This is a genomic window from Mesorhizobium australicum (genome assembly GCF_900177325.1).
Classification (GTDB): domain Bacteria; phylum Pseudomonadota; class Alphaproteobacteria; order Rhizobiales; family Rhizobiaceae; genus Mesorhizobium_A; species Mesorhizobium_A australicum_A.
Window position 1 is genome coordinate 223,938 of record NZ_FXBL01000004.1, and the last position, 55,379, is coordinate 279,316.

General features: G+C 65.3%; 56 protein-coding genes (1 of these 56 only partly in view). 29 read left to right on the top strand and 27 right to left on the bottom strand.

Annotated elements, in window-relative coordinates:
• Both B9Z03_RS03410 and B9Z03_RS03415 read left to right on the top strand, forming a co-directional pair.
• Nucleotides 1–6, top strand: the 3' portion of a protein-coding gene (locus tag B9Z03_RS03410; protein ID WP_085462888.1) for an N-acetylglucosamine kinase. The gene continues 957 nt to the left of window position 1, outside the view; only the last 6 of its 963 coding nucleotides appear in the window; its start codon lies beyond the left edge, outside the window; the stop codon is at nt 4–6.
• Nucleotides 7–40: 34 nt separating this feature from the next.
• Nucleotides 41–1,039 (top strand): SIS domain-containing protein, encoded by a 999-nt coding sequence (locus B9Z03_RS03415; RefSeq protein WP_085462889.1) that lies wholly within the window; start codon nt 41–43, stop codon nt 1,037–1,039.
• Nucleotides 1,040–1,052: 13 nt separating this feature from the next.
• Here the strand turns inward: B9Z03_RS03415 and B9Z03_RS03420 are convergent, their stop codons facing one another.
• Genes B9Z03_RS03420 through B9Z03_RS03455 form a run of 8 tightly spaced genes read right to left on the bottom strand, consistent with a single transcriptional unit; the run spans nt 1,053 to nt 9,116 of the window.
• On the bottom strand, nt 1,053–1,544 hold the full coding sequence (locus B9Z03_RS03420; protein WP_085462890.1) for a RidA family protein: 492 nt from the start codon (nt 1,542–1,544) through the stop codon (nt 1,053–1,055).
• A 47-nt stretch (nt 1,545–1,591) separates the two neighbouring features.
• Nucleotides 1,592–2,557: an ABC transporter ATP-binding protein gene (locus B9Z03_RS03425; RefSeq protein WP_085462891.1), complete on the bottom strand. Its 966-nt coding sequence runs from the start codon at nt 2,555–2,557 to the stop codon at nt 1,592–1,594.
• Nucleotides 2,554–3,540, bottom strand: coding sequence for an ABC transporter ATP-binding protein (locus B9Z03_RS03430; protein WP_085462892.1), 987 nt, complete (start codon nt 3,538–3,540; stop codon nt 2,554–2,556). Before B9Z03_RS03430 ends, B9Z03_RS03425 begins: the two co-directional genes overlap by 4 nt.
• Nucleotides 3,537–4,661, bottom strand: a complete 1,125-nt coding sequence (locus B9Z03_RS03435) for an amidohydrolase family protein (protein WP_085462893.1) — start codon at nt 4,659–4,661, stop codon at nt 3,537–3,539. Before B9Z03_RS03435 ends, B9Z03_RS03430 begins: the two co-directional genes overlap by 4 nt.
• 9 nt (nt 4,662–4,670) lie before the next feature.
• Nucleotides 4,671–5,516 carry an ABC transporter permease gene (locus B9Z03_RS03440; protein ID WP_085462894.1) on the bottom strand — a complete coding sequence of 282 codons (846 nt, stop codon included), beginning with the start codon at nt 5,514–5,516 and terminating at the stop codon, nt 4,671–4,673.
• Complete coding sequence (locus tag B9Z03_RS03445; RefSeq protein ID WP_085462895.1) at nt 5,509–6,429, bottom strand: ABC transporter permease; 921 nt, start codon at nt 6,427–6,429, stop codon at nt 5,509–5,511. The genes B9Z03_RS03440 and B9Z03_RS03445 overlap by 8 nt, the downstream gene beginning before the upstream one ends.
• Before the next feature lie 13 nt (nt 6,430–6,442).
• Entirely contained in the window at nt 6,443–8,047 is a 1,605-nt protein-coding gene (locus tag B9Z03_RS03450; RefSeq protein ID WP_176247415.1) for an ABC transporter substrate-binding protein, read from the bottom strand.
• 52 nt (nt 8,048–8,099) lie between these two features.
• The gene (locus B9Z03_RS03455) at nt 8,100–9,116 is read right to left on the bottom strand and encodes a pyridoxal-phosphate dependent enzyme (protein WP_085462897.1); all 1,017 of its coding nucleotides are present in this window, start codon (nt 9,114–9,116) and stop codon (nt 8,100–8,102) included.
• A gap of 164 nt (nt 9,117–9,280) precedes the next feature.
• Between B9Z03_RS03455 and B9Z03_RS03460 the strand changes: the two genes are divergently transcribed.
• Nucleotides 9,281–10,057, top strand: a complete 777-nt coding sequence (locus B9Z03_RS03460) for an IclR family transcriptional regulator (protein ID WP_085462898.1) — start codon at nt 9,281–9,283, stop codon at nt 10,055–10,057.
• A gap of 27 nt (nt 10,058–10,084) precedes the next feature.
• On the opposite strand, the gene B9Z03_RS03465 is transcribed toward B9Z03_RS03460, so the two are convergent.
• From B9Z03_RS03465 to B9Z03_RS03475, 3 genes are all read right to left on the bottom strand, one after another.
• Nucleotides 10,085–10,993, bottom strand: coding sequence for a LysR family transcriptional regulator (locus B9Z03_RS03465; protein ID WP_085462899.1), 909 nt, complete (start codon nt 10,991–10,993; stop codon nt 10,085–10,087).
• A gap of 138 nt (nt 10,994–11,131) precedes the next feature.
• A complete protein-coding gene (locus B9Z03_RS03470; RefSeq protein ID WP_085462900.1) occupies nt 11,132–12,112 on the bottom strand; it encodes an ABC transporter substrate-binding protein in 981 nt (326 codons plus the stop codon).
• 29 nt (nt 12,113–12,141) lie between these two features.
• Complete coding sequence (locus tag B9Z03_RS03475) at nt 12,142–13,965, bottom strand: adenine deaminase C-terminal domain-containing protein (RefSeq protein ID WP_176247416.1); 1,824 nt, start codon at nt 13,963–13,965, stop codon at nt 12,142–12,144.
• Nucleotides 13,966–14,192: 227 nt separating this feature from the next.
• On the opposite strand from B9Z03_RS03475, the gene B9Z03_RS03480 reads away from it, so the two are divergent.
• The 12 genes from B9Z03_RS03480 to B9Z03_RS03535 all read left to right on the top strand — a co-directional run bounded on the left by B9Z03_RS03480 (nt 14,193) and on the right by B9Z03_RS03535 (nt 26,730).
• Entirely contained in the window at nt 14,193–15,005 is an 813-nt protein-coding gene (locus B9Z03_RS03480) for an ABC transporter ATP-binding protein (protein WP_244561651.1), read from the top strand.
• Nucleotides 15,002–15,769, top strand: coding sequence for an ABC transporter permease (locus B9Z03_RS03485; protein ID WP_085462903.1), 768 nt, complete (start codon nt 15,002–15,004; stop codon nt 15,767–15,769). Before B9Z03_RS03480 ends, B9Z03_RS03485 begins: the two co-directional genes overlap by 4 nt.
• 229 nt (nt 15,770–15,998) lie before the next feature.
• Nucleotides 15,999–17,324: an ABC transporter substrate-binding protein gene (locus B9Z03_RS03490; protein WP_244561652.1), complete on the top strand. Its 1,326-nt coding sequence runs from the start codon at nt 15,999–16,001 to the stop codon at nt 17,322–17,324.
• 26 nt (nt 17,325–17,350) lie between these two features.
• Entirely contained in the window at nt 17,351–18,277 is a 927-nt protein-coding gene (locus B9Z03_RS03495; RefSeq protein ID WP_244561653.1) for a carbohydrate ABC transporter permease, read from the top strand.
• Nucleotides 18,274–19,134, top strand: a complete 861-nt coding sequence (locus B9Z03_RS03500; RefSeq protein WP_085462905.1) for a carbohydrate ABC transporter permease — start codon at nt 18,274–18,276, stop codon at nt 19,132–19,134. The genes B9Z03_RS03495 and B9Z03_RS03500 overlap by 4 nt, the downstream gene beginning before the upstream one ends.
• A gap of 40 nt (nt 19,135–19,174) precedes the next feature.
• The gene (locus B9Z03_RS03505) at nt 19,175–19,855 is read left to right on the top strand and encodes a GntR family transcriptional regulator (RefSeq protein WP_085462906.1); all 681 of its coding nucleotides are present in this window, start codon (nt 19,175–19,177) and stop codon (nt 19,853–19,855) included.
• A 35-nt stretch (nt 19,856–19,890) separates the two neighbouring features.
• Nucleotides 19,891–20,898 (top strand): DUF2804 domain-containing protein, encoded by a 1,008-nt coding sequence (locus B9Z03_RS03510; RefSeq protein WP_176247417.1) that lies wholly within the window; start codon nt 19,891–19,893, stop codon nt 20,896–20,898.
• A 55-nt stretch (nt 20,899–20,953) separates the two neighbouring features.
• Complete coding sequence (locus B9Z03_RS03515; protein WP_085462908.1) at nt 20,954–22,012, top strand: ABC transporter ATP-binding protein; 1,059 nt, start codon at nt 20,954–20,956, stop codon at nt 22,010–22,012.
• Between the two features lie 14 nt (nt 22,013–22,026).
• Complete coding sequence (locus B9Z03_RS03520) at nt 22,027–23,262, top strand: aminotransferase-like domain-containing protein (protein ID WP_085462909.1); 1,236 nt, start codon at nt 22,027–22,029, stop codon at nt 23,260–23,262.
• Complete coding sequence (locus B9Z03_RS03525) at nt 23,262–23,897, top strand: glutathione S-transferase family protein (RefSeq protein ID WP_085462910.1); 636 nt, start codon at nt 23,262–23,264, stop codon at nt 23,895–23,897. Before B9Z03_RS03520 ends, B9Z03_RS03525 begins: the two co-directional genes overlap by 1 nt.
• A complete protein-coding gene (locus tag B9Z03_RS03530) occupies nt 23,894–25,117 on the top strand; it encodes an alpha-hydroxy acid oxidase (protein ID WP_085462911.1) in 1,224 nt (407 codons plus the stop codon). The genes B9Z03_RS03525 and B9Z03_RS03530 overlap by 4 nt, the downstream gene beginning before the upstream one ends.
• Nucleotides 25,114–26,730 (top strand): GMC family oxidoreductase, encoded by a 1,617-nt coding sequence (locus tag B9Z03_RS03535; RefSeq protein WP_085462912.1) that lies wholly within the window; start codon nt 25,114–25,116, stop codon nt 26,728–26,730. Before B9Z03_RS03530 ends, B9Z03_RS03535 begins: the two co-directional genes overlap by 4 nt.
• A 31-nt stretch (nt 26,731–26,761) precedes the next feature.
• Here the strand turns inward: B9Z03_RS03535 and B9Z03_RS03540 are convergent, their stop codons facing one another.
• Nucleotides 26,762–27,100 carry an ArsR/SmtB family transcription factor gene (locus B9Z03_RS03540; RefSeq protein ID WP_244561655.1) on the bottom strand — a complete coding sequence of 113 codons (339 nt, stop codon included), beginning with the start codon at nt 27,098–27,100 and terminating at the stop codon, nt 26,762–26,764.
• A 197-nt stretch (nt 27,101–27,297) separates the two neighbouring features.
• On the opposite strand from B9Z03_RS03540, the gene B9Z03_RS03545 reads away from it, so the two are divergent.
• From B9Z03_RS03545 to B9Z03_RS03555, 3 genes are read left to right on the top strand one after another with little or no spacing between them, the layout of a single operon-like run.
• Complete coding sequence (locus B9Z03_RS03545; protein WP_085462913.1) at nt 27,298–27,498, top strand: YgaP family membrane protein; 201 nt, start codon at nt 27,298–27,300, stop codon at nt 27,496–27,498.
• A gap of 12 nt (nt 27,499–27,510) precedes the next feature.
• On the top strand, nt 27,511–28,473 hold the full coding sequence (locus B9Z03_RS03550; protein WP_085462914.1) for an efflux RND transporter periplasmic adaptor subunit: 963 nt from the start codon (nt 27,511–27,513) through the stop codon (nt 28,471–28,473).
• Nucleotides 28,470–31,784, top strand: a complete 3,315-nt coding sequence (locus B9Z03_RS03555) for an efflux RND transporter permease subunit (protein ID WP_085462915.1) — start codon at nt 28,470–28,472, stop codon at nt 31,782–31,784. The genes B9Z03_RS03550 and B9Z03_RS03555 overlap by 4 nt, the downstream gene beginning before the upstream one ends.
• A gap of 25 nt (nt 31,785–31,809) precedes the next feature.
• Here B9Z03_RS03555 and B9Z03_RS03560 read toward each other — a convergent pair whose 3' ends face one another.
• Nucleotides 31,810–32,319, bottom strand: a complete 510-nt coding sequence (locus tag B9Z03_RS03560) for an Lrp/AsnC family transcriptional regulator (RefSeq protein ID WP_139832151.1) — start codon at nt 32,317–32,319, stop codon at nt 31,810–31,812.
• A 111-nt stretch (nt 32,320–32,430) separates the two neighbouring features.
• Between B9Z03_RS03560 and B9Z03_RS03565 the strand changes: the two genes are divergently transcribed.
• Entirely contained in the window at nt 32,431–33,882 is a 1,452-nt protein-coding gene (locus B9Z03_RS03565; protein ID WP_085462916.1) for an aminotransferase class V-fold PLP-dependent enzyme, read from the top strand.
• 62 nt (nt 33,883–33,944) lie between these two features.
• A complete protein-coding gene (gene holA / locus B9Z03_RS03570; protein WP_085462917.1) occupies nt 33,945–34,994 on the top strand; it encodes a DNA polymerase III subunit delta in 1,050 nt (349 codons plus the stop codon).
• Nucleotides 34,995–35,022: 28 nt separating this feature from the next.
• On the opposite strand, the gene B9Z03_RS03575 is transcribed toward holA, so the two are convergent.
• The 8 genes from B9Z03_RS03575 to hemE all read right to left on the bottom strand — a co-directional run bounded on the left by B9Z03_RS03575 (nt 35,023) and on the right by hemE (nt 43,751).
• Nucleotides 35,023–35,901: a ParB/RepB/Spo0J family partition protein gene (locus B9Z03_RS03575; RefSeq protein WP_085462918.1), complete on the bottom strand. Its 879-nt coding sequence runs from the start codon at nt 35,899–35,901 to the stop codon at nt 35,023–35,025.
• Nucleotides 35,902–35,940: 39 nt separating this feature from the next.
• Complete coding sequence (locus tag B9Z03_RS03580; RefSeq protein WP_085462919.1) at nt 35,941–36,726, bottom strand: ParA family protein; 786 nt, start codon at nt 36,724–36,726, stop codon at nt 35,941–35,943.
• A 37-nt stretch (nt 36,727–36,763) separates the two neighbouring features.
• Nucleotides 36,764–37,399 carry a 16S rRNA (guanine(527)-N(7))-methyltransferase RsmG gene (rsmG, locus tag B9Z03_RS03585; RefSeq protein ID WP_085462920.1) on the bottom strand — a complete coding sequence of 212 codons (636 nt, stop codon included), beginning with the start codon at nt 37,397–37,399 and terminating at the stop codon, nt 36,764–36,766.
• Nucleotides 37,396–39,261 carry a tRNA uridine-5-carboxymethylaminomethyl(34) synthesis enzyme MnmG gene (gene mnmG / locus B9Z03_RS03590; RefSeq protein WP_085462921.1) on the bottom strand — a complete coding sequence of 622 codons (1,866 nt, stop codon included), beginning with the start codon at nt 39,259–39,261 and terminating at the stop codon, nt 37,396–37,398. Before mnmG ends, rsmG begins: the two co-directional genes overlap by 4 nt.
• Before the next feature lie 116 nt (nt 39,262–39,377).
• Nucleotides 39,378–40,679, bottom strand: a complete 1,302-nt coding sequence (gene mnmE, locus B9Z03_RS03595) for a tRNA uridine-5-carboxymethylaminomethyl(34) synthesis GTPase MnmE (RefSeq protein WP_085462922.1) — start codon at nt 40,677–40,679, stop codon at nt 39,378–39,380.
• A 49-nt stretch (nt 40,680–40,728) separates the two neighbouring features.
• Complete coding sequence (gene rho, locus B9Z03_RS03600; protein WP_139832152.1) at nt 40,729–41,994, bottom strand: transcription termination factor Rho; 1,266 nt, start codon at nt 41,992–41,994, stop codon at nt 40,729–40,731.
• Between the two features lie 183 nt (nt 41,995–42,177).
• Nucleotides 42,178–42,711 (bottom strand): protoporphyrinogen oxidase HemJ, encoded by a 534-nt coding sequence (gene hemJ, locus B9Z03_RS03605; protein WP_085462923.1) that lies wholly within the window; start codon nt 42,709–42,711, stop codon nt 42,178–42,180.
• Nucleotides 42,711–43,751: a uroporphyrinogen decarboxylase gene (gene hemE / locus B9Z03_RS03610; RefSeq protein ID WP_085462924.1), complete on the bottom strand. Its 1,041-nt coding sequence runs from the start codon at nt 43,749–43,751 to the stop codon at nt 42,711–42,713. The genes hemJ and hemE overlap by 1 nt, the downstream gene beginning before the upstream one ends.
• Before the next feature lie 386 nt (nt 43,752–44,137).
• On the opposite strand from hemE, the gene B9Z03_RS03615 reads away from it, so the two are divergent.
• The 5 genes from B9Z03_RS03615 to dnaQ all read left to right on the top strand — a co-directional run bounded on the left by B9Z03_RS03615 (nt 44,138) and on the right by dnaQ (nt 47,771).
• Nucleotides 44,138–44,959, top strand: coding sequence for a pyruvate, water dikinase regulatory protein (locus B9Z03_RS03615; protein ID WP_085462925.1), 822 nt, complete (start codon nt 44,138–44,140; stop codon nt 44,957–44,959).
• Nucleotides 44,960–44,970: 11 nt separating this feature from the next.
• Nucleotides 44,971–45,570, top strand: coding sequence for a Maf-like protein (locus B9Z03_RS03620; protein ID WP_085462926.1), 600 nt, complete (start codon nt 44,971–44,973; stop codon nt 45,568–45,570).
• The gene (locus B9Z03_RS03625) at nt 45,563–46,396 is read left to right on the top strand and encodes a shikimate dehydrogenase (RefSeq protein WP_085462927.1); all 834 of its coding nucleotides are present in this window, start codon (nt 45,563–45,565) and stop codon (nt 46,394–46,396) included. The genes B9Z03_RS03620 and B9Z03_RS03625 overlap by 8 nt, the downstream gene beginning before the upstream one ends.
• Nucleotides 46,396–46,977 carry a dephospho-CoA kinase gene (gene coaE, locus B9Z03_RS03630; protein ID WP_085462928.1) on the top strand — a complete coding sequence of 194 codons (582 nt, stop codon included), beginning with the start codon at nt 46,396–46,398 and terminating at the stop codon, nt 46,975–46,977. Before B9Z03_RS03625 ends, coaE begins: the two co-directional genes overlap by 1 nt.
• A 71-nt stretch (nt 46,978–47,048) precedes the next feature.
• Nucleotides 47,049–47,771 carry a DNA polymerase III subunit epsilon gene (dnaQ, locus tag B9Z03_RS03635; protein WP_085462929.1) on the top strand — a complete coding sequence of 241 codons (723 nt, stop codon included), beginning with the start codon at nt 47,049–47,051 and terminating at the stop codon, nt 47,769–47,771.
• Here dnaQ and secB read toward each other — a convergent pair whose 3' ends face one another.
• Nucleotides 47,772–48,263, bottom strand: a complete 492-nt coding sequence (gene secB, locus B9Z03_RS03640) for a protein-export chaperone SecB (RefSeq protein ID WP_085462930.1) — start codon at nt 48,261–48,263, stop codon at nt 47,772–47,774.
• Between the two features lie 107 nt (nt 48,264–48,370).
• Nucleotides 48,371–48,859 (bottom strand): FxsA family protein, encoded by a 489-nt coding sequence (locus B9Z03_RS03645; RefSeq protein WP_085462931.1) that lies wholly within the window; start codon nt 48,857–48,859, stop codon nt 48,371–48,373.
• Nucleotides 48,860–49,040: 181 nt separating this feature from the next.
• Between B9Z03_RS03645 and B9Z03_RS03650 the strand changes: the two genes are divergently transcribed.
• Genes B9Z03_RS03650 through B9Z03_RS03665 form a run of 4 tightly spaced genes read left to right on the top strand, consistent with a single transcriptional unit; the run spans nt 49,041 to nt 51,780 of the window.
• On the top strand, nt 49,041–49,745 hold the full coding sequence (locus B9Z03_RS03650) for a Tim44/TimA family putative adaptor protein (protein ID WP_085462932.1): 705 nt from the start codon (nt 49,041–49,043) through the stop codon (nt 49,743–49,745).
• A gap of 21 nt (nt 49,746–49,766) precedes the next feature.
• Nucleotides 49,767–50,876, top strand: coding sequence for a murein transglycosylase A (mltA, locus tag B9Z03_RS03655; protein ID WP_085462933.1), 1,110 nt, complete (start codon nt 49,767–49,769; stop codon nt 50,874–50,876).
• Nucleotides 50,873–51,415, top strand: a complete 543-nt coding sequence (locus B9Z03_RS03660; protein ID WP_085462934.1) for a Smr/MutS family protein — start codon at nt 50,873–50,875, stop codon at nt 51,413–51,415. Before mltA ends, B9Z03_RS03660 begins: the two co-directional genes overlap by 4 nt.
• Nucleotides 51,412–51,780, top strand: a complete 369-nt coding sequence (locus B9Z03_RS03665; protein WP_085462935.1) for a helix-turn-helix domain-containing protein — start codon at nt 51,412–51,414, stop codon at nt 51,778–51,780. The genes B9Z03_RS03660 and B9Z03_RS03665 overlap by 4 nt, the downstream gene beginning before the upstream one ends.
• Here B9Z03_RS03665 and B9Z03_RS03670 read toward each other — a convergent pair whose 3' ends face one another.
• The 4 genes from B9Z03_RS03670 to hslV all read right to left on the bottom strand — a co-directional run bounded on the left by B9Z03_RS03670 (nt 51,781) and on the right by hslV (nt 55,238).
• Nucleotides 51,781–52,737, bottom strand: a complete 957-nt coding sequence (locus B9Z03_RS03670; RefSeq protein WP_085462936.1) for a DUF1402 family protein — start codon at nt 52,735–52,737, stop codon at nt 51,781–51,783. It abuts the gene before it with no gap.
• Between the two features lie 143 nt (nt 52,738–52,880).
• Nucleotides 52,881–54,194 carry an ATP-dependent protease ATPase subunit HslU gene (gene hslU / locus B9Z03_RS03675; RefSeq protein ID WP_085462937.1) on the bottom strand — a complete coding sequence of 438 codons (1,314 nt, stop codon included), beginning with the start codon at nt 54,192–54,194 and terminating at the stop codon, nt 52,881–52,883.
• Between the two features lie 2 nt (nt 54,195–54,196).
• Nucleotides 54,197–54,700, bottom strand: coding sequence for a GNAT family N-acetyltransferase (locus B9Z03_RS03680; protein WP_085462938.1), 504 nt, complete (start codon nt 54,698–54,700; stop codon nt 54,197–54,199).
• Entirely contained in the window at nt 54,690–55,238 is a 549-nt protein-coding gene (gene hslV, locus B9Z03_RS03685) for an ATP-dependent protease subunit HslV (protein WP_085462939.1), read from the bottom strand. Before hslV ends, B9Z03_RS03680 begins: the two co-directional genes overlap by 11 nt.
• Nucleotides 55,239–55,379 lie beyond the last annotated feature (141 nt).

Here is a 55,379-nt window from a genome sequence, read left to right on the forward strand (position 1 = left end):
CGCTGACATCGCCTCGAGCTGCTCACAGGAAGGAAATGTCATGAGCTACCGTTCAACCATTGCGCGTCAACCCGAGGCATTGGCCGACACATATTCGGCCGCGCGCGATCAGCTCGCGGGAATGGACCTCAAGCCGCTCGACCGGCCGGTGATCGGCATCACCGGCATCGGCGCGAGCTTCGCGGCGGCCGTCGTCGGCGCAGGCGAACTGCAGGCGAAGGGCCGCCGCGCCTTCGCCATCCGTGCCTGCGACATGGCCGAGGGATACGATCTCGTCGACACGCTCGTCGGCCTGTCGCATCGCGGCCGCAGTGTCGAGACCGTGCTGGCGCACGAGAAGCTGCCTTCGGCAAAGCGTCTCGCGATTACCAATGATCCGACGAGCCCGCTCGCCCAGGCGTCGGACTTCCACGTGACGCTCAACAACGGCTCCGACGCCACGCCCTCCAGCACGGGCTACACGGCCACGCTTCTGGCGATGGGCATGGCGTTCCAGAAGATGCTCGGCGAGACGGACGATGTCTTTGCCGCCATCCCCGACCTGTCGCGGCACGTGCTCTCTGCCGCGGCCCTCAAGATGAAGCGGCTCGGCGAACTGTTCCCGCAGCGACGCGCCATCGACTGCGTTGGCGCGGGATCGTCCCTCGGCACCGCCGACGGCGCGTCGCTGCTGATCCGGGAGGCGTCGCGCATTCCGGCCTCCGCCTACGACACCCGCCACTATCTGCACGGACCGCTGGAATCGATGGATGCCACCACCGGCGTCGTCATCTTCGGCGACGGACGCGAGGTCGAGCTGGCGCATCAGGTCGAGAAGATCGGGTGTCCCGTCCTGCTGATCACCACCCAGGCCGGCATCTCGGACGGCGAGCTCCTGACGGTCCTGACAGTTCCGAAGCAGGCGAACCAGATTGCCCAGGGCATCCTGAACATCTTTGCCGCGCAATTGTTCGCGGCCGAGCTGTCCGACGCCGCCGGCCTCACCGACACCAAGTTCCGCTACCGTATGTCGGACACCAAGGTGCCGGTGGCCGCCTGACCCATAGGCAACATCAGTCGAGAATCGAGATGACCGCCTCGATCTCGACCGTGATGTTGCCCGGGAGCGAGGCCATGCCAACCGCCGAACGGGCGTGGTGGCCTCGCTCCCCGAAAACCTCGATGAAGAGGTCGGAACAGCCGTTGATGACGCTCGGGTGATCGGCGAAGTCGGCGATGCCGTTGACCATCCCCAACAGCTTGATGACGCGCTTGACCCGCCGAAGGTCGCCGAGCGCGGCCTGCATCACGGCGATGAGGTTGATCCCGGTCAGGCGTGCATGCGCATAGGCCTCGGCGACCGACACGTCCGCACCGACCTTGCCGCTGTGCAGGTGGCCGTCGGTTTCCCGCGGCCCCTGTCCCGAGAGGAACAAGAGGTTGCCTTCCCTCACATGTGTGAGGAAGTTGGCGATCGGTGGCGGCGGCGGCGGAATCACGATGCCGAGCCGGGCAAGGCGATCTTGTGGCGACCCGGCCGCGACATCGTGATTGGCGATATTCATGCACTGCTCCATTCAGAAATCGGTCTTCGCGCGCCGGCGGATCGACCCTAGTCGGCGTGATGGCACGCGGCCTCGGCGCCCGACGCGACGCGGCGCAGGCGCGGCCGCTCCGCGCGGCATACCTCCGTCGCGATCGGGCAGCGCGGATGGAAGGTGCAGCCCGAGGGCGGGTCGAGCGGGCTCGGCACCTCGCCGCGCGGCACCTTGATCCGGCTGTGCCGACGCGTGGGATCCGGCCGCGGCACGGCCTCCATCAGCGTGCGCGTGTAGGGATGGCTCGGCCGCTGGTAGACGGCGGCGGTGTCGCCGATCTCGACGATACGGCCGAGATACATCACCGCGACGCGGTCGCTGATGTGCTGCACCACGCCGAGGTCGTGCGCCACGAACAGGTAGGCGAGCCCGAATTCCTTCTGGATGTCGGACATCAGGTTGACGACCTGCGCCTGGATCGACACGTCCAGCGCGGACACCGGCTCGTCTGCGACGATCAGCGACGGATTGAGCGCGAGCGCACGCGCAATCGCCAGCCTCTGGCGCTGCCCGCCCGAGAACTTCGAGGGCACATTGCCCATCTGGTCCGGCCGCAGGCCGACCCGGGCGAACAGGTCGGCGACCTTGGCCTTGCGCTCCGCGGCATTGCCGAGCCCGTGCACGACCAGCGGCTCCTCGACAATGTCGGCGGCGCGCTGGCGCGGGTCGAGCGAGCCGTTCGGATCCTGGAAGATCATCTGCACGCGCCGCCGCAACGGCCGCATCGCACGGTGCGAAGCGTGGGTGATGTCCGTGCCCTCCAGCAGGATCTCTCCCTCGTTCGGCTCCAGCAGCCGCACGATCATCTTGCCGACGGTCGACTTGCCGCAACCGGACTCGCCGACGAGACCGAGCGTCTCGCCGGGAGCGATCGAAAAGGACACGTCGTCCACCGCATGCACGGTGCCGGGCGAACCGCCCATGCCGCGCGAGACGGTGAAGCGCTTGGAGATATTCTTCACGTCGAGCAGCATCGTCATTGCGCCGCCTCCAGGGGATACCAGCAGGCCGCCCGGTGACCCGGCGCGAGCTCCGTCAGCGGCGGTCGCTCAATCGTGCAACGCTCGCCCGCACGCGGGCAGCGCGGTGCGAACGCGCATCCCGGCGGCAACGCCCACAGCGCCGGCACTGTGCCGGGGATCTCGGGAAGACGGCCGCCTGCCTCGCCGTCTTCCGTCACATGCGGGATCGAGCCCAGCAGCCCGTGGGTGTAAGGATGGCGCGGCGCGGCGAACAATTGCTCGGTCGTCGTCTCCTCGACAATGCGCCCGGCATACATCACCGCGACCCGGTCCGCCGTCTCGGCGACTACGGCAAGGTCGTGGGTGATCAGGATCGTCGCCGCGCCGACCGAGGCCTGCAGATCGCGGAACGTCTCAAGGATCTGCGCCTGCGTGGTGACGTCAAGCGCCGTGGTCGGCTCGTCGGCGATCAGCACGTCGGGATCGCAAGCGAGCGCCAGCGCGATGACGACTCGCTGGCGCATGCCGCCCGACATCTGGTGCGGATAGTCGTCGTAGCGCCGTTTCGGGTCGGGGATCCGCACCTGCGCGAAAAGCTCTTCGACACGGCGGCGGGCCGCGGTCGCATCGAGCCCCTTGTGCAGCCGCAGCACCTCCGCCACCTGTGGCCCGACGCGGATCGACGGATTGAGCGACGTCATCGGCTCCTGGAAGATAAGGCCGATGCGATTTCCCCGGATGCCACGCAGGGCTGCTTCACCGGCGCTCGCAAGGTCGGTCCCGTCGAACAGGATGTGGCCGGAGACGATCTCGGCGACGGGCTCGGGCAGCAGGCGCATGATCGCCATCGCCGTCATGCTCTTGCCGGAACCGGACTCGCCGACCAGCGCCAGCACCTCGTTGCGCGACACGCCGAAGGTGAGGTCGCTGACCGCCTCGAAGGTGCGGTCGCGGGTCGCAAGCTCGACCGTCAGTCCTTCTATGGACAGAAGCGGCTTCATCCCGTGGTGCCGTCCTGTATTTGCAGCGCCGGCAGCAGGGCCACCGCATTGTCGCGCAGGATTGCGCGCTTGTCGGCCTCGGAGAGGTAGTCGCAGTAGCGTGTGAAATAGGTCAGCGACTGCGCATAGGTGCAGTAGCGGTCGACATTGGGCGCGTCGGAGCCCCATAGGAAACGCGATGCGCCGAACCGCTCGACCAACTGCCGGATATGCAGATGCGCGCGCGGATAGGGGTATTCCTGCTTGCCGCCCCAGGCGATCGGATAGAGGATCTCGGCCGACACCGGCGCCTGGGTCAGCAACGTCTCGATGATCGACGGCAGCTTCAGGCGGTCGTTCTCGTCCGCGTAGAGCGAGGTCGGCACGCCATGCACGAGGAGGTGGCGGATGGCCGGGAACCGCTCCACGATCCGGGCGAGGTGACGCATCTCGTCCTCGTAGGTGCCGACGGGCGAATTGGCCGACTGCACCCAGAACACCGGCAGGCCGCCCTTTTCCACCAGCGTCCAGAACGGATCGTAGGTCGGATCGGAATGCATCGGCTTGTAGCCGCTGCGGAACATGCCGGTCGTGGTGAAGTAGAAGCCGGCCATGCCGAGGCGGCCGATCTCGTCGGCGAGGCGCTCGAGCTCATGGTCCTGGTAGGCGAACGCTTCCTCGACTTGCGCGAGGCCGACGAAGCGGCCGGGATGTGCGGCGGAGGCGGCAGCGAACTCGCCGGCCAGGTTTCCGTAGATATGCTCGTTCTGGAGCACCGCCGTCGCCACGCCGGCATAGTCCATGTAGGAGACCAGCGTATCGGCGGTCATTTCCAGGTCTTCCATCCAAGGCGCGAGGAACTGGACATACTGGTCCTCGCCGCCGGCGGTCCATTCGTAGCGACCGTGCGTGCCGACGCGGAAATTCACGTCGCGGCGGCCGGCGGGAGAGGGATCGTTCGGGTCCCACAGAGGCCTGTCGGTCACGATCGCGCGGTCGCGCAGGCGGCGGTAGGGCTGGTTGCCGTGCATATGCATCGAGCGCTGCTGGTGCAGCAGATGCGTTGCCACGTCGGGAAAGCCCGCGGCGGTCGCGGCCGGCGGGAAGATGTGGGCGTGACAGTCGATGATGCCGTAATCCATGGGAACCTGTCAGGAACGTGAAGCCGGGTCGAAGACGTCGCGCAGCCCGTCGCCGAAGGCGTTGAAGGCGAGCACGAGGAGCGAGATGGCGAGGCCGGGCGCAAAGACGATATGCGGCGCGACGGTCAGATATTCGCGGCTCGCCCCCAGCATCGTGCCCCATTCGGGCGCCGGCGGCTGCACGCCGAGGCCGAGGAAGCCGAGCGCCGAGCCGATCAGCACGGCCTGCCCCGCATTGAGGCTGAGCTCGATGATGATGACGGTGGCCGCATTGGGCAGGATGTGGCGGAGCAGGATGCGCGTGTGCCCCATGCCGACGGTGATCGACGCAGCGATGAAATCTTCCTGGACGAGTTCGATCACCCGGCCGCGAACCAGCCGCGCCAGCGGCGGGATGAAGCTCGCCGTGATCGCGATCGTCAGGCCGACGGCGCTGGAGCCCGCGACGGAGGCGATGGCGATCGCCAGCACGATGTTTGGCACCGTCAGCAAGAGATCGATGACGCCGGTGACGATGCGGTCGGTGAGGCCGCCGAAATAGCCGGCCACCGCGCCCAGCGCGATGCCGCCGATGCCGGCGAAGAACACGGAGGCCAGTGCGATCGACAGCGTGAAGCGCGTGCCGACGATGATGCGCGAGAGGATGTCCCGGCCGACATTGTCGGTGCCGAGCAGATGCCCCGCCGACGGCGGCTCCAGCATGGCGAACAGGTCCTGCGCGTTCGGATCGTAGGGGGCGATCGCCTGCCCGAACAGGGCAAGCAGCACGAAGACGGCCAGAAGCGAGGCGCCAAGCCACAGGAAGACGTTGACGTTGCCTGTTCTCCGACGCCGCCGGACCACTGCCTCACGCATGGCGCAGCCTCGGATTGACGAAGCGATAGATGACCTCGACCGCGATGTTGATGATCAGGAAGGACACGACGAAAATCAGCACGATGCCCTGCACCAGCGTGTAGTCGCGCACCGACACGGCCGTCAGCAGCAGGTCGCCGATGCCGGGCCAGGCGCAGAGCCGCTCGATCACCACCGACCCGCCAAGCAGGTAGCCAGCCTGCAGGCCGATCACCGTGACGGTCGGGATCATCACGTTGCGCAGCACGTGCCGGCGCAGGACGAGCGCCTTCGACAGGCCTTTTGCCCGCGCGGTGCGCGCATAGTCCTTGCGCAGCTCCTCGATCACCACGCCGCGCGTCATGCGCGCCACCAGCGCGATCAAGCGCGCCGCGAGCGCCAGCGTCGGAATCACCAGTGAAGCGGGGCCGGTCGCGCCGAAGCTCGGCAACAGGCCGAGATCGACCGACAGCACTGCGATAAGCAGCATGCCCAGCCAGAAGTTCGGAACCGCGAGCAGCCCGACTACCGTCAGCGAAATGAGATAGTCCGGCCAACGGTTGCGGAATGCCGCAGCTGCGACGCCGGCGGGGATGCCGATGACGATCGTCAGCAGGATCGCCGCCGCCGCCAGCGCCAGCGTCGCCGGCAGCCGGTCGAGGATGTGCGGCAGCGGATTGCCGCGGAAGGTGGTGGAGTAGCCGAAATCGCCGACGACGAGGCCGGAGATGTGGCTGACATATTGTTCGAGGAGGGGCCGATCGAGACCGAGCTGCACGCGCACGGCCTCGATCTCGGCCTGCGTGGCGGTGGCCCCGGCAACGAAGCTCGCCTCGTCGCCGGGAACGGACTTGAAGATGATGAACAGGATCGTGACCACGCCCAGCACCACGAGCGGGATGGTCGCGAAGCGCCTGATCAGGAATCCTGTCATCGATCCGTCCGCGTCAGGCCTTGGCCGCGTTGCGCAGGTTGGTGAAAACGATCGGCATTACCCCGACGCCCGTCACCGCCTTGCGCACCGCCGAGACGTTCTCGTTGATCTGCAGCCACAGATAAGGCGTGTCCTCCCAGACCAGTTCCTGCGCCTTGCCCAGTGCTTCGAGGCGGGCGCTCTCCTCCGGCGCCGTGTCCGCCGTCTTCAGCAGGTCGTCGACCTCCTGGTTGCGGTAGCGACCGATGTTCCAGACGTCGGGCTTGGCGTTGTCGTCCTTGTTCGACTTGAACAGCGAGGCGAGGTGATAGGTGCCGGACGCGTTCGACGGATTGAAGCCGAACATCGCCAGGTCCCAGGCCAGGTTCGCCTTGTCCTGCCGCAGGTGATCCCAATAGGCGCCCTTCTCGATCTTGGTGATCTGGGCATCGACGCCGATCTGCTTGAGCGAGGCGGCGACGATCTCGGCGACCGAGACGTCGCCAGGGAAGAGCCCTTCCGGGGCAAAGAAGGCGAGGCTGAGTTTCGTGCCGTCCTTGGCGAGGATCCCGTCCGCGCCCGCGGTGTAGCCTGCCTCGGCCAGGAGCGCCTTGGCCTTCTCCTGGTCGAACACCGTCTCGCCGACGCTTTTGTGACCGATCGCATCGAAGGCCAGCGGCGAGTCCGGCGCCTTGGCGAAGCCGAAGAACACCTTCTCCGCGATGGTGGCGACCGGCACTGCGAGGTTCAGCGCCTTGCGCACCTTGGCGTCGGAGAGAGCCGGGCGGGTGAGGTTGAAGGCGAGCCCGATCGGACGCAGGCCCGGCCGGCGCACCACCTCGACATCGGCATTGCCGCTCAGCTGGCCGACGAGCTGCACGGGTACGGCGTCGATCACGTCGACCGCGCCGGTCGTCAGCGCATTGATGCGGGTCGCAGGCTCCGCGATGAAGCGGAAGACGACGCCGGAAGCGCCGGGCTTGGCGCCCCAATAGCCGTCGAAGGCCTTCAGCTTCAGCTCCTGGCCGGCGCTGAACGCCTCGACCATATAGGGCCCGGCGCCGACCGGGTTCTGCGCGAAACCGCTCTCGCCGGACTTCTCGATCGCGGCCGGCGACACGATCGCACCCGAGCCATGCGCCAGCGTGTTCGGCAGCTGCGCGAAGGGCGTGCTGGTGCGGATCACGACGGTCTTGTCGTCCACCACGTCGACGCCGGCGATCGGATCCCACAGCGGCCGGTTGGTGGTGTTGATCTCCTTGTTCATCATGCGCTCGATGTTGAACTTGATCGCCGCCGCGTCGCAGGGCGTGCCGTCATGGAAGGTAACGCCTGTCCGAAGCTTCAGCTCGCAGGACTTCAGGTCGGCGGCCATCGCGAACGACTCCGCCAGCAACGGCACGATCTTCATGTCGGCATCGAAGTCGAGCAGGCGGTCGAACAGAAGCAGCGCCGCCTCGTATCCGCCGGGATAACCGGTGAAGGCGCCGTGCGCCGGATCGAGCGTCAGCACGGCCGTGCTCTGGCCGAAGGTGATCACACCCGAGGCCGACTGTGCAAAGGCACGCATCGCGCCAGCCGGCAGCGTCGAAAGAAGCGCCGCTCCGGCGGCTCCCGTCAGAAATTCCCTGCGTCTCATCTGCTTACTCCCCTTCATTGTTGAACGCGGCCGGGCTCAGCTGCCCGGCGCGTCAGAGCCAGAGTTCATTCCAGGTGAAAATGGCCGGCGTCCCGCCGGTGTGAACGAAGACGACCACGTCGTCCTTCGAGAAGCGGCCCTCGCGGATGTGGGCGATCAGGCCGGCGGCGGCCTTTCCGGTGTAGATCGGGTCGAGGATGATGCCCTCGGTGCGGGCAAAGAGGCGCACGGCCTCGTCGCCGGCCTCGCTCGGGATACCGTAACCCTTGCCGACGAAGTCGGTGAAGTTGACCACCTCGTCTTCGGCGATCGTGATGTCGAGACCGAGCGCCGCGCTGGTCTCGTTGGCGATCCCGGCCGTGCGCGAGGGCAGGTGGAATTCGTCCGTTGCGCAAACGGCGTTCATGGCGAAATCGCCGCCGAGCAGCTTCTGCGCGAGCATGATACCGGCGGAACCCTTGCCGGACGAAGACATGTAGAAGACGTTTGGCGCGAGCCCACGCTCGCCGAGCTGCTCGATGACTTCGAGCGTCACTTCGAGATAGGCGACCGCGGAAGCGACGTCGAACATAGGATTGTCGTTGAGGATGTGCGGGCGGCCACCTCTGGCGCGCACATCGGCCGCGAGGCTGTCCAGCAGCGCCCGCTGCTCGTGCCGGTCGGCGGCGAAATGCACGTCTGCGCCGAGCAGGTAGTCGACCAGCAGATTGCCCTGCACATTGTTGGGCCGGCGCCCTTCCAGCACCAGGATCGTCTTGAGGCCGAGCTTGTTGCAGGCTCCAACCGTCTGCCGCGCCGAGTTGGACTGCAGGTCGAGGCCGACGACCACCGTGTCCGGCTCGTCCTTCATCGCATGCGCCAGGCGGAATTCGAGATTGCGCAGCTTGTTACCGCCCAGCGCCACGCCGGTCAGGTCGTCGCGCTTGACGAAGATGCGCGGCCCGCCCAGCACGCGCGTCAGGTTGCGTGCCTCCTCGAGTGGCGTCTGCTTGAGCGCGATGTCGAGCCGCGGCAAGGTCGCGATGCGGTCGCGTATCTCCTGATGGCTCATTCTCATCGTATCGCTCATGGCAATGCTCGTCCCTCTCTCCGGACAGGATCCGGAAAGCCACCTGCCGTACCCGGCAGCCGGTATGATTTTCTTGTTCTTACAAATGTCCCATATACAGGACAGTTGTCTTGTGTTAGAGACAGAATACCGATCCGTACGAAATCCGCAAGAGCGAGCCGCACATGACCGTCGATTCCCTCGCCGCCGAGCCGAACACCGCCCAGCGCCGCGAGCGCAGCGTCGACCGCATCCTGCAGATCCTGGAGTTCCTGCACGGCCATGGAGAGGGCATCCGGATCGGTGCGCTCGCCAAGGCGCTCAACGCGCCGCGCTCATCCACCTACACTCTGGTCAACGACCTGACTGAGGCCGGATTGCTGGAGGTCTCGCCGGAGGATTCGCGCATCTTCTTCGGCAAGCGGATGTACCTCTACGGACTGAACTACATCCGCGAGAACTCGCTCGCCAAGCGTGCGCGCATGGAGGTCGACCGTCTCGCCAAGGAGACAGGCGAAACGAGCGAGTTCTGCATGCTGCAGAACAGCCGCTACACGATCATGCACATGCGCCCCGGCAACCGGCCGTTCCGCATCAGTTCGGCCGTCGGCCTCCAGATCCCCATCCCGTGGACCGCATCGGGACGGCTGCTGCTTGCCGGCCGCCCACGCGCCGAAATCGAGGAACTGATCGCGCCGGAGGACCTGGTGCTTCCCGATGGCCGGCGCATCGACATCGGCGACTTCATAGAGGCTATCGGCCAGGCAAAGCGCGACGGCTACTGCCTGACCAAGGGTCTGGTGGATGCGGTGACGCAGTGCCTCGCCGCGCCGATTTACGGCGCCGAGGGCAATGTCGAGGCCACGATCTGCCTCGTTCTGCCGGTCGACCTGTCGGAGGACCAGACCGACGCTCTCCGCGACAGGTTGCTGCAGAGCAGCCGGGCGCTGTCTTCGCGATGACATGCTTCGACAGAGGTAGAGCGGCGGTCAGACTCCGGGCAACTCGCCCAGCATGTCCTTGAGACGGTCCGCGATCAATGCCGTGACGGGGCTCATGCGCGCGTGTCGCTGTGCGATCAGCGACAGCTGCGAGCCGGGATGGATCTTGTCGGCGAAGGGAATATGAACGATGCCGCCCGGGTCGATGTCCAGGAAGGTGTCGGCCATGCCCAGTACCGCGATCTGTCCGTGGTCGCGCACCAGCATCTTCATCACCTTGATCGAATTCGTCGTGACGATGTGGCGCGGGGTGAATTTCAGCCGCTCGAGCGACTTGTCCAGCTTCTCGCGCAGGCTGAGCGAGGCGTCGGGCATGACGAAGGAATAGTCCGAGCAGTCGCTGATGCGGATGCTCTTGTTGTTGGCCAGTGGATGGTCGCGCCCGACGATGATGCCGGGGCGCGGTTCGACCATCTTGATCACGGTGAGGTCGGGAAGGCTGGGCGCGGCGTAGCAGATGACGAGATCGAGTCCCCCGGCAAGCAGGCGGTCGAGCAGCGTTTCCGTGCCGCCGACCACGATGTCGAGGGAGATCAGCGACCGGCGCTCGCGCATCGAGGTCATCAGCCGCGACACCATGTATTCGGACAGGCTCTCCATCAGGCCGATGGAGGTGTGGCCCTTGATGTCGCCCTTGAGTTCGGCCAGATGCCGCCGGGACTTCTCCTGGTCCTGCAGCCAGCGGCGCACGTCCGCGACCAGCACCTCGCCGGCCGCCGTCAGCCGGACCCCGCGCGGCAGCCGCTCGAACAGTTGCGCGCCGTATTCCTCTTCCAGATTGAGGATCTGCCGGTTGAGCGCCGAGGGCGAGATGTTCTGCTTCGCCGCCGCGCCGCGGATGGAGCCGGCCTTGGCGACCGCGTTGAGCAGGATTGCCGCCGAGGCGATCAGCGGCATGGGATACGAACCGTTCTATCGTTGGGCATGGAAAGCAGGAATCCGGCCGATGGGTTTGTCGACACACTGGCCGGAATCGCTGCCCCTGTCCAATGCATGGCGGCGGAGGGAGCATGCCGCCGCCATGTCTGGGCAGGATTACTTCTCGTAGATGAAGTCGGCGGGCGTCAGGTCCGTGGTCACGCCCTGCGCCTGCTTCGCGACGTCGAGCGTTGCCGCGACGCCGTCCATGTTCCAGCCGAAGCCGCTTGCCTTGAACTTCGCGTCTTCGAAGACCAGGGGCAGGGCGGCCTTGGCGATGCCGGTGTGCACGGCCATGTCGAGACCGCCGACGACGGCGTTCATCGCCTCCACCGCCCCGTCCGGATCGGCCTTGGCGGCCTCGAAGGAACAGATGGCCGCCTCCTTGAAACGGGCGACGAGGGCCGGGTTCTTCGCGATCGTGTCCTCGGACGCGAGCAGCGAATTGGAATAGACGCCGAGTTCGGAAGCGAAGTTGATCGTCTTGACCTCCTTGCCGGCCTTCTGCGCCGCCGCGTTGATCAGCATGGCCGTCGTCACGAAGGTGGTGATGGCATTGACCTGTCCCTGGATCAGCAGGCCGCTCAGCGTCGCCGCCTCCACGGTCTCGACCTTCACCTTGGCGAAGTCCGCCCCGGCCTTGCCGAAAGCGATCGGCAGGATCTTGATGCCGGAATCGCCCGGCGCGTGCGCGATCGTCTTGCCCTCGAGATCGGCGATCTTGCCGATGCCACTGTCGGCCAGCACCGCGACCGCGACGGGCGAGGTCGAATAGATCGGCATGATCGCCTTCACCTTGGCGCCGGCGGTGATCTTGCCCAGCATGATCGAGCTCAGGTCGGCGGTGCCGAACGGCGCGACGCCGGCCGCGATCTTGGTCACCGTATCGCCGCCGCCATAGCCGCGCTCGACGGTGAGGTTGATGCCCTTGTCGCCGAAGCAGCCGTTCTTCGCGCCGAGATACCAGGCGCCCGCAAGACCGCCGGGCGTCCAGTCGAGCATCAGCGTGACGTCGTCGGCAGCGCGCGCCGCCGTGGACAGAATGGAACCGGCGGCGACTGCGAGGGCCGCGACGGACATCAGAAGCTTGCGTGTCATGGGAGGTCTCCGGGAGATGAGAGGACGGATCAGTGGTCGTGCATGCAGCCGCCGAGTTCGGCGGGACTTCCTTCGGCGATCACCGGCTCCAGCGTGACGAGGTCGTTGGTCGACATCATGCCGAAGTCGGTGAAGCCATAGTTCGGAATGTTCGGCAGGCTCAGGCCATTCATGCGCAGCAGCACCTTCTGCATGCGCGGCGCGCCCAGCCTTTCGGACAGGATCTCCACCATTTCGCGGGTCCAGGCCGCGACCTCCTCGAGCGACCCTTCGCTCAGCAGGCCAGCGATCGGCAGCGGCAGTTCGTAGATCACCTCGCCGTCGAGGACGAGTGCGTAGCCGCCATTGTTGGCGACGACGTGGTTGGCGGCAATCGCCATGTCCTCATGGTTCGCGCCGATCACCATCAGGTTGTGTGCGTCGTGCGACACGGTGGACGCGATCGCCCCGCGCTGGAGGAACAGCTTGCTCACGAAGCCTTTGCCAATCCGGCCGGACGCCTTGTGCCGGTCGATCACCGCGATCGAGGAAGCGCCAGCCTCGGGATCCGGCATCACGACCCCGTCGACAACCGGCAGCGTGAACTCCTCTTCCGACTTCGGCGAGGTGACGGCCAGCGCGCGCACGCGCGCCGCGCTCGCATTGCTGGAAACCTTGACCGCGAGCATGTCCGCCGTGATCGCACCGGCGACCCGCATGGTCTGCTTCGACCAGTCCGGATAGGTGAAGTTCCCCTTGGACGGCGCATGTTCGCCGTCGAGATAGGCCCATTCCCCGTCGATCATCGTCGCGAAGATATCCACCTTCTCGAAATCGTCGAGCACGACCAGGTCGGCATACTTTCCCGGCGTGATCGATCCATACATGCGGTTGATCCGCAGCCCCTCCGCGACGTTGATCGTCGCCATCTGGTAGGCGGTCATCGGATCGATACCTTCCTCGATGGCGATCCTGATGCGGGTGTTGATGTGGCCCTCGTCGATCAGCTCGTGCGCATAGACGTCGTCGGTGCAGAATTGCAGGTAGCGGGTATCGAGGCTGCGCTCGCGGATCACGCCGGCGAGCTGGCGCAGTTCCGGCCGGTGGAGGCGGTGCGGCCGGAGCGCGAACACCGTCCGCAGCCCCATGCGCTGGTTCTCGATGATCTCGTCGACGCTCTTGGCGACGTGGCTGTCCTCCGGTCCCGCGGCGACATAGGCGTTGAGGTCCTGGCCGGTCAGGTAAGGCGACTGTCCCGAAATGGTCATGCCGCGCACAATGCCCATTTCGATCTTCGTCATCTGCTCGTCGTCCTTGCGGATGAGAAGCTGCGGGTTGATGTCGCCGGCCAGGCACAGGGCCTCCGGCCAGTCCATCAGCTTGCCGGTGGCCTCGATGTCGACCCGCGCGCCGGAGGTCTCCAGCCATTCCGGCATGGCGGGAATGCGCGCCGGCACGCGCAGCTGCATCTTCAGCGGCACGAACTTCGCCTCGTCGAACATCAGCCGCATGCCCGGCACGCCGAGCACGTTGCCGATCTCGTGCGGGTCTGCCCCGATGAAGGTCACGCCCTGGCTGACCGTCGCCTTCGAATATTCGCGCACGGTCAGCATCGACGATTCGACGTGGACGTGAGGGTCCATGAAACCGGGCGTGACATAGCGGCCTTCGAGATCCTTCGTCGCCTTCGTGCGCCATGCATTCTGGCCGGCGAGCGAGACCGCGGCCACGCGGTCGCCGAGGATGGCGATGTCGGACAGGATGATCTCGCGCGACAGCGTGTAGAAAAGCCTGGCATTCGTCAGGATGAGATCGGCCTCGGCCACGCCGAGCGCAACGTCGATCAGGGATTTGCGGATGCTTGCTTCCGACACGCTATGCTCCTCGATGTGAACATCGCGAGACTGCGTCCGGAAGGCCTTCCCTGAGAAGCGCAATCTTTGGCACTTTGTGTGCGGAAAATACGCACAGTCGAAGGCCGCCGAACCGCTTGTTTCCAGCGCAATCCTTCGATTAGGCTTCATTGGGGGAGGGGGTGCGATCCTGACCGCGGCGCTCGCGGCGGGCTGTCTGTTCGGTTCAATGCAACACGGAGCTGTCCTTGACGATTTCGGACCCACCAGCCGCCGACTTGCCTGCCACTTCCGAGGCGATACGGTTCGACCACGTATCCGTCGAGTTCCGGACAAGGCACGGCGAGCCCGTCCTCGCTCTCGACAGTTTCGACCTCTCTGTTGCTCAGGGTGAATTCGTCTCGCTGGTTGGGCCGTCCGGCTGCGGCAAGTCGACGGCGCTGCGCCTCGTTGCGCAGCTGACCGAGACGACCAAGGGCCAGGTGCGTGTGGCGGGAGCCGAAAGCCTGCGCGGTTTCTCTCGCGTCGCCCTCGTCTTCCAGTCGCCCAATCTCCTGCCGTGGAAGACCGTGATCGACAATGTGCTCTATCCCGTCCGTTTCGGCTCGCCGGCCGCCGGCGTCGACCACCGGGTGCGGGCGCGCGAGCTGCTGGCGCTTGTCGGCCTGGAGCGTTTCGAGAACGCCTACCCGTCGGAGCTGTCGGGCGGCATGCAGCAGCGCGTCGCGATCTGCCGTTCCCTGGTGCTCGATCCGAAGATCCTCTTGATGGACGAACCCTTCAGTGCCCTCGACGCATTGACGCGCGAGGAGCTGCAGTTCGAGCTCCGCCGCATTCATCGCCACACCGGCAAGACGATCCTGTTCGTCACCCACTCCATTTCGGAATCGGTGCTGCTCGCCGATCGCATCGTCGTGATGGCGCCACGGCCTGGCCGCCTGAAGGACAGTTTCGTCGTCGAGCTGGCGCCGGACCGCACTCCGGCCACGCTGCACGATCCGCGCTTCGCGCAGTATTCCGACCGCGTCCGCGAAGGAATCTACGGGAGGGCCGCGGCATGAACAACGCAGCACTCCGCCCGATCGTCCTTCCGGTCTTCGCCTTCCTGGCCGCGCTCGCGCTGTGGCAGTTTGTCGTGCGCGCCTTCGACGTGCCGGAATTCCTGCTGCCGGCGCCCACCGCCATCTTTCGCGCGGCGGTCAATTTCGGCTGGCCGCTGCTCACGGTCCACACGCTGGCGACGCTCCAGACCATCCTGCTCGGATTTGCGATGGCGGCCGCGATCGCCGTTCCGCTCGGGGTGCTGCTCGCCGCCAACCGCTTCACCTCGGAAGCGCTCTATCCGCTGATCGTCTTCGCGCATGCCGTGCCGGTGATCGCGATCGCGCCGATCGTCGTGGTCGTCTTCGGCGTCGGCCTGACCTCACGGCTGATCGTCGTCACCCTGATCAGCTTCTTCCCGATCATGGTGTCGACCGCGTCGGGCATCCTGAACACGCCGCGCGACATGAACGACCTCGGCATCACGGTCGGCGCGTCCAAGGTGCAGCGCGTGCTCACCATCTCGCTGCCCAACGCGCTGCCCTTCATCTTCAACGGCTTCCGCATCGGCATCACCGGATCGGTCATCGGCGCGGTGGTCGGCGAATTCGTCAGCGCCAATTCCGGGCTCGGCTACATCGTCGTGCGGTCGACCAGCGACTTCGACATTCCCATGGCGATGGCGGCGGTGGTCGTGCTGGCAACGATCAGCGTGACGCTCTACCAGCTCGTCTCCGCGGTTCAGGTCCGCCTGACGCCCTGGGCTCCGAAGCTCGACAGATAGCCGTCCGGATCGGCTTGCGCGATCCAACTGCCGCCCCGACGGCGCTTCCTGAACGCAGGAGAGCGGCCGTCCCTCCAGCATCAGCCAAATTTTGCGCGACGGTTGACTCGGCTGCGGCATGGCCCTATGCCGTCCGTCATTCTATATTCTATATTCTATAGAATGTAGAGGAGACCCGCCGGACGGAGGCATCCCGGCGGATGCCGCGCGGCCATTTTGGGAGGATCCTTTGATACAGTCTCACACGAATTCGATTTCACGTCGCGCGCTGCTCGTGGCCGCGACGCTGGCTGCGACCCTGCCGGCGTCTTTCGCGCTGGCGCAGAGCGAGCCGGTCGAAATCCACGTAATGGCCAACGAGGCCTTCTCCAACATGATCCAGTCGTCGGAAGTGGCCGAGTTCAACAAGCACTATCCGAACATCAAGGTGACCGTGGACGGCGTGCCCTATGTCGAGCTGCTCGCCAAGATGATGCTCGACGCCACCAGCCCGACCCCGGTCTACGACGTGCTCATCGTCGACGATCCGTGGACCCCGCAGCTCGCGGACGTCGGCGCCCTGCAGGACCTGAAGAGCACCGAGATGGCCGGCTTTACCGCTGCCGATTTCGACTGGGCCGACTTCAACGCCGCGCCGCTGGCCGCCAGCGAGTGGAAGGGCACGCAGTACGGTGTGCCGCTGCGCTCCAACATGCTGATGATGTTCTACAACCGCTCGCTCTACCAGAAGGCGGGCGTGCCCGAGCCGACCCCGGCGCTCACCTGGGAGCAGTATCTCGAACAGGCGCCGAAGCTGGTGCAGGACACCAATGGCGACGGCAAGGTCGACGCCTGGGCGATCGACACCTATTTCGTGCGCGAGCCGCTGACGCCGACCATCTGGCAGACCATCATGAACTCCAACGGCGGCAAGCTGCTCGACGCCGACGGCAAGCCCGCCTTCAACAACGAGATCGGCGCGGCGGCGCTCGAGACCCACAAGAAGCTGCTCGACTTCGCCCCTCCGGGCGCGCTCGCGCACGGCTTCACCGAATCGCTGCAGGCATTCCGGCAGGGCACCGTCGCGGCCATGTTCCAGTGGGGCAGCGTCTACCGCAGCTCGGCGGTCGATCCCAAGACCACAACCCTGACGCCCGAACAGGTCGGCATCCAGGTCCTGCCGGCGGGCTCGGCCGGCCCGGGCGCACATCGCGGCATCTGGAGCGGCGCGGTCAGCGCCAAGAGCGAGAAGAAGCAGGCCGCCTGGACCTTCCTGCAGTGGCTGAGCTCCAAGGAGGGCGAAACCTGGCGCGCCAACACGCTCGGCACCTTCCCGGCCCGCAAGTCCACGCTCGCCTCGAAGCCGGAGAGCGAATGGCTGGCGCCCGTCTATACCGCGTTGCAGCTGGCCTATGACGTCGCCGCAAAGGGCGAGATGTGGCGCATCCGCAATCCGCGTTCGGACGCGGCGCAGCAGATCCTCGCCGACGAGGTCGCCCGCGCCATGGCCGGACGCGTCACCGCCGCCGAGGCCTTGCAGACCGCTTCGGAAAAGATCGAAAAGGTGCTGAACTAGCCGGCGCTCGACAAGGGAGGAGCATCTTGGTCGACGAACGTCACATCGGCACGCGCGGATCGCATTCGCGCGTCGTCCGCCGGTTCGCGGATCTCTTGTCGCGCTGGGCCTTCATGGTTCCCGCGGCGGTGCTCCTCCTTGCCGTGCTTGCCTATCCGATCTTCTACACGATCGAGATCAGCTTCTCCCGCTTCGACCTCGCCACCTTCAGCGCGGTCGAGTGGGTAGGCTGGGACAACTACGCCCACGTGCTTGACGATTACCGCTTCTGGGATTCGATGAAGGTCACGCTGATCTACCTCGTCTTCGCCTTGCCGCTGCAGATCGTGCTCGGCTTCGGCATCGCCTTCCTGATCAATGCCGAATGGCGCGGCCGCAATGTCGTGCGCGCGCTGTTCATCATCCCGATGGTCGTGGCCCCCGTCGTCGCCGGCGGCATCTGGCGCATGATCCTCGATCCGCTCTGGGGCATGGTGAATTACCTGCTCGGTCTCGTCGGGCTGGGCCCGCTCGACTGGTTCGGCGATGCGACGCTCGCCATGGCCGCGCTCATCATCATCGACACCTGGCGCTGGACGCCTTTCGTCATCCTGACCGCGACCGCCGCTTTGCTCGCGCTGCCGAAGGACGTCTTCGAGGCCGCCGAGATCGACGGCGCGAACTGGTGGTCGAAGCTGTGGTCCATCACGTTGCCGCTGCTCGTGCCCATCATCGCCGCGACCTTCGTCGTGCGCTGGCTGGGCGCGGTGAAGATGTTCGACATCGCCCTCGCCGCCACCTATGGCGGACCGGGTGGCGCGACCAACGTCATCAACCTCTTCATCTACGAAGAGGCCTTCCGCTCGCTGCGCTTCGCCGAATCCGCCGCCATGGCGGTGATCATCCTGGTCGTCACGATGATCCTCACGGCCCTGTTCCTGCGCGGCAGCCGCCTGCTGGAGGAACGCTATTGAGCGCGATCGCCCATCACGCTGCGACGCGGCGCAGGAGCAGGTTCGGATCCCGCCTGCGCATTTCCGCCGGCGTCGTCGTCTGCTTCATCTTCCTGTTTCCGCTGATCTGGATGGTGCTGACCTCCTTCAAGGAGCAGCGCGACATCTTCACCATGCCGCCGACGCTGTTCTTCACTCCGACGCTGGAGTCGTACACCACTTACCTCCAGCGTCCCGACATCTGGCGCCGGCTGGTCAACACCGTCATCGTTGCGGTCGGTTCCGGTCTTGTGTCCATCGTCGCCGGCGCGATGGCCGGCTATGCGCTGGCGCGGATCCGGCTTCGCGGCGCAGGCATGATTGGCCTGCTGATCGTCCTGTCGCGCGGTGTCCCGCCGATCGCGCTCGCCGTGCCGATGTTCCTCGTTGCGCGTAAGCTTGGACTTACCGATCAACACATCACGCTGATCCTCGCTTATTGCACTTTCCTCATCCCTTACGTGATGTGGCTGATGCGCGGCTTCTTCCTGTCGTTGCCCAAGGAACTCGAAGAGTCCGCGATGATCGACGGATGCAGCCGCTTTGGCGCGTTCTTCAAGATCATCGTCCCGATCTCGCTGCCTGGGCTCCTGTCGACGCTGATCTTCAGCATGATCCTCGCCTGGGAAGAGCTGCTGTTCGCCCTGGTGCTGACCAACCGCAATGCCTCCACGATTCCGGTCGCGATCCAGGGTATCGCGGGCGATACGATCAACGGCGCCAACTGGGCGGCTCTGACGGCCGTCGGCACCATCACTGTCCTGCCCGTCGTCGTTTTCGCGATGCTGGTGCAGAAATGGCTTGTTCAGGGGATGGCCGACGGGGCGACCAAAGGCTGACGCAAACACGAGGTTCGACGGCACCGCCGGGGAAATCCATATGACGCCTACACCGCTCTACATGACGAAGTCCGACCTCGCCCGTCGGCATATCCAGGGCATGATCCTGTCCGGCCAGGCCCGGCCGGGCGCCCGCATCACGACCCGCGAAGTGTCCGAGGCCCTCGGCATCTCCGAGACCCCGATCCGCGAGGCCATCCGCGCGCTTGCCGCCGACGGCTGGGTCGAACTGCAGTCGCATGTCGGTGCCGTCGTGGCCCACTTCGGCGGCGAGCAGATCACCGAGATATATGCTCTTCGCAGCCTCATCGGCGCGCTTGCCGTGGAACTCAGCGGCCCGACCTACGACGAGGCCCGGCTGGCGAAGATCGACGCCAACATCGAGGCGTCCAAGGCGGCGGTCGCCGAGCGCGACGTCCAGACCTACATGCGCCTCAACAACGAGTTCCACACGCTGCTGTGCGACACGCCGGCCTCGCAGTGGTGCTACAAGATTCTCACCAGCCTGCGCTCGCAGACCGCGATCCACCAGGGCTTCGCCGCCGTGCCGCAGCGGCTGGCGGAATCGCTCGCCGAGCATTGCGGCATCCGCGATGCCGTGCGCTCCCGCGATTTTGCCAAGGCTGCCGAACTCATCAGAGCGCATGAGCATGCCGCCGGCGTCGCCCTTATCAACGAGCTCGCCGTCTCGCGACCGGCCGCTCCGTCCGGCGAACGCTGACAGCCCCACCGAACAAGCAGCAAAGGTAAATGCAGATGCCAGCCGGCCCTAACAGGAACGAGCGCGAGATCACGCAGCCCGTCGATCTCTGCCTGCCCAACGGCCGGCTCAACCCCGCCGCCGTCGGCTGGACGCGTCGGCCGCTGCATCGCGCCAACCTGCAGGGCTGGGGCCGCAACAAGCGCTTCGAATACTGGTGCGTGACGTCGCCCGAGCTCGTCTGCGCGATCAATGTCTCGCATGGCGACTATCGCGTGACGCTGGCGACCTTCTTCCTCGACCTGAAGACGATGCACACCTTCTCGCAAGCCGAGATCCATTGGCTGCCGCGCGAGAAGGTCACGCCCATGCCGGAACAATCCGGCAAGGGCGGTGTCACCGGCACCGGTGACAGGATGCGCATTTCCATGCAGGCGGTTGACGGCGGCACGCTGCTCAAGGCCGACACGCCGCGCCTCACCCTCGAGATCATGGCGCATGAGGAGCCCGGCCACGAATCGCTCGGCGTCGTCGTGCCGTGGGACGACAAGCGCTTCCAGTATACCCGCAAAGACAACTGCCTGCGCGCAACGGGCTCGATCCAGGCCGACGGCAAGACCTATGAACTGTCGAACGCCTACGCAGCGCTCGATCACGGGCGCGGCCGCTGGCCCTATTCGATCGTCTGGAACTGGGCGGCCGGCAGCGGCGTCTCACGCGGTCGCGAAATCGGCCTGCAGTTCGGCGGCAAATGGACCGAGGGCACGCCGTCGACCGAGAACGCGCTGCGCATCGACGGCCGCATCGAGAAGATCGGCCAGGAACTGGAATGGGTGTACGACCGTCGGAACTTCATGGCGCCGTGGAAGATCCGCGGCGACCGAGTCGATGTGACATTCACCCCCGTCTACAACCGCCAGTCCAATTTCGACCGCCTCATCGTCCGCAGCAAGGAAGACCAGGTCTTCGGCTGGTTCGACGGAACGATCGTCAGCGAGAAGGGCGAAACCGTCCCGGTCGAGCGCATCTTCGGCTGGGCGGAGGAAGTCTCGCGGCGCTGGTGATGAGCCGGCGCACGCCGGCGACATCGGACCCGAGGGACAGCAGGAGGAAGAAAGCATGAGCACCGTCGACATCAGGAACGTGCGCAAGTCGTACGGTGGGCACGAAGTGCTCCATGGCGTGTCGATCCACATCCCCGACGGCGAGTTCGTCGCCCTCGTCGGGCCTTCCGGCTGCGGAAAGTCGACACTGCTGCGCATGATCGCCGGCCTGGAGGACATCAGCTCCGGCGACATCGCGATCGGCGACCGAGTGGTCAACGACGTCGTGCCGCGCGACCGCGACATCGCCATGGTGTTCCAGAACTACGCGCTCTACCCCCACATGAATGTGCGCGAGAACATGGGCTTTGCGCTCAAGCAGCGGCGCGTTCCGAAGGCGCAGATCGAGGAGCGCGTGCTCAACGCGGCCCGTATCCTCGGCCTCGAAAGCCTGCTCGACCGCAAGCCCCGCGCTTTGTCCGGCGGCCAGCGCCAGCGCGTCGCGATGGGCCGTGCCATCGTGCGCGATCCGAACGTGTTCCTGTTCGACGAACCACTGTCCAATCTCGACGCCAAGCTGCGCGGCGAGATGCGGTCGGAGCTGAAGGAACTGCATCAGCGGCTCCAGACCACGACCGTCTATGTCACGCACGATCAGATCGAGGCGATGACTTTGGCCGACCGCGTCGTGGTCATGAATGGCGGCAATGTCGAGCAGGAAGGCCCGCCACTCGAACTCTACGATCGGCCGCAGAGCCTGTTCGTCGCCGCCTTCATCGGCTCGCCGCCGATGAATTTTCTCGAGGGCTTCGTCGCAGGCAACGCCTTGGCGCTCGATCATGGCGAACGACTGGACCTGCCGGTGGCGCTGCCGACCGGCGACCGTATCGTCGCCGGCGTCCGGCCTGAGCATTTCACGATTGCCGCCGAAGGCTGGCCGGCTGTCGTCTCGGTGGTCGAGCCCACCGGCTCGGAGACGCAGATCACCGCGCGCATCGCAGGCCAGATCGTGCGCGTGCTCGTGCGTGGTCGCACCGAGGTGAAGCCCGGCGAAACGATCCATCTCTCCGTTCCGCCGGCACATCTCCATATCTTCGACCCCGGCACGGGAAAGCGCCGGGAGATCGCCGCCTAGGCTCTGGTGCAGGCATGGACAGCGTGCAGAACCCGGATACCGCCCTGTTCCGCTTCGGCGGCGGATTGCCCGATCCGCTGCCGATCTGGACGGGACTGCCGCGCTACAACTTCGTCGGCGGTCATAACGACCCCGACAACATCCCTGTCGGCGAACTCGCCGATGCGGCCGCGCGAGCGCTGCGTGCCCACGCGCGGCATCTCGCAATCTACAATCTCGGCACTGGCCCGTTCGGCTTCGAGGGCTTGCGGGACGGCATCGCGGTTCGCTTGGCCAAACGCGGAATGAAGGTCGGGCGCGATCGGGTATTCGTCACCTCCGGCTCGGGACAGGGCCTCGATCTCGTCAACGCCGCTCTGCTCGAGCCGGGCGATGCCGTCATCCTCGAAGAGCTCACCTATTCGGGTGCGCTTAACAAGGTACGCAAGTTGGGTGCGCAGGTCGCGGGCGCTCCACTCGACTCGCACGGACTCGATGTCTACCGTCTCGGCCAGATGCTCGATACGATGGTTCGGCAGGGCGTGCGGCCGAAATACATCTACACGATCCCGACCGTGCAGAACCCGACTGGCAGCATCCTGTCGGAAGACCGCCGGCGCCGCCTGGTCGAGCTGGCGAGGCATTATCACGTGCCGATCTTCGAGGACGAATGCTATGCCGAGCTCGCCTTCACGGAGGCTCCGCCCGCGCTCGCCGCCCTGGCGCCCGACGCGGTGATCCATATCGGCTCGTTCTCCAAGACGCTCGCACCGGCGCTGCGCCTCGGCTACATCGTCGCCGAACCTCATGTCCTGCGCCGGATAGGAGCCTTGAAGAGCGACGGCGGCACCGGCGCGATCGACCAGATGGTGGCCGCCGAGTATCTGGCCACCGGCTATTCCGGCCATGTCGAAACACTGGTCGCGGCACTGAGGCGCAAGCTCGCCGTTATGGTGGAAGCGATCGAGCGCGAATTCGGCACCGCCGTCGAGATCGTCCACCCCGAAGGCGGTATCTTCATCTGGCTGCGCTTTCCGGACGATCTCGACGTGCGCCGCCTGATCGCGCCAGCGGCACGACGCGGCGTCGTGTTCAACCCGGGTCCGGAATGGGCCTGCGACCCCGAGAAGGCGAAGAACGTGATGCGGCTGTGCTTTGCGCTCCCCGGCGAGGACGACATCCGTGCCGGCGTGGCCGAACTGGCGGCGGCCTGCCACGAAGTCGCGGGCTATCCTGAACGCTCCGGCAACATGGCAAGGAGCACTGCCTGATGATCGACCTCTACACCTGGACCACCCCCAACGGCCGCAAGGTCTCGATCGCGCTGGAGGAACTCGGCCTGCCCTACCGGGCGATTCCGGTCGACATCACCAAGGACGAACAGTTCAGGCCCGACTTCCTCGCCATCAGCCCCAACAACAGGATTCCGGCCATCGTCGACCACGACACCGGCGTGTCGCTGATGGAATCGGGCGCGATCCTCATCTATCTCGCCGAGAAGACCGGAAAGCTGCTGCCCGCCGAGGGCGAGCGCCGCTACCGCTGCCTCGAATGGCTGAACTGGCAGATGGGCGGCTTCGGCCCGATGCTCGGCCAGGCGCATCACTTCCTCAGATACAATCCCGGCGTCGCGCCCTATGCCGAGGAACGTTTCGGCGCCGAGGCCCGCCGTCTCTACGGCGTGCTGGACCGCAGGCTTAAAGGCCGCGACTACGTCGCCGACGACTATTCGATCGCCGACATCGCGATCTGGCCCTGGGCATCGCGCTACGAGTGGCAGCGGATCGACCTCGACGCCTATCCGAACGTCAAGCGATGGTATCTTGCACTCGCCGCGCGGCCGGCGGTCCAGCGCGGCTATCACGTCCCCGCGCGGGTCAACGAGATTCCCCTGCCTTTGCCATGACATCCGTCGCTTTCCCGCCAGACGCCCGACCGGGCCGGGGCGCCACACGACGCCTCCGCCGCGTGCTCTCTTTGGACGATTTCGAGGCGGTCGCGCGCTCCTTCTTGCCGCGCCCTATCTTCGGCTACGTCGCCGGCGGTTCGGAAACCTGCGCCACGCTGCGCGACAACCGCACGGCCTTTGCCGAATGGGCGATGCTGCCGACGACGCTGGTGGACACTTCGACGCGCAGCCAGAAGCGCACGCTGTTCGGGATCGACTATTCGTCCCCCTTCGGCATCTCCCCGGTCGGCTTCAGCGCACTGTCCGCCTATCGCGGCGACCTCGTCCTCGCGCAGGGCGCCCGGCGCGCCGGAATCCCGATGATCATGAGCGGCGCTTCGCTGATCAGGCTCGAGGATGTTGCTTCAGCCGTTCCCGGCGTGTGGTTTCAGGCCTATCTTCCCGGCGACGAGCGCACGATCCTGGCCATGCTCGACCGTATCGAGCGCGCCGGTATCGGCACGCTGGTACTGACTGTCGACATGCCAGTCATCTCGAACCGCGAGAACAATCACCGCACCGGCTTCTCCGCGCCGCTCAACCCGACCCCGCGCCTCGCCTGGGACGGACTGGTGCGACCGCGCTGGACGGTCGGCACGTTCCTGCACACGATCGTCCGCCATGGCATGCCGCATTTCGAGAACTCGACCGTCGAACGCGGGCCGGCGATCGTGGCGCGCAACTTGGCGCGGCACATGCCGAACCGGGATCGGCTCGACTGGAGCCATGTCGACCTTATCCGCAAGCATTGGTCCGGCCGGTTCGTCATCAAGGGTATCCTGACTCCCGGAGATGCAACCAAGGCGCGCGAGAGCGGCGTCGACGGCGTCATCGTTTCCAACCATGGCGGCCGCCAGATGGATTGCCTGCCGTCGCCGCTGAGAGTCTTGCCGGACATCGTGAATGCGATCGGCGGCGCGATCCCGGTGATGCTCGACAGCGGTGTCCGCCGCGGCACGGATGTGCTGAAGGCGCTGGCTCTCGGGGCCGATTTCGTCTTCCTCGGCCGTCCGTTCATCTATGCCGCCGCAATCGGCGGCGAGGCGGGCGTGGCCCACGCACATCGCCTGCTTGCGGAGGAAGTTGACCGCGACATGTCGCTGCTCGGCATCATCTCCCTGTCGCAATTGTCGCGCCGGCACCTGATGCGCATCGCCGGGGAGGCAGGCACCGTATGAAGACCTTCGACTATGTGATCGTCGGCGCAGGCTCCGCCGGCTGCGTCCTCGCCGAGCGGCTCTCCGCCGACGGACGCAACAGCGTGCTCGTTCTCGAAGCGGGCGGCAGCGACCACAATTTCTGGATCCGCATGCCGCTCGGCTACGCCAAGTGCTTCACCGATCCGGAGGTCAACTGGAACTACAAGCCCGAGCCCGACCCTGGCCTCGGCGGACGCGTCAACCATTGGCCGCGCGGCAAGGTGCTCGGAGGATCTAGCTCTATCAATGCGCTCGTCTGGATGCGCGGGCACGCCTCCGATTTCGACGACTGGCGCGCGGCCGGAAACATCGGCTGGGGCTATGACGACGTGCTGCCAGCGTTCAGGGCGCTTGAGGATAACGAGGCCGGAGCCGACCAGTGGCGCGCGACCGGCGGACCCGTGCACATCGCCGACATACGCCGGATGGCACACCCGCTCACCCACCGCTTTCTGGATGCCGGCGCCGAACTCGGCTTGCCTCGGAATCCCGACTTCAACGGCGCCGGACAGGAGGGCGTCGGCATCTACCAGCTCAACATCGCGCATGGCCGGCGGGTCTCGGCGGCCGACGCGTTCCTCCGTCCGGCGATGCGGCGCGGCAATGTCGAGGTGATCACGCATGCCGTCGCGACAAAAATCCTCGTCGAGAATGGCCGCGCCGCCGGCGTCGAATTCCTGCACAGGGGCGAGAAGGCCGTCGCCCAGGCAAGGCGGGAGATCGTGCTGAGCGCCGGCTCCATTGCGTCACCGCAACTGCTTCAACTGTCCGGCATCGGACCCGGCGAGGTGCTGAGGGGATTGGGCATACCCGTCATCTCGGGCAACCGGCACGTCGGAGCCAATCTGCAGGACCATCAGAGCGTCAACTACGCCTGGCGGGCGAACGTTCCGACCCTGAACCGCCTGCTCCGCTCCTGGTGGGGAAAGGCGTTCATCGGCGGCCGCTACGTTCTGACACGCACCGGACCGCTGGCGATGAGCGTCAACCAGGGCGGCGGTTTCCTGCGCAGCGATCCGGCTCTTTCGCGGCCGAACCTGCAGATCTATTTCCAGGCGAATTCGGCGGTCCCGCCGCGTCCCGGCGGCAGTGCGATACGCGAGATCGATCCGTGGCCCGGCTTCGCGATGGGCGTGTCCAATTGCCGACCGAGAAGCCGAGGAGAGATCGTCATCGCTTCGCCCGATCCGGCCCAGCCGCCGCGCATCGCCGTCAATGCGCTGTCGGACCCGCATGACCAGATGGAGCTGGTGGCCGGCGTGCGCTTCTTGCGCCGCATGGCGGCGACGCAGGCGCTGTCACGCTTTATCGTCGAGGAGATGCGACCCGGCGCCTCCGTACAAACCGACGAACAGCTCCTGGCCGACATCCGCGCCCGCGCCGGCACGGTCTTCCATCCGGTCTCGACCTGCCGCATGTCGCCCGACCAGGACAAGGGTGTGGTCTCGCCGCGCCTTGCCGTCCACGGCATATCGGGATTGCGTGTCGCCGACGCCTCGGTCTTTCCGTCCATCATCTCGGGCAATACCAACGCCGCGACGATGATGATCGGCTGGAAGGCGGCCGAGATGATCCTCGAGGACAATCGCTGACGGCATCGACGCGGCAGCGGATCGCCGCTCCTCAGGCCGCAGAACCCATGCCGGGCTCGCAATAGATGCCGTAGAGCGTTTCGAGGACCTTGCTCACCTCGGGCGAAGCGAGGTGATAGTAGATCTGCCTCGCATCCCGGCGTGTGTCGACCAGCCTCAACGCACGCAGCTTGCCGAGCTGCTGCGACAGCGCCGACTGGTTCATTCCGACCTGCTCGGCAAGCTCGTTCACGCTCACCTCGCCTTCCAGCAGTCGGCACAGGATCCGCAGCCGGTTCTCGTTCGCCATCGCCGCGAGCAGACTTGCTGCCTCGCGGGCGTTTGCGTCCAGCTTCTCGGTGTCGATCATCATCGTTTGCGCCAACATCATCTGACAGCCCTTCACTGAAGTCGGTCGTACAGCCGATCTCGTCAACAAGCGAATACGTATTCCGTGTCCGTTTTGACTCAAGACAAGGCCGGCTAGCCCTGGCCGGCATTATCCAGAACCCAGACGCCGCCATTCGCTCTTGCATTCTGTTGGGCATGCTTATACATGAACACATCATCATATGAAAGGATGTTGTGATGAGCCTCGATAGAACCGTTCTCGCATTCGCCGGCGTCATGGTGCTGCTCTCCGTCGTGTTGACGGTTTGGGTGTCGCCGCTCTTCGTCTGGTTCACCGTCTTCATCGGCCTGAACCTCCTCCAGTCGGCCTTCACCGGCCTCTGTCCGGCCGCCTTCGTGTTCAGGAAGCTCGGCATCAAGCCGGGCTGCGCCTTCTGAAAAGGAATCGCCATGCGCGCCCCGCTTGCTCTCGTCGCAGTCCTTGCCGCTACACCCGCCTTTGCCGGCACCTTCGAAGTGCAGCCCGTTTCGACCACGGAATGGAAAGCCGTCTACGGCCGCATAGAGGCACGGGATCTCGCCGCGGCGCGGGCGCGCATCGGCGGCACCGTGGTCGAGATGCTCGTGACCGAGGGCGACCCGGTGGTTCAGGGCCAGAAGATCGCGGTGATCCGCGACGACAAGCTTGCCTTCCAGGTCGCGGCGGTCGACGCGCAGCTGGCTGCGCTGACTGCCCAGCTCGAGCGCGCCCAGGCCGAACTCACCCGGGGCCAGGCCTTGATCGACAAGGGCGTCGTCACCGCCCAGCGCCTCGACCAGTTGAGGACGGATGTCGAGGTCGCGCGCAATCAGATCACGGCGGCCGAGGCGCAGAAGTCCGTCATCGTCCAGCAGGAGGCCGAAGGCACGGTGCTCGCGCCGCTCGACGGGCGGGTGCTGACGACGCCGGTAACGCGCAATGGCGTCGTGATGGCGGGCGAGGCCGTCGCGACGGTGGGCGGCGGCGGCTTCTACCTGCGGCTTGCCGTGCCCGAACGGCATGCGGCCGGGCTGGAACAGGGCGCCGAAATCCGCGTCACCACCGAAAAGGGTGAGATGTCGGGCCGGCTGGCGAAGATCTATCCGCAGATCGAAAACGGTCGAGTGGTCGCGGATGTCGATGCCACGGGGCTCGACACGGCCTTCGTCGACGCCCGCGTTCTGGTCGAGCTTCCGGTCGGCAAGCGCGCTGTCCTTCTCGTCCCAGCCAGCGCCGTCAGCAACCGCTTCGGCATCGATTTCATCCGTGTCGACACCAGCCAAGGTCCGGTCGAGCGCGCGGTCGTCACCGGCGGGCAGGTCGAAAGGGATGGCGTTCTGATGGTCGAGGTCGTGACCGGTCTCACCGCAGGAGAACAGGTGGTCGTGCCATGAGCAATCCCAACCTGGGTGAAGCGCCGCCCTCCGACGGCATCGCGGGTGCGCTGACGCGCGCCTTTATCGCCTCGCCGCTCACACCGCTCTTCCTCATCGCGGCCTTCGCCTTCGGCCTCGTGGCCCTGATGTCATTGCCCCGCGAGGAAGAACCGCAGATTTCCGTGCCGATGGTCGACATCCGCGTGAACGCCGAAGGCTTGCGCGCCGAAGATGCCGTCAAGCTCATCGCCGAACCGCTCGAGACGATCGTCAAGGGCATCGACGGCGTCGAACACGTCTATTCGCAGACGCAGGACGACGGCGTTCTGGTCACGGCGCGTTTCCTGGTCGGCACATCGGCAGACGCCGCGGTGCTGCGCATCCACGACAAGGTCCGCGCCAATCTCGATCGCATTCCGGTCGGGATAGCCGAGCCGCTCATCGTCGGCCGCGGCATCGACGACGTGGCGATCGTCTCGCTGACCCTCACGCCGAAGCCCGACGCGCCGCAGGACATGGACGCGAATGCGCTGACCCGGATCGCGCGCGAGCTCAGGACCGAACTCGCCAAGGTCGACGATGTCGGCCTCACCTATCTCGTCGGCGACGCCAGCGAACGCATCCGCATCGCGCCGGACCCACGACGGCTCGCGCTCTACGGCGTCACGCTGCAGCAGCTCGCGGGCAAGGTGCAGGGCGCGAACAGGGCCTTTCCGACGGGCCGCGTCCGCGACGGCGGCGAACAGGTGATGCTTGTCGCCGGCGAAACGCTGAAGACGCCCACCGAGATCGGCAATCTCCTGCTCACGACGCGCGACGGCCGGCCGGTTTATGTCCGGGACGTCGCAACCGTCGACTTCGTCACGGATCAGGAGAACATGCTCGTGTCGACCGTGACGCGCGGGGCGGACGGTCCGATCCGTCTTCCCGCCGTCACGCTCGCCATCGCCAAGCGCGCAGGCTCGAACGCCGTGACCGTCGCCGAGGCGGTTCTCCATCGGGTGCACGAACTCGAAGGCTCTCTGATCCCCGAGCAGGTGTCGGTCGAGCTCACCCGCGACTATGGCGAAACGGCCAACGAGAAAGCCAACGAACTGCTCTACCACCTGGGGCTGGCGACTGTTTCGATCATCGCGCTGGTCTGGCTGGCGATCGGCCGCCGCGAAGCGCTCGTCGTCGCCGTCGTCATTCCGGTGACGATCCTGCTCACCCTCTTCGCCTCCTGGATCATGGGCTACACGCTCAACCGTGTCTCGCTGTTCGCGCTGATCTTCTCGATCGGCATCCTGGTCGATGACGCCATCGTCGTCATCGAGAACATCGCGCGGCATTGGGGGATGGCCGATGGCCGCAGCCGCAAGGAGGCCGCGATCGCCGCCGTTGCCGAAGTCGGCAATCCGACCATCGTCGCGACGCTGACCGTGGTCGCCGCGCTGCTGCCGATGCTTTTCGTGTCCGGCATGATGGGCCCTTATATGAGCCCGATCCCGGCCAACGCCTCGGCGGCGATGATCTTCTCCTTTTTCGTCGCCGTCACCGTGACCCCGTGGCTGATGCTGAAGGCGGCCGGCAAGGCGCCGGTCGCGCATCACGACAGCCACAGCCATGGCGGCGTCCTCGGCCGCGCCTATGCCTCCGTCGCCCGCCCCATCCTGGCCTCGAAGGCAAAGAGCTGGACCTTTCTGCTCGCCGTCGGCGTGCTGACGCTCGGCTCCCTGGCGCTGTTCTACACCAAGGACGTGACGGTGAAGCTGCTGCCCTTCGACAACAAGTCGGAGCTATCGGTGACGATCGACCTGCCGGAAGGCTCGTCCGTCGAGGCGACCGACGCCGTGGCGCAGGCAATCGCAAATACCGTGCTGGAGCTGGAAGAGGTTCGCTCGGTCCAGACCCATGCCGGCACGGCGGCGCCGTTCAACTTCAACGGCCTCGTCCGGCACTCCTACTACCGCGCCGACCCGAACATGGGAGATGTCGCCCTGAACCTGCTGCCGAAGGGCGAGCGCGGGCGCTCCAGCCATGAGATCGCACTCGACATTCGCGAGCGGATCAAGGCCGTCCCTGTCCCCGAAGGCACAAGCCTGAAGGTGGTCGAGCCGCCGCCGGGACCGCCTGTGATGGCGACGCTTCTCGCCGAGATCTACGGTCCCGACGCCGCGACGCGACGCGCCGTCGCGGCCAAGGTCGAGGCGGCCTTCCGCTCGGTGCCGTACATCGTCGACGTCGACAATTCCTACGGCGTCGCCGCGCGGCGGTTGCGGGCCAGGATTTCCCCAGACGATCTCGACTTCTTCAAGGTGAGCGAGAGCGATATCTTCGACACGCTTGCGATCCTCAACGGCGGCCAGACCGTCGGCTACTCGCATCGCGGCGAAGGCCGTCAGCCGACGCCGATCCGGCTGGAGCGGCCGGTCAGCGAACGTCGCGTCACCGAGGATTTCCTCACCACGCCGATCCCGGCCGACCTTTTGCCGGGCGACCGGGGCGTCGTCGAACTGGGCGACGTGGTGCGGATCGAGGAGGAGAAGGCCTCCTATCCGGTGTTCCGGCACAATGGCCGGCCGGCGGAAATGGTGACCGCCGAACTCGCCGGCGACTTCGAGGCGCCGCTCTATGGCATGCTGGCCGTAGAGCAGGCGCTCGACGCGCAGGACTGGACGGGCCTGCCGCGCCCCGAAATCTCCCTGCATGGCCAGCCGGGCAACGACCGGGCCTCGACCCTGCTCTGGGACGGGGAATGGGAAGTCACCTGGGTGACCTTCCGCGACATGGGTGCCGCCTTCATGGTGGCGCTGCTCGGCATCTACATCCTCGTCGTCGCGCAGTTTGGCTCGTTCAAGGTGCCGCTGGTCATCTTGACGCCGATCCCGCTGACCTTCATCGGCATCCTCGGCGGCCATTGGCTGTTCGGCGCCCCCTTCTCGGCGACCTCGATGATCGGCTTCATCGCACTTGCCGGCATCATCGTGCGCAACTCGATCCTGCTGGTGGATTTCATCCGTCACGCCCCGCGCGAGGTACCTTGCGAAGGCGAGGACGACCTCGTCGAGACGCAGATGTCGATTGTTGCGCCCGAGACGGGAACACACGGGACAGCACCGGGAGCCCGCATGCGCGAGCGCGGCCTGGCCGAGATCCTGATCGAGGCCGGTGCGATCCGCTTCAAGCCGATCCTGCTCACGGCGCTCGCTGCGATGATCGGCGCGGCGGTGATCCTGACGGATCCGATCTTCCAGGGTCTCGCGATCTCGCTGCTCTTCGGCCTGGCCTCGTCGACCTTGCTGACGGTGCTTGTCATCCCGGCGATCTACCGGGTGCTGCGGACCTGATCAGGAACGATATTCCATCCGATCATTAGGCTCGCCGCGGGGACTTCCCTCGCGACGCGCCGGCTGTGCGCACCTTGCCCAGATTGACCGGCCGGTTGTCGATGATCGTTTCCATCGCGAAGAAGCCGGTCACCGTGGCGAGATCCTGGCCGTCGACCAGCTTCTGGTAGAAGTCGTCATATCCGCCCATGCCGCGCGTGACGACCTTGATGAGGTAGTCCCAGTCGCCGCCGATGCGGTAGAAGTCGACGACTTCGGGAATTCGCTCGACATGGCGGCGGAACGCTTCGAGCCATTCCTTCGAGTGATGCCGGGTGCGCACCATCACGAACACGGTGAGATCCAGGCCGATCGCCGCGAGGTCGACCCGCGTCTGCGTGCCCGTGATCAGCCCTTCCGACGTCAATCGCTGCAGCCGTCGCCAGCAGGCATTCTGCGACAGGCCGACACGCTCGGCGAGCTCGCGCTGGGAAAGATCGGTCGACGACTGAAGAAAGGTAAGGATCTTCAGATCAAACTCATCGATTTCAGTCATTTTTGTTGTCATCTGATCGGAAAATTGGGCCATTGGCGAGAAATTAGGTGAGATCGATCCGCCTGTAAATCGATACGTTTTGCGCGTTCCCTGAAAGACGGATCGCCACCGATGACGACACATACTCCGGCAGAACTGTTCGAGAAGTTCCGCGCGAGCCTTGGCGGGCCTGACGGCATCGCCGCGCAGTTCGTCGGCGAAGGCGCCACGATCGACGGGCCTTACGGTCCGAAGCCGCTGGTCTATGCCGACTACGTCGCCTCGGGCCGTGCCCTGTTTCCGGTCGAGCGCTTCATTCTTGAGGATGTGCTGCCTTATTACGCCAACAGCCACACCGAGGCCTCGTTCTGCGGCGGCTTCATGACCAGGCTGCGCAACGCCGCCCGCGTCGTCGTCGCCGGATCGTGCGGCGCGGATGAACGGCACGCGGTCGTCTTCTCGGGCTCGGGCGCGACATCCGGGCTCAATCGCCTCGTCAATCTCTTCGGCCTCGCCGAGCAGGCCGCAAGCGGACGCCGGCCCTGCGTCATCCTCGGACCGTATGAGCACCATTCCAACATCCTCCCCTGGCGGGAGAGTGGCGCCGAGATCATCGAGATCGGCGAGGCGCCGGAAGGCGGCCCGGATACCGAAGCGTTACGGCACGCTCTGGGTCGCTATGCCGGCCGGCCGATCGTCTGTGCGTTCTCGGCCGCGTCCAACATCACCGGCATCATCGCCGACGTCGCCGGCATAACCCGCCTCGTCAAGCAGGCCGGCGCGCTGATGGTCTGGGACTATGCCGGCGGTGGCCCTTACCTTCCGGTCTCGATGTGCCCCGAGGAAGGCGTCGAGATCGACGCGATAGCCCTGTCGCCGCACAAGTTCATCGGCGGTCCCGGCGCGTCGGGCATTCTGGTCGTCCGGCGGGACGCCGTCTCAGCCACCCGGCCGACATGGCCCGGCGGCGGCACCGTGCAGTTCGTTTCGCCCGAATCGCATGATTACTCCAGGAGTCTTGAGGCGCGTGAGGAGGCGGGCACCCCGAACGTGATTGGCGACATCCGCGCCGCGCTCGCCTTCATCGTCAAGGAGACGATCGGCGCCGAACTGATGGCCGCGCGCAATTCCGCGCTTGCAAGCCGCGCGCTCGCGGCCTGGTCCGCTGCCGAGAACCTCGAACTCCTGGGCAAGCTCGACGCGCCGCGACTGCCGATCTTCGCCTTCCGGGTCCAGAACGGCGACGGCCGGTACATTCACCAGCAACTGGTGACCCGGCTGCTCAGCGACCGCTACGGTATCCAGGCCCGTGGCGGCTGCGCCTGCGCCGGCCCTTATGCGCTGCGGCTTCTCGACATCGAAGCGGATGAATGGCGGCGACTGAGGCACAACATCCTCGACGGCAACGAGATGGCGAAGCCCGGCTTCACGCGGCTGAACCTCAGCGTGCTGCTGCCGGAGGACAAGATCCGCTATATCCTCGATTCGGTCGCCGAACTTGCAGGCGACGCCGGACGGCATGTGGGGCGCTACCAGGCCGACACGGGCCGCGCCATCTTCAGCCCGCTTTCGCTGGTCGCATAGGCTGCGCGAACGATACGCGCCTTTTCGGTTGCGTCTCCGGAACACGCTCGCTAACCCGAAGCATGTCGCAGAAAAAGGCGCACGAGGTCGAAGGCTGGATCGCCCGGCCGGACCCATCGGTCCGGGTGGTGCTGATCTATGGGCCCGACCGCGGGCTCGTCTCGGAACGCGCCTCGGCCTACGCGAAAAAGACCGGCCTGCCGCTCGACGACGCCTTCTCCGTGATCCGCTACGACGCGTCGGACCTCGAGCAGGATCCCGGCCGCCTGATCGATGAGGCGCGGATGGTGTCGATGTTCGGCGGAGAGCGGCTGATATGGATACGCAACGCCGGCGCGCACAAGGGCTTTTCCGACGCGCTGAAGGACCTGCTGGACAAGCCGTCCCGCGACGCGATCACGCTGATCGAGGCCGGAGACCTGAAGAAGGCCGCGCCGCTCCGCGACATGGTCGAGCGGGCTGATGCCGGCATGGCGCTGCCCTGTTATGTCGACGAGGAACGCGCGATCGACACTGTCATCGACGCCGAACTGACGCGCGCCGGCAAGACGATCGCCAGCGATGCGCGCCAGGCTCTTCGCCGGCGTCTCGGCGGCGATCGCCTGGCGACCCGGGGCGAGATCGAGAAGCTGATCCTCTACTGCGGCGAGAAGCCGGTGATCGACATCGAGGATGTCGCGGCCTCCTCCGGTGACGTGTCCGCCTCGTCCGTCGACCAGGCGATCGACGCGGCACTTGCCGGCGCGTTGCCGGAGCTGGACCTCGCCCTGCGCCGCTCGCAGGAAAGCGGCACGCATGCGCAGGCGATTCTCGGCGCGGCGATGCGGCAGTTCCAGAGCCTCGAAGTTCTCCGCCGCAATGTCGATATCGGTGGCGCGCAGCCCTCGGCCGCAGTGGCCGGCGCGAGACCGCCGATCTTCTTCTCCCGCCGCAAGCTGGTGGAGACCGCGCTCGGCACATGGAGCGGCGCCTCCATCGCTCGCGCCCTGTCGCGACTGCAGGACAGCATTCTCGCCACGCGCCGCCGGCCGGAACTTGCCGGGGCGATCGTGCGCGACACCATGATGGCCATCGCAGTCGAGAGCATACGCTCTCGTCGCCGTGGCAGATAATCTTTCAAGATCAGAGAGTTGACAGTCGTCAGCGCTGCAGCCGGCGGCAGAGGTCGTCGAGCTGTTCCAGGGTCTTGTAGGAGATCCGGACCTCGCCGCCCTTCTCGCGGTGATTGACCGTGACGTTCAGGCCGATCACGTTCGACAGCAGTTGTTCGAGCGCCCGCGTATCCGCGTCCTTCTCGTCCGGGACGTGCTTCGCCGATGCGGATGCAGGCTTGTCGGCTCCCTTCTGCGCAAGCGCCTCGGCCTGGCGGACGGAAAGCCCGTCCCGGATGATCTTCTGCGCCAGCGTCGTCGGGTCCTCCGCCGTCACCAGCGTGCGCGCATGTCCGGCAGACAGCGAACCGTCGACAAGCATGTCGCGGATGTTCTGTGGCAGCTTGAGCAGGCGCAGCGTGTTCGCGACATGGCTGCGGCTCTTGCCGATAATCTGCGCCAGATCGGACTGGACGTATTCGTGCTCGTCGATGAGCTGCTGATAGCCCAGCGCCTCCTCGACCGGATTGAGATCGGCGCGCTGCACATTCTCCACGATGGCGAGTTCGAGCGCCATGCGGTCGTCGACGTCGCGAATAATGACCGGGATGTTCGTCAGGCCGGCGCGCTGGGCCGCTCGCCACCGCCGCTCGCCGGCGATGATCTCGTAGCGGCCCGGAGCCGTCTTCGATGGCCGCACGACGACGGGCTGCACGATCCCGTGCTGCTTGAGCGAAGCGGAAAGATCCTCGAGCTCCGCATCCGCGAAGGTCCGGCGCGGATTGCGTGGATTGGGCGAGATGAACTCCACCGGAACGGTGCGATCCGCAGTCGGCACCGGCGCCTGGGTCGGCGCGGGCCTGTCGATGTCGCCGATCAAAGCCGCGAGGCCGCGTCCAAGGCGGTTTCGCGAGGTATCTTCACTCATCGACTGTCTTCCGCTCCCTGAAATTTCGGCCGCGAACCGTCATGCCGCCCTGAGCCGCCGCTCGCGCCGGATCACCTCCGAGGCAAGCTGGAGATAGGCCTGGCTGCCGGTGCATTTGAGATCGTAGAGGATCGCGGGCTTGCCGTAGGAAGGCGCTTCGGACACCCGCACGTTCCGCGGGATCACCGTCTCGTAGACCTTCTCGCCCATATGGGCGCGAACGTCGGCAACCACTTGATTCGCAAGGTTGTTTCGGCCGTCGTACATGGTCAGCACAATGCCTTGGATCGACAGCGCCGGGTTGATCGACCCGCGCACCTGCTCGACGGTGGCAAGCAGTTGGCTCAGGCCTTCGAGCGCGAAGAACTCGCACTGGAGCGGCACCAGCACCGAGTCGGCGGCGGCCATCGAGTTGAGCGTCAACAGGTTGAGCGACGGCGGGCAGTCGATCAGCACATAGGTGAACCGGGCGCTTTCCGCCGCGTGCCGACGCAGTGCGTTACGGAGTTTGAGCACACGGTCGGCCGAGGCCGCGATCTCCATCTCGATGCCGAGCAGGTCTAGCGTCGAGGGAACGATGGACAGTCCGGGAACGGCGGTTTGCATCGCGGCTTCATCGACGGAGGCCTCGCCGGTCAGCACGTCATAGGACGATACGCTGCGGTCGCGCCGGTCGATGCCGAGGCCCGTGCTGGCATTGCCTTGCGGATCGAGATCCACCAGCAGCACGCGTTCGCCGATCGCAGCGAGTGCGGTGGCGAGATTGATTGCCGTCGTCGTCTTGCCGACGCCGCCCTTCTGGTTTGCTACCGTGATGATGCGCATGGTGCCGACGCTTTGCTCGCTCCGACCGATCTCGGGGTCAACCGATCGCCTGGACGTTGGAAATGTCGAGAACGACGCTCTCCGCATCAATGACGCTCCGGTGTTCTACCAGATCGAAGCGCCAATCGTGAGCGGAATTAACGATTTCAGCCTTGTAGCCCCGTCCTTTGTGGAAAAGTGCTCGCGCGCCGCGCGAAAGCCAGGGATAGGTGAGGCCAAGCAGGGCGGGCAAAGGTGCGAGCGCCCTTGCCGTCACGATCTCGGGCCTGAGATTCTTGTCCCAGGCATCCTCGATTCTCACCGCGAGAACGTTGGCCGGCGCCTTCAGGCGTCCCAGGATGGTGCTGAGAAACGCCGCCTTCTTCCTGTTGCTTTCGACGAGCGTCACCCGGGCTCCCGGATGATCCTTCATCATGATCGCGATCACCGCGCCGGGAAATCCGCCGCCGGAACCCACATCGAGCCAGCGGGTTGACCCGTTTGAGAGGGGAACCAACTGCGCGCTGTCGAGGATATGGCGGCTCCACAGCTCCGGCAACGTCGACGGAGCCGCGAGATTTATCTTGGACGACCAGCGTCGAAACTCGGATTCGAAGGTCTGCAGAGCGTCGAATGTTTCACGTGAAACGGATCCGGCTAAGCTGCACAACTCACGATATGCCGGATCGCTCATGCCGCCCCGCGCAGCGAATCGGCTGCCCTAAGACGGGAAATGATGATCGCCATGGCCGCGGGCGTCATCCCTTCAATACGCTGTGCTTCCGCCACGCTGCGCGGTCGGCGTAGCGCAAGCTTCTGCTTCAGTTCGTTGGAAAGTCCCGGAACATCGGCGAAATCGATTTCGATGGGAATTGCTCGGCCTTCCTCGAATCGTATCGCCTCCGACTCGATTCTCTGCCGCTCCAGGTAAACCGAATAGCGTGCCTCGGTCTCGATGGCTTCACCCGCCGGCCGTTCGATCTCCCCGAGCTCCGGCCATTCAGCCGTCAACCGCTCAAGATCGATCCCTTCCATGGTCAGCAGATCATATGCGCTTCGCCGCACACCATCGAGATTCAGCTGCAAACCATGATGCCGCGCCTCATTGGGCGTGATAGTGCGTTCCTTAAGCAGCGCCCGCGCCCGGCTCAGCCGGCCTTCATAGGCGCGGAAGCGGTCTGCGCGTTCACTGGATACTATGCCCAGTTCGATCGCACGTGGCGTCAGCCGCTCGTCCGCATTGTCGGCACGCAGCGACAGACGGAACTCCGCGCGCGAGGTGAACATGCGGTACGGTTCCGAAACGCCTCTGCTCGTCAGATCGTCCGCCATCACGCCGATGTAGGCCTCGGTGCGGCTGAGGCTCACCAGATCCTGGCCGCCCGCGCGCCGCGCGGCATTGAGGCCCGCTAGGATTCCCTGCGCTGCCGCCTCTTCATATCCTGTGGTGCCGTTGATCTGGCCGGCGAGAAAGAGGCCGCGTATCCGTCGGGTCTCGAAGGTTGGATCAAGCTCGCGCGGATCGACATGGTCATATTCGATCGCATAGCCCGGCTGCGTGATGACCGCATTCTCCAGCCCCGGGATGCTGTGCACGACGAGATGCTGCACGTCCTCCGGCAGAGAGGTCGAGATTCCATTCGGGTAGACCGTATCGTCGTCCAGACCCTCCGGCTCCAGGAAGATCTGGTGCCCCTCGCGATCGCCGAACTTGACGATCTTGTCCTCGATGGACGGACAATAGCGCGGCCCGATCCCCTCGATCGAGCCAGAATACATCGCCGACCGATGAAGATTGTCGCGGATGATCCGGTGGGTCTCCAGGGTCGTACGCGTGATTCCGCATTCGATCTGCGGTGTCGTGATCCGGTCGGTCATCAGCGAGAACGGCGTCGGATCCTCATCCGCGGCCTGCATTTCAAGCGATACCCAGTCGATCGATTTGCCGTCGAGCCGCGGCGGGGTGCCGGTCTTCAGGCGGCCGAGCTTGAAACCGGCCCTGAGCAGCGCGCCCGAAAGCTGCTCCGCGGCCTTCTCGTTCATCCGCCCGGCGGGAAAGCGCCGTTCTCCAATATGAATGAGACCACGCAGGAACGTTCCGGTCGTCAACACCAGTGCGCCACACCCAATGACCGAGCCGTCGGCCAACGTGACGGAACGGACCTGATCGTCCGAGAAATCCAGATCGACGACCTCGCCGTTTAGAATATCCAGGTTCCGCTGTTCTTGCAGGAGGCTCTGCACGGCCTGTCGATAGAGCTTGCGGTCGGCCTGCGTGCGGGGACCGCGCACGGCGGGGCCCTTGCGGCGGTTGAGAAGGCGAAATTGAATGCCCGCCAGATCCGCCGCGCGGCCCATGATGCCGTCGAGCGCGTCGATCTCCCGAACGAGGTGCCCCTTGCCAAGGCCACCGATCGCCGGATTGCAGGACATGACGCCGATTTTCGTTGCATCGATGGTCACCAGCGCCGTCCGCGCGCCAGCGCGTGCAGACGCTGCAGCCGCTTCGATGCCCGCGTGCCCGCCACCTATGACAATGACATCATACAACTTCATCTGTCTGAACCTCGGAGCGTGCATCTGTTCCGAGTACGGCGGCTTGTCAAGCCAGCGCCGGTTGTTTCACGTGAAACACATCCGAAACGATTCTCTAGGCAAATGTTTCACGTGAATCATTTGCCGATGCAGAACCGCGAGAAAATCTCACCGAGCAGATCTTCCGTATCACCGATACCGACGATCCGCCCGATTTCCACGGCCGCCACGCGCAACTCCTCCGCCACAAGCTCCGGCAGATTCGCCTTCGACGCCCGCTGCAGCGCAGCACGAGCCCGGTTCAGATGTCCAACATGCCGCTCGCGCAGCGCGAGCAACCCATCACCGTCGGAAACTGCTAGCCTGATCCTGTCGCCGATCTTCGACAGCAGTTCCCGGATACCGTCACCCGTCAATGACGAAACCAGCACGTCATAATCGCCGCGCGCCGACCCAGCCAGATCGCTCTTGGCTCCCACGCGCAACAGCGTCGCGGCAGATTCGACCGTAATCGGAACCGGATTGGTCGTATCCTCAAGAAGGATAACCAGATCGGCAAGCCGCGCCGCCTCTAGCGCGCGCTCGATCCCGATCGCTTCGACGACGCCTTTCGTCTCCCGGATACCGGCGGTGTCTGTCAGGATCACCTTGAACCCGTCGATCTCAAGGCTAACCTCAACCAGATCGCGTGTCGTGCCGGCCTCGTTGCTGACAATCGCCACGTCGCGCATCGCCAAGACATTGAGGAGGCTTGATTTTCCGGCGTTCGGCGCACCAAGGATCGCGACCCGATAGCCGTCCCGCACCAGCTCTGCCTGGCCCAGGCGCCCGACGAGCCGGTCCATGCGTATCGTTAACGAATCGATCTCTCTGCCGATCGCCGCATTGAGATCCGGCGAGACATCGTCCTGGTCGGAAAAGTCCAGCTCGGCCTCGATCCGCGCACGCAACGACTGCAGTTCGGCCCGCCACTCCAGGAATATGTCGCGAAGCTTGCCGCCCATGCCGGCGAGGGCAAGCTTGCGCTGCTGATCGGTCTCCGCCGCGATCAGATCGGATAGAGATTCAACTGCCGTCAGGTCCATCCGCCCGTTCAGGAAGCCGCGGCGCGAAAATTCACCAGGCTCGGCGAGCCGAAAACCATCGAGGCTGGACAGGGCAGTGATCAGCCCCTTCACCACCGCCACGCTGCCATGCACATGAAATTCGCCGCAATCCTCGCCGGTCACCGAAGCGGGGCCTGGAAAGAACAGGCTCAGACCATGATCGAGCAGTTCGCCGCGAAACGAGAGTGGTCCGTATCGTGCCACGCGCGGCGGGACGGCACCGGCGACTGCTTCCAGCGCAGTCCGCACGCCCGGACCGGACATGCGGACAATTGCTATCCCTGAAGGGAGTCGCCCGGTGGAGAGGGCGAAAATCGTGTCGGTCGATCTCATCCGGATCTCCCGAGATGATCCGTTCCGGCGTTCCGGAACCGAATCGATCTCAGGTGTTCATCGAATCGAAGAAGTCGGAGTTGGTCTTGGTCTGCTTCAGCTTGTCGATGAGGAACTCGATCGCGTCGGTCGTGCCCATCGGCGCGAGGATGCGGCGCAACACGAAGATCTTCTGCAGGTCGGCGCGCGGCACCAGAAGGTCCTCCTTGCGCGTTCCCGACTTGAGGATGTCCATTGCCGGATAGATGCGCTTGTCGGCCACCTTGCGGTCGAGCACGATTTCCGAATTGCCTGTGCCTTTGAATTCTTCGAAGATGACTTCGTCCATACGGCTGCCTGTATCGATCAGCGCCGTGGCAATGATCGTGAGCGAACCGCCTTCTTCGATGTTGCGCGCCGCGCCGAAGAATCGCTTCGGACGCTGCAAGGCATTGGCGTCCACGCCGCCCGTCAGAACCTTGCCCGAAGACGGAACCACCGTGTTGTAGGCCCGGCCGAGGCGCGTGATCGAATCGAGCAGGATGACCACGTCGCGGCCGTGCTCGACCAGGCGCTTCGCCTTTTCGATTACCATTTCGGCCACCTGCACGTGCCGCACCGCCGGCTCGTCGAAGGTGGAGGACACGACCTCGCCCTTCACCGAACGCTGCATGTCGGTGACTTCCTCGGGCCGCTCGTCGATGAGCAGCACGATCAGGTAACACTCTGGATGATTCGCCGTGATCGAATGTGCGATGTTCTGCAGCAGGACCGTCTTACCCGTGCGCGGCTGCGCGACGATGAGCGCGCGCTGGCCCTTGCCCAGCGGTGCAACCAGATCGATCACGCGCGGCGAGATATCCTTCGACGTCGGATTCTCCAGCTCCATCTTCAGACGCGAGGTCGGATAGAGCGGCGTGAGGTTGTCGAAGTGGATCTTGTGCCGGATCTTCTCCGGATCGTCGAAATTGATCGTGTTGACCTTCAGCAGCGCGAAATAGCGCTCGCCCTCCTTCGGGCTGCGGATCGGTCCCTCGACCGTATCGCCGGTCTTCAGCGAGAAACGGCGAATCTGCGAAGGCGAGATGTAGATGTCATCCGGGCCCGGCAGATAGTTCGCGTTCGCCGAGCGCAGGAAGCCGAATCCGTCCTGCAGCACTTCGACCACGCCATCGCCGATGATTTCGATGTCTTGCGCCGCAAGCTTCTTGAGAATCGCGAACATCAGCTCCTGCTTGCGCATGACGCTGGCGTTCTCGACCTCGAGCGATTCGGCGTAAGCGATCAGCTCCGGCGGCTTCTTGTTCTTGAAGTCTGCGAGTTTCATTTCCTGCATGGGGCGGCTCTGGATGGAGTCTGGGTCCGGATTGAAGACGCGGACCGAAGATAAAATGCCTGGGAACGCCGTCCGTGCGTCCAGATGCTTGAGACGGCACGATTACTAGGCGAGAAGGGAAGGCCCTTCTCATACAATCCGGGCAGTGAAAGCGCAAGCGATCAATTCGAAGCCGTGGTCTGGTCAGAACGGCTTCACGATCACCAGGATAACGATGCCGATCATCAGCAAGGTCGGCACCTCGTTGACGATCCGCCAATGCCGCGCAGGCTTCTCGTTCCTGTCCTCGGCAAAACGGCGCACTGCACCCCCCAGATAGCCATGCATGCCCGACATCGCAACCACGAGTGCGATCTTGGCGTGCAGCCATCCGCCCTGGAAGGCGAAACCTCTCCAGGCAAGCCACAGGCCGGCCGCCCAGGCGATCACCATGGCCGGGTTGATGATCGCCCTGTAGAGCCGCCGTTCCATCACCTTGAAGGTCTCGGACTGCACCGAGCCACGCTCCGCATCGGCGTGGTAGACGAAGAGACGCGGCAGATAGAGCATGCCCGCCATCCAGGCGATGACCGCAATGACGTGCACCGCCTTGATCCAGAGATAGAGATCGTCCGGTGCGAGATAGACAAGCGCGAGCGTCAGCGCGACGAACACGACGATCGCCATGATCGCCCGCCGCGTCGCGACCGCCCCCGATGACGCAGGATTGTCTGCCATCACCGCGCTCCCCTGATCCGCCGCAGCATCGCCTCGACATGGGCGATCGGAGCCTCCGGCGTGATTCCATGGCCGAGGTTGAAGATCAGCGGCCCATCGCCCAGCCCCTCCAGGATCGCATCGACACCCTCGTCCAAGGCACGCCCGCCGGCGACGAGCCGCATCGGGTCGAGATTGCCCTGCACGGCACCCGCCGCCTGCAACCGTTTCGCCTGCGACAGCGGCACGGACCAGTCGAGCCCCAGCCCGTTCACCCCGGTTAGCTGGCGATAATCGTCGTAGAGGCTGCCGGCACCCTTCGGAAAGCCGATGATCAGCGCATCGGGCCTCGCTGAGCGCACCTTCGAGACGATCCGTTGCACGGGCTCGACGCAGAAGGCCGAGAACGAGGGCTCGTCGAGCACTCCCGACCAGGAATCGAAGATCTGAACCGCATCCGCGCCGGCATCCAGCTGCCGGATCAGATATTCGGCGGAAACATCGGCAAGCGCACCGAGCAGCTTCCGGAACGCTTCCGGATACCGATAGGAAAACAGCCGGGCAGGCGCCTGGTCCGGCGTGCCGTGCCCTGCGATCATGTAGGTGGCGATCGTCCAGGGTGCCCCGCAGAAGCCGAGCAGCGTCGTCTCTGTAGGCAGTTCGGCGCGCAGCCGGCGCACCGTCTCGTAGACGGGCGCGAGGGTCTCGTGAAACCGGCTCCTGTCGAGCCGCTCGATGTCATAGACGCCCATCGGCGTCATCAGCGGGCCGCGTCCCTCCTCGAAGCGCAGGTCCCGGCCCAGCGCATGCGGCACGACAAGAATGTCCGAGAACAGGATCGATGCGTCGAAGCCGAAGCGCCGGATGGGCTGCAGGGTCACCTCTACTGCGAAGTCGGGATTGTAGCAGAGGTCGAGAAAGCTCCCGGCCCTTTTCCGCGTTTCGCGGTATTCGGGAAGGTATCTGCCAGCCTGGCGCATCAGCCAGACCGGAGGCGGAAAGACGCTCTCTCCCCTCAGCACATCGGCGACGACGCGTTTCGGAGTGCTCGGCGCAGCCATCGTGCCTCCTTCCCAATAAAGAAATGAATCTTTGAATCTTCTTTTGATTCTAAGAGTCTGTCAGTCGTGGGGATTATCACCTGTCCCCAATCCGTCCACGGATAGGATGTCACGCCGTCGAATGTCCAGCCTTGTCCAGCTGTGGAAGATAGCGGGAGTGGCCGAATAACCAAAAAGATTTCAGATATTTAAGCGGAAATCGGATTCTGCCGGGCTGTGGATCTTTCCTGGGTGACCATTCCGGATCCGATTCATCCACAGGGCCGGGACTGCCGATCCGCAGCGGCTCGGATTGTGGACAAGAGGGCTTCTGATACAGTCCTCGCCGTCATGGAGGGTCGCCTGTCCGACTTGTCCACACTCCTCAACAAGGGCCGACCCGGGCTGTGAGCAAACCCCAAAGCTTCTTCCACCTGCATTTGATTTCGGACGCGACCGGCGAGACGCTGCTCGCCGCGGGCCGCGCGGCGTCGGCCCAGTACAAGGACACTCGCGCGATCGAGCACATCTATCCGTTGATCCGGACGGAAAAGCAGCTCGCCAAGGTGCTCGAGGAGATCGATGCCGAACCTGGCATCGTTCTCTACACGGTCGTCGACAAGGATCTGGCGGCGAGCATCGATCAGCGTTGCGCGGCAATGGGTCTGCCTTGCGTGTCCGTGTTGGAGCCGGTGTTGACCGTCTTCCAGTCCTATCTCGGCGCGCCGGCCGGCCGCCGTGTCGGTGCGCAGCATGTCCTGGACGCAGAATATTTCCGGCGGATCGATGCGCTCAACTTCACGATGGATCATGACGACGGCCAGCTGCCGACCGACATCGAGGAGGCGGATGTCGTGCTGATCGGCATTTCGCGCACCTCGAAGACGCCGACCAGCATCTATCTCGCCAATCGGGGCATCAAGACCGCGAACATCCCGATCGTCCTCGGCGTGCCGGTGCCCGACAGCCTGCTCACCGCCAAGCGGCCGCTGATCGTGGGCCTCGTCGCGACGGCCGAACGCATCTCGCATGTCCGGCAAAACCGCCTGCTGGGCACAACCACCACCTTCGACGCGCAGAATTACATCGACCGGGCCGCGATCTCGGACGAGCTGTCCTATGCGCGCCAGATCTGCACCCGCCACAATTGGCCGATGATCGACGTCAGCCGCAGGTCGATCGAGGAGACCGCCGCCGCGATCGTTGCGCTGCGGGGCCGGACGCGCTAACCGGTGCGCCCATGACGACCCGGATCATCCTCGCCTCGGCAAGCCCGTTCCGTCTTGCGATGTTGCACAATGCCGGCATCGAAACGGAAGCGAATCCATCGCGGATCGATGAACGCGCGGTGGAGGAAGCGATCGGCGACGCCGCGATTTCACCCGAGAACCTGGCATGGATCCTGGCCGAGGCGAAGGCGGAGGAGGTGAGCGAACGTTTCCCGGGCGCGCTGGTGATCGGTTCCGACCAGACGCTGTCGCTCGGCGACGAAGTGCTCCACAAGGCATCCGATATGGAGGAGGCGAGGCGACGCCTTCTCAAGCTCTCCGGCAAGACCCATCACCTGAACAGCGCCGTCGTCCTCGCGCGCGACGGCAAGGCGCTGTGGGGCCATGTCTCGGTGGCGCGGATGACCATGCGCAAGCTCGATCCGGGCTTTGTCGGCCGCTATCTGTCGCGCGTCGGCGACCAGGTGCTGCGCAGCGTCGGCGTCTACCAGATCGAAGGTGAGGGAATTCAGCTCTTCGACGCGATCGAGGGCGATCATTTCACCATCGTCGGCATGCCCTTGCTTGAGCTGATCGCGGAACTGCGCCGGCTTGGAGCGATCGATGGCTGAGATCCGCGCCTTCGTCTGCGGCCATCCGGTCGCGCATTCCCGCTCGCCCCTGATTCACGGCCACTGGCTGAAAGAGCTCGGCATCGATGGCAGTTACGAGCGGATCGACATTGCGCCATCCGACATCCGCGCCTTCATCGCCGGCCTTCCCGGCAGCGGCTTTGTCGGCGGCAATGTCACGATCCCCCACAAGGAGGCCGCTTTCGAGACGGTTTCGCGCCGCGATGGCGAGGCTGAAGCGGTGGGTGCGGTCAATACGCTCTGGATCGAGAACGGCAAGGTCTGCGGCGGCAACACGGACGCGATCGGCTTCGCGGCCAACCTGGACGACCGTGCCCCAGGCTGGCGCGAGCGAGACAGGGCGCTCGTTCTCGGCGCAGGTGGCGCTGCGCGGGCGGTGGTGCACGCGATCCTCAGCGCTGGCTACACGCGCGTCGACATCACGAATCGCACGCGGGCCCGTGCGCAGGAACTCGCCGATCTTTTCGGAGCCAGGGTTCGCGCGCACGGCAACGAAGCCGTCGATACGCTGCTTCCAGCCGCCGATCTCGTCGTCAACACGACGTCGCTCGGGATGGACGGCGATGTTTCGCTTCCCGCCGATGTAGCGGCACTACCGGACCATGCCCTCGTCACCGACATCGTCTATGTGCCGCTCGAAACACCGTTTCTCAAGGCCGCCTCTGAGCGAGGCCTGAAAACGGTCGACGGTCTCGGCATGCTGCTCCACCAGGCGGTCCCCGGCTTCGAACGCTGGTTCGGCAAGCGCCCGGCCGTCACGCAACAGCTGCGCGATCTGGTGATCGCCGACCTGGATGCCCACTGATGATCGTCATCGGCCTCACCGGTTCCATCGGCATGGGAAAGTCGACCACGGCGAAGATGTTCGCCGAGCAGGGCGTGCCGGTCCATGATTCCGACGAGGCGGTGCATCGCCTCTATTCCGGCGCCGCCGTGCCGCTGGTCGAGGCGGCGTTTCCTGGCGTCACCGTCGACGGCAGGATCGACCGGACATTGCTCGGCCAGCGCGTCATCGGCAATGCCGAGGCGATCCGGAAGCTTGAGCAGATCGTGCACCCGTTGGTCCGGGCGGATGCCGATGCGTTCCTGGCGCGCAACCGGGCAGCAGGTGCGAAGCTCGCCGTCCTCGACATTCCCCTCCTGTTCGAGACGGGCGGGCGCGATCGCGTCGACAAGGTGGTGGTGGTTTCCGCGCCGGCCGCGGTCCAGCGCGAACGGGTTCTCGCTCGCCCGGGCATGACGGCCGAGAAATTCGAGGCGATCCTGGCGCGTCAGGTGCCGGACGCCGAAAAGCGGCGACTTGCCGATTTCGTCGTCGAGACGGGCGCAGGCATGGAGGCCGCGCGCGAGGCGGTGCGCAGGATCGTCGCCGACATGTCAGCATGATGTGTTGACGCCGCGCTGCCGGACTTGCCGGGCGGCGCTGCGTCCCGCATCGTCTTCGCAGGAGTGATTCGATGCGTGAGATCGTTTTCGATACGGAAACCACAGGCCTCGACCATCGCGTCGAGCGCGTGATCGAGATCGGCGCGATCGAGCTGGTCAACCGGTTCCCGACAGGCCGCACCTTCCATGTCTATATCAATCCGGACGGTCGCGCGATCGATCCGGAGGCGCAGGCGGTCCATGGCATCACGATGGAGCAGCTTGCCGACAAGCCGACCTTCGCCGGCATCATCGACGACTTCGAGGCCTTCATCGACGGCGCGACGCTGGTCGCCCACAATGCCGGCTTCGACATGAACTTCATCAATGCGGAATTTGCCCGCTTCGCCCGCCCGCCCGTCGATCCGGCGCGCGTGGTCGACACGCTCGCCATCGCACGGCGCAAGCACCCGATGGGGCCGAATTCGCTCGACGCGCTGTGCAAGCGCTACGGCATCGACAACAGCCACCGCACGCGCCACGGCGCGCTGCTCGACTCGGGTCTTCTGGCGGAGGTCTATATAGAGCTGCTCGGCGGCAAGCAGGCCACCTTCGGCCTCTCGGTGGCCGAGCAGGCCACGAGCCGTGCCGAAACCGTCGAGGTCAGCATCACGCTCGCGTCGCGCGCCGAACCCTTGCCGTCGCGCCTGACCGAGGCGGAGCGCCAGGCGCATGCGAAGCTCGTGGCGTCGCTCGGCGAAAAGGCGATCTGGCTGAAGCCGGAACTTCAGGCTCAGCCAGCCGCGGAAGCCTGATTAGCTCGACATCTGCACCTTGGCGCGGGCCTGTTCCTCGGCCATGCGGGCCTGGAACATCTGCGCGAAGTCGATCGGGTCGATCATCAGCGGCGGGAAGCCACCGTTGCGGGTCGCCTCGGCGATGATCTGGCGGGCAAAGGGGAACAGCAGCCGCGGGCACTCGATGAAGAGGATCGGCAGCGTGTGCTCCTTCGGGAAGCCGCTGACGCGGAAGACGCCGCCATAGACCAGCTCGACGTTGAAGAGCACGTCCTTGTCCGCGCCCGCCTTGGCCGAGATGGTCAGGTTCACGTCGAACTCCGTATCCGAGATCGGATTCGCGTTGACGTTGACATTGATGTTGATGCCGGGGGCGTTCTCGCGGGCGCGCAGCGAGTTGGGGGCGTTCGGGCTTTCGAAGGACAGATCCTTGACGTATTGCGCAAGCACATTGAGCGAAGGCTGCGCGCCGTTGCCGGCCGTTGCGCCGCCGTTTTCGTTCTCTGCCATTGATCCCGTTCCTTGGTCGGTGGCCCTGTTTCGGCCCGTTTCAAATCGGCGCGTTCGCTAGCATGCCCGACCCCTCATAGCAAGTTTGGCGGCCGGATTCCCGAGACTTACTCGGAATCCGGACGTTTCCAGGGTGAGGAGCCGCTGCCCTCGACCTCCCGGTAATCGCGCTCGTCGAGATCGATCACCTTCGTCTCGCGCCGTGCCTGCCCGCCGCGGGCGCTGAAGCCGCTGCCCATGACCACGATCCGCGAGCGAAGCGCGTTCCAGGCGAGATCCCGCACCGGCGGCAGGAAGAGCAGCAGGCCGATGATGTCGGTGATGAAGCCCGGAACGATCAGCAGCAGTCCCGCCAGCACGATCATCGCGCCGTGCACGATCTCGCGGTCCGGCGCGCCGCCGGCCTGCGCCTGGATCTGGGCGCGCCGCAGCGCCCCCATGCCCTGGACCCTGAGGAGCGCCGCGCCGAGGATCGCCGAGGCGACGACCAGCCCGACGGTCGCCAGCGCGCCGATCCGGCTGCCGACGACCACGAAGCCGGCAATCTCCAGCAGGGGCAGGAGAAGCACGAAAATGCCGAGGATCGATCTGCTCATGGAGGTCCAAACAACAAAGGGGCGAAATGCGGCTTTTCCCAGAGATAGGAACGCGGCCATAGGATTTGAATGATCGCCCGCACCACTCTATATGCAATCGTCGAGCATTGTATCAGCGGCGCAAGCGGTCGATAATGTTCGTGGTGATCGTGGCCACGGTTCAGGCGTCTGGCGGAAGAACATGGAATTTTTCGATTTGGGTACGATCATCTTCCTGGTCGCGGCAGTGGTGATCTTCATCCAGCTCCGCAACGTGCTTGGTCGCCGCACCGGAAACGAGCGCCCGCCGTTCGATCCATATACGGCTGGCCGTGGCAAACGCGAGCCTGCCCCTGCCTCGCAGGACAATGTCGTCTCGCTGCCACGCCGGAAATCGTCCGAGACCGCCGATGAAAGCTATGCCGCGATCGACAAGGTCGCCGCACCCGGCACCGACGTGAACAAGGGCCTGCGCGCGATCAGGGATGCCGATCCGTCCTTCGAGCCCGTCGGCTTCGTCGACGGCGCCAAGATGGCTTACGAGATGATCGTCATGGCCTATGCCGACGGCGACCGGAAGACGCTCAAGAACCTGCTTTCCCGCGAGGTCTATGACGGCTTCGTGCAGGCGATCTCCGAGCGCGAGCAGCGCAACGAGAAGATCCAGTCCTCTTTCGTCGGCATCGACAAGGCCGAGATCGTCGGCGCCGAGATGAAGGGAAGCGAGGCGCATGTCACGCTGCGCATCGTCAGCGAGCTCATTTCCGCCACCCGCAACAATGCCGGCGAGGTGATCGACGGCGATCCCGAGACGGTTGCCGAGGTCAAGGACGTCTGGACCTTCGCGCGCGACACGAAGTCCAAGGATCCGAACTGGAAGCTGGTCGCGACGGAAGCCGAAGACTGACGGGCGTGGTGGAGTTCGCCGATGCCCCTGTCCTCGGCGTTCCGCCCGGTCTCCTTCACCGACCTGCCCGGCTGGCTTGAAGACGACTGCGGTCCGGCCTTCGAAGCCTTCCGGCGGTCGGCTTTCCGCGTCCTCGACAAATCCTACCGAACCGGCAGCCTTGGGATCGATTGCGCCGCCTTCGAGCCCGCTTATGCCGAAGCACGAATATCAGACAGCCTCGACAAGGCCGCTGCCCGCGCCTTCTTCGAGCGCCATTTCACGCCCTGTCTGGTGGAGCCGGGAAACAGCGCCGAACGCGGCTTCGTGACCGGCTTCTACGAGCCGGAGGCCGCCGCTTCTCCCATCCGCACCGATCGCTTCCGCTTTCCGCTTTATGCGCGGCCGGACGATCTGGTCGACATAGACGATGCCAACCGGCCCGACGGCCTTGATCCCTATCTCGCCTTCGCCCGGCAGACCGCCGACGGCATCGTCGAATATCACGACCGCGGCGAGATCGAGCGCGGCGCGCTGGCGGGGCGCGGGCTGGAATTCGCCTGGCTGGAGGACCCGGTCGACGTGTTCTTCATCCATGTACAGGGCGCGGCAAGGCTGCGTATGCCGGACGGGCAGATGCGGCGGGTGACCTACGCCGCCAAGAGCGGCCAGCGCTTCAGCGGGCCGGGACGCATTCTGGCCGACCTCGGCGAAATCCCGCTGGCGGCCGTGACGATGCAGTCGATCCGCGCCTGGTTCCGGGCGCATCCTGAGCGGGTCGACGAGATTCTCTGGCAGAACCGGTCGTTCATCTTCTTCCGCGAGGCGCCGGTGGATGATCCGTCGCTTGGGCCGGTGGCTGCCGCCAAGGTGCCGCTGATCCCCGGCAGGTCGATGGCCGTGGACAGGCTGCTGCACACGTTCGGAACCCCCTTTTTCATCGTCGCGCCGGACCTGACGGCTTTCGAGGGGCGCCCGTTCCGCCGTCTGATGATCGCGCAGGACACCGGCTCCGCGATCGTCGGTGGCGCGCGCGGCGACCTCTTCGCCGGCTCCGGGGATGCTGCCGGCGAGATCGCGGGCGTGGTGAAAAGTGCCGCCGATTTCTATGCGTTCGTCCCGAACGCGCTGCTGGCCGGGCGGACGTCATGAGCCGCTCGCGTGCCCGCGACCTGACCGACGAGGAGCGGGTTCTCTGGAACCTGGTCGCGCGCACCACTCAGCCGCTCAAAGGCAAGGCGGTAGCGGAACCGGTTTTCGCGCTGGAGGATGAACCGCCATCGAAGCCGCCGCCGGTCCAGGCCGCCGCTCCGCCGTCGACGCCCGCGCAGCAGCAACGGCTCCAGGTGCATCACCTCGACCGGCTGACGCAGAAGAAGATCTCGAAAGGACGGCTGCCGCTCGAAGCCCGTATCGATCTGCACGGAATGCGCCAGGACGAGGCCTACGGGTTGCTCTTGTCCTTCCTCCGGCGTGCGCATGGATCGGGCATCCGCTACGTCCTCGTCATCACCGGCAAGGGGCGCTCGCTGGCGAGCGAGGGTGTGCTAAAGCGCTCCGTTCCCGGCTGGTTCGCCACGCCACCCTTCCGCGACCTGGTGAGCGGCTTCGAGGATGCCGCCCGCAACCATGGCGGTGAGGGCGCGCTCTATGTCAGGCTCCGCCGCCTGCCGCACGAGGCGGGGCCATGACCCCCTTCGGGGCGAAGGTGCGCGATCTGAGGCGCGCCCGTGGCGTCTCGCAGAAGGATATGGCCGCGGCCATCGGCGTCAGCCCTGCTTATCTCTCCGCGCTGGAGCATGGCCGCCGCGGCCGCCCGACCTGGGCGATGCTGCAGAAGATCATCGGCTATTTCAACATCATCTGGGACGAGGCCGAGGAATTGCTGCGCCTCGCCGAGACCTCCGATCCGCGCGCGGTGATCGACACGTCCGGCCTCTCGCCCCGCGCGACGGAGCTGGCCAACCTCCTGTCGGAGCGCATCGCGCAGCTCACCGATGCCGAACTGGAGCAGATGATCGCCATCGTCCACCGGCCGCGGCGCCGGTCGCGCTGATCAGAACAGCGCTTCGATGTCGGCGAGGCGCTCGTTGACCAGCCAGCCGTAATAGTTCTCTTCGGGAAGCTTCGGTTCCTGCCCCGCCGCTGCCCGCCGCTCGTTCTCCGCCTTCAGGGCGTAGGCACGAGCCTCGGGACCGCCGACATTGTAGAGCGTCGCGGTCAGGCCCGGATTCTGCGAGATGTCGAAGCCGGCGATGGTCCTGTAGGCGTCGATCGCCTTGCGCAGGGTCGCCGCGACGTAGGGCAGCGTCTGATCCGGATCCATGATCGTGGCATAGACCGCCTGCGGATCGCGATAGTCGAGCGTCGGCGCGCCGGTCACCTTGGACACCGTGTCCGTCATCTGCAGGGCCGTCAGCGGGTTGAGCTGGCCGATGCCGAAGGTCTGCCCCGCATAGAAGGGCTGGAAGAAGACCGCGCTGAAGCGGTTGTTCGGAAATTGCTTTCCGTCGACGGACTTGCCCTTGAAAGAGGCGTTCCAGACATCCTCGCGGCAGGTCCAGACCGCATAGCTGCCCGGCAGGCTCTCGCACCGGGCAAACTGCGGCCGTTCAATGAAGGTGGCGATGTCCTCGCCCTCATAGGAGAACGAGAAGCTGGAGCCGAGATAGGAGACCGCCTTGACGTAATAGGTCTGGAGCCGGTCGTAGGCATCCACATTGTAGGTATGCTCGCCGACGATGGCTCCGGCGATGTGCAGCGGGCTGATGTCGAACTGGCGCGCAACCGCCACGATCTTCTGCCGAAGCGCCTTGTCGTTGCGCAGCAGGGCGATCACCTTGCGGTATTTCGCGTCGTAGCTGGTCTTGAGCGCCTTGGTGCGAGAGGCAGAGCCGCCGGGAACCTGCGGCTGCTCGATGCTGCGGTTTCCGCTCGGAACGACGGTCGCGGCTGTGGCAGGGACAGCCGCCAGCACCGAAAGTCCCATCAGCACGACGGCCAGCTTCTTCATTCTTCGCCCGGATTCGCGACTTCGCCTAAGCCCCTGTCCCCGTCTAAGGACTGCCCTTCGGGAAGTCGAGTGCGAAGACACAGGCAATCGACTGGTCCAATCCGAAGAAGATCGGGGGTGGCCCGAAGGCCACACCCCAGCCTTTACAGGATGAAACGCGACAAATCTGTGTTCCTGGCGATATCGCCGACGTTCTTTGCCACGAATTCCGCATCCACCGTGATCGAAGACCCGGATTTGTCGGGCGCCTCGTAGGAGGCTTCATCCAGCACGCGCTCCATCACTGTCTGGAGGCGCCGTGCACCGATGTTTTCGACTGTCGCATTCAATTCGACAGCTATGCCGGCAAGCCGGTCGATTGCGTCGTCGGTGAAGGCGAGTTCCACACCCTCGGTCGCCATCAGCGCGATATACTGCTTTATCAGGCTCGCCTCCGGCTCGGTCAGGATGCGCTTGAAGTCGTCCTTCTCCAGCGCGCGCAGCTCGACGCGGATCGGCAGGCGGCCCTGCAATTCGGGCAACAGGTCCGACGGCTTGGCGACATGGAACGCGCCCGAGGCAATGAAGAGGATGTGATCCGTCTTCACCGGCCCGTATTTGGTCGCGACCGTCGTGCCCTCGACCAGCGGCAGCAGGTCGCGCTGCACGCCCTCGCGGGAGACACCCGCTCCGACGCCACCGTCACGCGCTGCGATCTTGTCGATCTCGTCGAGGAAGACGATGCCGTCGTCCTGCGCCGACTGGAGCGCGGCCGCGATCACCTGATCCTGGTCGAGCAGCTTGTCCGACTCGTCGTCGATCAGCAGCCCGTAGGACTCCTTCACCGTCGTCTTGCGCGTCTTGGTGCGCTTCTGGCCCATCGCCTTGGACAGCATGTCGTTGATATTGAGCACGCCGATATTGGCGCCCGGCATGCCGGGGATCTCGAAGCCGGGCATGCCGCCGGTTCCAGTATCGGCCACCTCGATCTCGATCTCCTTGTCGTCCAGCTCGCCGTCGCGCAGCTTCTTGCGGAACGAGTCACGCGTCGCCGGGCTCGCCGTCTTGCCGACCAGCGCTTCGAGCACGCGTTCCTCGGCGTTGAGATGCGCGCGCGCCTTCACGTCCTCGCGCATCTTTTCGCGCACCAGCACGATGGCGACCTCGACCAGGTCGCGCACGATCTGCTCCACGTCGCGACCGACATAGCCCACCTCGGTGAACTTGGTCGCCTCGACCTTGATGAAGGGCGCGCCGGCGAGCTTGGCCAGGCGGCGGGCGATCTCGGTCTTGCCGACGCCCGTCGGTCCGATCATCAGGATGTTCTTCGGCATCACCTCTTCGCGCATCTGGCCGGTGAGCTGCTGGCGCCGCCAGCGGTTGCGCAGCGCGATCGCGACCGCGCGCTTGGCGTCCTTCTGGCCGACGATGTAGCGGTCGAGCTCGGAAACGATCTCGCGGGGGGAAAAGTTGCTCATCTTCATTCTTCCTCGGCATCCCGCGCCATCATCAGGGCGGTGCCATAGATTGTCGTTCTCGTGTCGAAGGCCTTGAAACCTGCCTTCTCATAGGCGCGGATTGCCCTGGCGTTGGTCGGCTCCGGATCGATGATCAACCGGGGCGCCCCTTCCTCGAACAGCTGTTCGGCGAACTGGGCGATGATCGCGCTGCCATGGCCCTTGCCGAGCAGGTCCGCTTCGCCGATCGAGATATCGATGCCGAGCGTGCCGAACGGCTGGTCCTGATAGGGATGGTCGTCCTCCATATGCGGATCGTAGCTCTGGAGATAGGCGACCGGCCTGCCGTTCAACTCGACGATCAGCGGCTCGACCGACACCTCCTCCATCGCCTGGCGGATTTCGGCGATGCCCTTGTCGGGATCGCCCCACCATTCGGCGACGTGCGGCTGTCTCAGCCAGGTCCCGAGCAGCGGAAGATCGGCTTCCTCTACCGCGCGGAAATCGTAGCGAGGCTCACGCGGCATCGATCGATTCAAGCGTGACGGACTGGTTGGTGTAGATGCAGATGTCGGCTGCGATCTCCATCGCCTTGCGGGCGATCTCCTCAGCGTCCTTGTCCGTATCGATCAGCGCGCGGGCAGCGGCGAGCGCATAATTGCCGCCGGAACCGATCGCCATCACGCCATGCTCGGGTTCGAGCACGTCGCCCGTGCCGGTCAGCGCCAGCGTCACCGACTTGTCCGCCACCAGCATCATCGCCTCGAGGCGACGGAGATAGCGGTCGGTGCGCCAGTCCTTGGCCAGTTCCACGCAGGCGCGGGTCAGCTGGTCGGGATACTGTTCGAGCTTGGATTCGAGGCGTTCGAGAAGGGTGAAGGCATCCGCGGTGGCGCCGGCGAAGCCGGCGATGACATTGCCCTTGCCGATGCGACGCACCTTCTTGGCATTGCCCTTCATCACGGTGTTGCCGAGACTCACCTGGCCGTCGCCGGCGATCACGACCTTCCCGCCCTTGCGCACGGTGACGATCGTCGTGCCGTGCATGATGATTTCTTCAGACATGAGATACTCCGATAGCGAAACGGCCTGGCCCGAAGCGCCATGGTCGTTCCCGATGCCGGACTATGTATGCACGCCGACCGCGATTGCAATCTGCACGGAACCCTCGCCCTTTGGGCAGGTTCGGTGCCTCGCCTTAACTGG

What these genes read in the sequence shown, in the direction of transcription:
- B9Z03_RS03415 (WP_085462889.1), top strand. Translation starts at nt 41, where the DNA reads ATGAGCTACCGTTCAACCATTGCGCGTCAACCCGAGGCATTGGCCGAC.
- B9Z03_RS03420 (WP_085462890.1), bottom strand. Translation starts at nt 1,544, where the DNA reads ATGAATATCGCCAATCACGATGTCGCGGCCGGGTCGCCACAAGATCGC.
- B9Z03_RS03425 (WP_085462891.1), bottom strand. Translation starts at nt 2,557, where the DNA reads ATGACGATGCTGCTCGACGTGAAGAATATCTCCAAGCGCTTCACCGTC.
- B9Z03_RS03430 (WP_085462892.1), bottom strand. Translation starts at nt 3,540, where the DNA reads ATGAAGCCGCTTCTGTCCATAGAAGGACTGACGGTCGAGCTTGCGACC.
- B9Z03_RS03435 (WP_085462893.1), bottom strand. Translation starts at nt 4,661, where the DNA reads ATGGATTACGGCATCATCGACTGTCACGCCCACATCTTCCCGCCGGCC.
- B9Z03_RS03440 (WP_085462894.1), bottom strand. Translation starts at nt 5,516, where the DNA reads ATGCGTGAGGCAGTGGTCCGGCGGCGTCGGAGAACAGGCAACGTCAAC.
- B9Z03_RS03445 (WP_085462895.1), bottom strand. Translation starts at nt 6,429, where the DNA reads ATGACAGGATTCCTGATCAGGCGCTTCGCGACCATCCCGCTCGTGGTG.
- B9Z03_RS03450 (WP_176247415.1), bottom strand. Translation starts at nt 8,047, where the DNA reads ATGAGACGCAGGGAATTTCTGACGGGAGCCGCCGGAGCGGCGCTTCTT.
- B9Z03_RS03455 (WP_085462897.1), bottom strand. Translation starts at nt 9,116, where the DNA reads ATGAGCGATACGATGAGAATGAGCCATCAGGAGATACGCGACCGCATC.
- B9Z03_RS03460 (WP_085462898.1), top strand. Translation starts at nt 9,281, where the DNA reads ATGACCGTCGATTCCCTCGCCGCCGAGCCGAACACCGCCCAGCGCCGC.
- B9Z03_RS03465 (WP_085462899.1), bottom strand. Translation starts at nt 10,993, where the DNA reads ATGCCGCTGATCGCCTCGGCGGCAATCCTGCTCAACGCGGTCGCCAAG.
- B9Z03_RS03470 (WP_085462900.1), bottom strand. Translation starts at nt 12,112, where the DNA reads ATGACACGCAAGCTTCTGATGTCCGTCGCGGCCCTCGCAGTCGCCGCC.
- B9Z03_RS03485 (WP_085462903.1), top strand. Translation starts at nt 15,002, where the DNA reads ATGAACAACGCAGCACTCCGCCCGATCGTCCTTCCGGTCTTCGCCTTC.
- B9Z03_RS03505 (WP_085462906.1), top strand. Translation starts at nt 19,175, where the DNA reads ATGACGCCTACACCGCTCTACATGACGAAGTCCGACCTCGCCCGTCGG.
- B9Z03_RS03510 (WP_176247417.1), top strand. Translation starts at nt 19,891, where the DNA reads ATGCCAGCCGGCCCTAACAGGAACGAGCGCGAGATCACGCAGCCCGTC.
- B9Z03_RS03515 (WP_085462908.1), top strand. Translation starts at nt 20,954, where the DNA reads ATGAGCACCGTCGACATCAGGAACGTGCGCAAGTCGTACGGTGGGCAC.
- B9Z03_RS03520 (WP_085462909.1), top strand. Translation starts at nt 22,027, where the DNA reads ATGGACAGCGTGCAGAACCCGGATACCGCCCTGTTCCGCTTCGGCGGC.
- B9Z03_RS03525 (WP_085462910.1), top strand. Translation starts at nt 23,262, where the DNA reads ATGATCGACCTCTACACCTGGACCACCCCCAACGGCCGCAAGGTCTCG.
- B9Z03_RS03530 (WP_085462911.1), top strand. Translation starts at nt 23,894, where the DNA reads ATGACATCCGTCGCTTTCCCGCCAGACGCCCGACCGGGCCGGGGCGCC.
- B9Z03_RS03535 (WP_085462912.1), top strand. Translation starts at nt 25,114, where the DNA reads ATGAAGACCTTCGACTATGTGATCGTCGGCGCAGGCTCCGCCGGCTGC.
- B9Z03_RS03540 (WP_244561655.1), bottom strand. Translation starts at nt 27,100, where the DNA reads ATGATGTTGGCGCAAACGATGATGATCGACACCGAGAAGCTGGACGCA.
- B9Z03_RS03545 (WP_085462913.1), top strand. Translation starts at nt 27,298, where the DNA reads ATGAGCCTCGATAGAACCGTTCTCGCATTCGCCGGCGTCATGGTGCTG.
- B9Z03_RS03550 (WP_085462914.1), top strand. Translation starts at nt 27,511, where the DNA reads ATGCGCGCCCCGCTTGCTCTCGTCGCAGTCCTTGCCGCTACACCCGCC.
- B9Z03_RS03555 (WP_085462915.1), top strand. Translation starts at nt 28,470, where the DNA reads ATGAGCAATCCCAACCTGGGTGAAGCGCCGCCCTCCGACGGCATCGCG.
- B9Z03_RS03560 (WP_139832151.1), bottom strand. Translation starts at nt 32,319, where the DNA reads ATGACTGAAATCGATGAGTTTGATCTGAAGATCCTTACCTTTCTTCAG.
- B9Z03_RS03565 (WP_085462916.1), top strand. Translation starts at nt 32,431, where the DNA reads ATGACGACACATACTCCGGCAGAACTGTTCGAGAAGTTCCGCGCGAGC.
- holA (WP_085462917.1), top strand. Translation starts at nt 33,945, where the DNA reads ATGTCGCAGAAAAAGGCGCACGAGGTCGAAGGCTGGATCGCCCGGCCG.
- B9Z03_RS03575 (WP_085462918.1), bottom strand. Translation starts at nt 35,901, where the DNA reads ATGAGTGAAGATACCTCGCGAAACCGCCTTGGACGCGGCCTCGCGGCT.
- B9Z03_RS03580 (WP_085462919.1), bottom strand. Translation starts at nt 36,726, where the DNA reads ATGCGCATCATCACGGTAGCAAACCAGAAGGGCGGCGTCGGCAAGACG.
- rsmG (WP_085462920.1), bottom strand. Translation starts at nt 37,399, where the DNA reads ATGAGCGATCCGGCATATCGTGAGTTGTGCAGCTTAGCCGGATCCGTT.
- mnmG (WP_085462921.1), bottom strand. Translation starts at nt 39,261, where the DNA reads ATGAAGTTGTATGATGTCATTGTCATAGGTGGCGGGCACGCGGGCATC.
- mnmE (WP_085462922.1), bottom strand. Translation starts at nt 40,679, where the DNA reads ATGAGATCGACCGACACGATTTTCGCCCTCTCCACCGGGCGACTCCCT.
- rho (WP_139832152.1), bottom strand. Translation starts at nt 41,994, where the DNA reads ATGCAGGAAATGAAACTCGCAGACTTCAAGAACAAGAAGCCGCCGGAG.
- hemJ (WP_085462923.1), bottom strand. Translation starts at nt 42,711, where the DNA reads ATGGCAGACAATCCTGCGTCATCGGGGGCGGTCGCGACGCGGCGGGCG.
- hemE (WP_085462924.1), bottom strand. Translation starts at nt 43,751, where the DNA reads ATGGCTGCGCCGAGCACTCCGAAACGCGTCGTCGCCGATGTGCTGAGG.
- B9Z03_RS03620 (WP_085462926.1), top strand. Translation starts at nt 44,971, where the DNA reads ATGACGACCCGGATCATCCTCGCCTCGGCAAGCCCGTTCCGTCTTGCG.
- B9Z03_RS03625 (WP_085462927.1), top strand. Translation starts at nt 45,563, where the DNA reads ATGGCTGAGATCCGCGCCTTCGTCTGCGGCCATCCGGTCGCGCATTCC.
- coaE (WP_085462928.1), top strand. Translation starts at nt 46,396, where the DNA reads ATGATCGTCATCGGCCTCACCGGTTCCATCGGCATGGGAAAGTCGACC.
- dnaQ (WP_085462929.1), top strand. Translation starts at nt 47,049, where the DNA reads ATGCGTGAGATCGTTTTCGATACGGAAACCACAGGCCTCGACCATCGC.
- secB (WP_085462930.1), bottom strand. Translation starts at nt 48,263, where the DNA reads ATGGCAGAGAACGAAAACGGCGGCGCAACGGCCGGCAACGGCGCGCAG.
- B9Z03_RS03645 (WP_085462931.1), bottom strand. Translation starts at nt 48,859, where the DNA reads ATGAGCAGATCGATCCTCGGCATTTTCGTGCTTCTCCTGCCCCTGCTG.
- B9Z03_RS03650 (WP_085462932.1), top strand. Translation starts at nt 49,041, where the DNA reads ATGGAATTTTTCGATTTGGGTACGATCATCTTCCTGGTCGCGGCAGTG.
- mltA (WP_085462933.1), top strand. Translation starts at nt 49,767, where the DNA reads ATGCCCCTGTCCTCGGCGTTCCGCCCGGTCTCCTTCACCGACCTGCCC.
- B9Z03_RS03660 (WP_085462934.1), top strand. Translation starts at nt 50,873, where the DNA reads ATGAGCCGCTCGCGTGCCCGCGACCTGACCGACGAGGAGCGGGTTCTC.
- B9Z03_RS03665 (WP_085462935.1), top strand. Translation starts at nt 51,412, where the DNA reads ATGACCCCCTTCGGGGCGAAGGTGCGCGATCTGAGGCGCGCCCGTGGC.
- B9Z03_RS03670 (WP_085462936.1), bottom strand. Translation starts at nt 52,737, where the DNA reads ATGAAGAAGCTGGCCGTCGTGCTGATGGGACTTTCGGTGCTGGCGGCT.
- hslU (WP_085462937.1), bottom strand. Translation starts at nt 54,194, where the DNA reads ATGAGCAACTTTTCCCCCCGCGAGATCGTTTCCGAGCTCGACCGCTAC.
- B9Z03_RS03680 (WP_085462938.1), bottom strand. Translation starts at nt 54,700, where the DNA reads ATGCCGCGTGAGCCTCGCTACGATTTCCGCGCGGTAGAGGAAGCCGAT.
- hslV (WP_085462939.1), bottom strand. Translation starts at nt 55,238, where the DNA reads ATGTCTGAAGAAATCATCATGCACGGCACGACGATCGTCACCGTGCGC.